The sequence below is a fragment of the Dactylosporangium sp. CA-139066 genome, assembly GCF_050936175.1.
Lineage (GTDB): Bacteria > Actinomycetota > Actinomycetes > Mycobacteriales > Micromonosporaceae > Dactylosporangium.
Genome location: NZ_JBNJNH010000001.1, coordinates 6,752,480 through 6,810,150, shown reverse-complemented (window position 1 = coordinate 6,810,150; position 57,671 = coordinate 6,752,480). Strand labels below are relative to the sequence as shown.

Sequence of the window (57,671 nt, the reverse complement as noted above, 5' to 3'; positions counted from 1 at the left end):
GGACGTCCTGCGGCGGCGGCATGTGCGCGGCCCACGGGTCGGCGTCGCCGAGCAGGCCGGGCGCGGTGTGGATGGTGAAGTCGCGCGGCGAGACCCGATCGAGGTCGGACCAGTCGAGCGGGAACGACACCGGGCAGCCGGGCCGCAGCCGCGGGCTGTAGGCGCACACGACGGTCGCCCCGCCGACCCGGGTCGGGTCGAGGAAGACCTTGCCCTGCCGGTCGTCGCGGATGAACGCGGTCGTGGCGATCGCCGGGTCGAGCCGCTCGGCGCGGGCCGCGATCGCCCGGGTGGCGGCGGCGACGTCCTCCATCGGCGTGGGCCGGATCGGCACGAAGATGTGCAGGCCCTTGGCGCCGCTCGTCTTGACCGCCCCGGCCAGGCCCGCCGCGCGCAGCGTCTCGCGGATCAGGCCGGCGGCGCGCACGACCATCCCGAACGCGTCGCCCTCGGGCGGGTCGAGGTCGAGCACGAGGTGCGTGGTGTGGGTCCAGTCGTCGGCGCGCACGAGCGTCGGGTGGTACTCCACGGCGCGCTGGTTGGCGAACCACAGCAGCGTCCGCCGGTCGTTGCACAGCGCATAGGCGACGTCACGCTTCGACGTCTCGGCCCACATGTGCACCGTCCGGACCCATTCCGGGGTGTACTTCGGGACGTTCTTCTGCATGAACGAGTCCTGCCCGCGCATGATCCGCACCACGGACAGCGGCCGGTCGGCGAGCACGGGCAGGATGCGCTCGCGCACGGCGTCGAGGTAGTCGACGAGGTCGCGCTTGCTCGCGCCCGCCCCCTCGAACAGCGGCTGGTCCAGGTTGGTCAGCGCGACCCCGTCGCGTTCCTCGCCGGTGCTCACCGTCCCACCGTACCTATTGGAGCAGGTCCATGTTGATCGCCGCGCCCGCTTTCATGCCGGCCCCGGCCGCCACGATGACCTGCGCCATCGGGTCGGCGACGTTGCCGGCCACCCAGACGCCTGGCACGTCGGTCCGCCCGGTGGCGTCGCCCTTGACGTAGGTGGCGACGACCTCGTCCTGCATGACGAGGTCGGTGGTGGCGAGCCCGAGCGTCTCGAGGAACCCGGCCCGCGCGAGCACCCGCGTCTGCACGACGAGGGCGTCGCGCGCGACGAATGCGCCGTTTCGCAGGTGTACCCCCGCGGCCTCGACGCGTTCGACCGGCCCCTCGACGACGTGCACCTTCTCCGGTACGCCGTCGACGCTGCGCCCGTTGCCGAAGAGCACGACGTCGTCGCTCCACTGCGTCCACAGCAGTGCCTGGTGGGCGGCCATGCCCCCGGAGGCGATGACCCCGATGCGCCGGTCCTGCACCTCCCACCCGTGGCAGTACGGGCAGTGCAGCACCCAGTGGCCGAAGCCCTCGGCAACGCCGGGGATGCCGGGCAGCTCGTCGGCCGCCCCGCTCGCGACGAGCAGGCGCCTCGCCCGGTATGCGGCGGCTTCGGTCTCGACCTGGAACTCCTCCCCGTCCCGCACGGCCCGGGTGACGGTCCCGGCGACGACCTGCCCGCCGTACCCTCCGACCTCGTCCCGTCCGATCCGCACCAGCTCCCGCGGCGGCGTACCCTCGCGCCCGAGGTAGTTGTGCACCCCGTCGGCGGGGGCGTTGCGCGGCCGGCCCCCGTCGAGGACCAGGACGCGCCGGCGCGCCCGGGAGAGGGTCAGGGCCCCGCTCAGCCCGGCGGCCCCGCCGCCGATGACGATCACGTCGTACAGCTCACTCATACTTGTGAGAGTGCCCGGGTGCTGCGCTCAGCGCAAAGCAACTTGCCAAAATGGCAAGACGAACGCTCGCGGTTCACAGCTGGCGCGCAGGTTGCTCGCACGTCGGGGACAGCCCCGCACCCGAGAGTCACAACCATGACCACGACGACGCTGACCCGACCCGACGCCGCGGCCCACGCCCGTGACGGCGCCCCGCCGCGGCGACCGGCCTGGGAACGGCCCGCGCTGGCGGCGCTGCTGCTGCTCACCGCGGTGCTGTACCTGTGGCGGCTCGGCGACTCCGGCACCGCGAACGGCTTCTACGCCGCCGCCGTGCAGGCCGGGACGCAGAGCTGGAAGGCGCTGCTGTTCGGTTCGCTGGACGCCGGCAACGTCATCACGGTCGACAAGCCGCCCGCGTCGCTGTGGCTGATGAGCCTGTCGGGCCGCGTCTTCGGCTTCAACAGCTGGAGCCTGCTCGTACCGCAGGCCCTGGCGGGCGTGGCCGCGGTCGCCCTGCTGTACGCCACGGTGAAGCGCCACTTCGGCGCCGCCGCGGGCCTGTTCGCCGGGGCCGCGCTCGCGCTCACCCCGGTGGCCGTGCTCATGTTCCGCTTCGACAACCCCGACGCGCTGCTGGTCCTGCTGCTCGTCGCCGGCGCGTACGCCACGACGCGCGCCGTCGAGCAGGCCTCCCCGGTCTGGCTGTCCCTCGCCGCGACCGCCCTCGGCTTCGCGTTCCTCACCAAGATGCTGCAGGGCCTGCTCGTCCTGCCCGCGTTCGCCCTGGCCTACCTGCTGGCCGCGCCCACCACGCTCGGCCGCCGCGTCGTGCACCTGCTGACCGCGGGCGCCACCCTGGTCGTCTCGGCCGGCTGGTTCGTCGCGCTGGTCGCCCTCTGGCCGGCGTCCTCCCGCCCGTACATCGGCGGCTCCACGAACAACAGCCTGCTCGAGCTCGCCCTGGGGTACAACGGCCTGGGCCGCATCCTGGGCGGCAACGGCAACCGCGGCGGCGGCGGGGGCGGCGGCATGAACGCCGGCTTCGGCGGCGCGACCGGCCTCACCCGCCTCTTCGGCGACAGCATGGGCACCGAGATCTCCTGGCTGCTGCCGGCCGCGCTGATCGCCCTGGCCGCCGGCCTGTGGTTCACCCGCCGCGCCGCGCGCACCGACGTCACCCGCGCGGCCCTCGTCGTCTGGGGCGGCTGGCTGCTCGTCTCCGGCATCGTCTTCAGCTACATGTCGGGCACGATCCACCCGTACTACACCGTCGCCCTGGCCCCCGCGATCGCCGCCCTGGTCGCGATCGGCGCCCGCGAGCTGTGGCGGGCCCGCGCCGCGCTGGTCGCCCGCCTGGTCCTGGCCGCGATGGTCTTCGTCACCGCCGCGTGGGACTTCACCCTGCTGTCCCGCGACGTGAGCTGGATGCCCTGGCTGCGCTGGACGATCCTGGTCATCGGCGGCGCCGCCGTGGCGATCGCCGCCGGCGCGACCCTGACCGCGCTGCGCCGGGCCGCCGTGGTGCTCGCGCTGGTCGCCACCCTGACCTCCTTCGCCGGTACGTCGTCCTGGTCCCTCGCCACCGCCGCCCAGCCCCACGCCGGCTCCATCCCGTCCTCGGGCCCGGCCGGCACAGGCGCCTTCGGCGGCCGCGGCTTCGGCGCCCCCGGCGGCTTCCCCGGCGCCGGCAACGCCACCGCCTCGACCCCCGACGAGCTGACCACCTTGCTGAAGTCCACGACGACGAAGTGGGCCGCCGCCACGAACGGCGACCAGACGGCGGCCGAGCTCGAACTGTCCACCACCAGGTCGGTGATCGCGATCGGCGGCTGGGACGGCAGCGACCCGGCCCCCACGCTGCCCTGGTTCCAGGCCGCAGTCGCCCGCGGCGAGATCGCGTACTACGTCAGCGGCGGCCGCGGCGGCATGGGCGGCGGCGGCAACGGCGAGATCGCCACCTGGGTGGCGGCGAACTTCACGCCCCAGACCGTCGGCGGCTCCACCGTCTACAAGCTCACGAAGTAGCTTCGAGGACCTTGCTCACCCCCTTGAAAGCGCGCGTCCGGCCCGCAATCGGCCGGGCGCGCGCGTTCGTGCCCCGCCCCCGGCCCCGCCCGACGCCACCGCAGCGCCTCGGCCCGCACCCCGTTGCCCGCCACCGCCTCGGCTCGCGCCGTGTTCGCCTTGCGTCGGTTCGGCCGGCGCTGGTTCGGCCTGCACCGCCTCAGCCCGCACCGCGCCGCCCGCCACTGGTTCGGCTCGCGTCGTGTTCGGCTCGCGTCGGTTCGGCCCGCCCCGCCTCGGCCCGCACCGCGCTGCCCGCCACTGGCTCGGCTCGCGTCGTGTTGGCTCCGCGCCGGTTCGGCTCGGGTCGGCTCGCGCGGCGGGTCGGCTCGCGCGGCGGGTCGGCTCGCGCGGCGGGTCGGCTCGCGCGGCGGGTCGGCTCGCGCGGCGGGTCGGCTCGCGCGGCGGGTCGGCTCGCGCGGCGGGTCGGCTCGCGCGGCGGGCCGCCGGCGTGAGGCGTGCGGCTACTGCTCTGACCGGAAACGTTGGCCGGGTCTGGGCTCATGCCGCGGTGCGTGCGGTGTGGCCCCATCGGCGTTGGCGTTCAGCGGATACGGGCCCGTTCGCGGCGCTGGGCGGCGAGGACGTCGGGGTGGCGGGCGTTGGCGTTGCGCCATCGCAGGTAGTCGTGCAGCGCCTGGGTGGCGACCCGGTGGTTGGGGGTGGTTGGAGCCCGCGACGACGAACATCCGCAGCGGTCCGAAGTGCGCCTCGATCGGGTTCGCCCATGACGAGTAGGTCGGGGTGAAGCACAGTTCGACCCGGTTACGGGCGGCCCAGGCCCGGATTGCCCTGCCTTTGTGCGCGGACAGTTGTCGAGGATGACGTGGATCGGTGCGCCGTCGGGCCGCGCCTTGCGGATCGACTTGAGCGCGGCGAGGGTGTTGGCGGCGGACTTGCGGCGGCGCCCGACGCCCCACATGACGTTGTCGCCGATGCTGTAGCAGGCGTGGAACTGCCGCACGCCGTGCAGCTTGTGATAATTGCCCGGCAGCCGGTCCGGGTGTCCGGTCGCGGTCCGGGACGCGCCGGCGTGTGGCCGGATGGTGAGCGGACCGAACTCGTCGAAGGCGAAGACGCGGTCCGGGAACGCTGTGGTCACTTCCTCGATCCGGGCGAGCTTGGCCTCGGCGTTGGGGTCGTTGGTTTCCTTCCAGGTCTTCGTGCGCTGGAAGGTGATGTCGTGCTGGTGCAGTAGCTCCTCGTCGCCTTGGACGAGCCGGGTAAGCACTGGCACCGTATTTCCGCTGGCCGAAGCCATGATGACCATCGCCCGCCGCAACCGGATCGGCGACCCGGTCCCGCGCCGCACGATCTGTTGGAGTCGCCGGCCCTCGTCATCACTGAGCCGACGGGCACGCACAGGTTCCGCCATCCCAACAGCGTGAACCCCACCGGACGGCAGACCGGGAACGCAGACCGGGACGTTCACCAGAACGCGTACGCCTCCGGTGCCGAGCGTACTTACCAGCTCGCGGACCAGGTGTACCAGGGTCCGTCGAGCATTCGGAACCGCGGCCCCTCCCAGGCGCCGTTGCCGAGCCCGGTGCCGAAGCCGCCGGGGAAGTACCCTCAGCCGACATCGTCGAAGCCCAGCAGCGTCTCGTATTCGCCGGCGTAGAAGATGTAGCCGCCGTCGACGGCGTACGCACTGCCGATCTTGCACGCCCCGAGCAGGTTGGGCACCGTGACCGGATCGAACAGGTCATCCCCGCCGCGCGGCGCCGGCAGCCCCTGGACGAACGCATCGAACGCGTCCCGCTGGAAACACCCGGGGAACGCCTGCGCCTCCCGCGCCCGCTCCTGCGCCAGGAACAGCGCCCCGAGCCCGATCATCGCGCCGGCGAGGATCCCGAGAACCATACCGACAATGATCAGCCAACGAGCGACGCTCACAGCCGCGCAGTCTGCCAGATTCCGGCCCGCTCCGGTGTCCCGCGACGCTCCGGCCACGGTCGACCCATGACGGGATTCGAACCCGCCCGGCCCGGATTCCGGACCACCAGTTTTGAAGGCCGGTGTGTCACCCAACCCGGCCAACGTTTCCGGTCAGAGCACTACACGCATGAGCCGAGGTCGCACAGCAGCTCCGAGGCGCTCGCCGGATCGAGCTCGCCGAACGGCACGGTGCGCTGCTCCACCCACGGCTCGCTGCCCGCCGGGCATATCCATACGTCGCTGAACGCCTGCTCCGGGTGGTGGTCCGGCACGCCGAGCAGGATGCCCGGCTCGAGGAAGACCACGACCCGCGCGCCGCCCGGCAGGTACCGCTCGATCCACCCCAGATGGCCGCCCCGGCGGCCGTCCCGGCGCCACCCCCGCCGCTCCAGCCCGATCACCTTGACGCTCATGGCCTTTCGCCCGTCGAACCGCGTCAGCCGCAACGCCGGCCGTTCCTCGTCGCGCAGGTGCTCGACCCGCCGGCCGAGCTGGCGGAAGGGCTGCAGCAGCCCGTAGTGGTCGAAGACCTGCGTCCACGCCGGTACGTCGAGCTCGACCGGGTGGGCGACGCGCAGCAGGGCGTCGTCGGGGAGGTGAACCGTGCGGTCGGCGACGTCGGCCAGGCTCCGGTCCTCGGCGATGCGCAGCGCCGTGCCGGCACCGCCCCAGCCAGGCGTGTCGCCGGCGCCCCTGCCGAGTGTGTCGCCGGCGCTCCCGCCAGGCGTGGCCGCGGTGGTCCCGCCGGGCGCAGCGGGGGCGCTCCCAGCAGGCGTGGCCGCGGTGGTCCCGCCCGGCGTGGTCCCGCCCGGCGTGGTCGCGCCGGGCGTGGCGGTGGTGGTCGCGCCGGGCGTGGCGGTGGTGGTCGCGCCGGGCGTGGCGGTGGTGGTCCACACGAGGCGGCGGGCGAGCAGCCACATGAGCGGGTGCTCGAGGAACACCGTGCGGAACTCGGCGGCGGTCCACTGCCGCCCGACGATCATGGCCTGCTCGAGGCGGCGGGCCTGTTCGCTCGCGATCTTGCGGGCGCCCTTCTTTGCCTCGGTGAAGCGGCGGCGGGCCGCGGTCGCGAGCCGCTCGTCGTCGCGGGCGCCGGGCTCCGGCAGGTCCTTGCGCGGCGTGCCGTCCTCGTCCGCCACGTACGGCCGCAGCTGCTCGTCGAAGCCGGCCACGAACCGGCGCGGGCCGAAGTCCAGGCGCATCGTGGCGTCGGCGGCGAGGTCGAAGTGCGGGACGAGCCGGTCGGCGAGCTGGTCGGGGCTGAGCCCGAGGCCCTCGGCGACGACGGCGAGGTGCCGCTCGGCGCGGGTGCGCACCGCCGTGGAACGCACGCGGGTCGAGATGTCGCGCAGCTCGCGCAGGGCCGCGTCGGTGCCGAGCGCGGCGAGGGCGTCGAGGCCGGCGGCGGCCCGCTTGTGGCCGTCCTCCTGGGACCAGCGCTGGACGGCCCGGGCGATCCCGGCCGCGGTCTCGTCGTCGCCGAACACCGCCTGCGCGTCGAGGGCCCAGCCGCCGGTGAGTGGCGCGTCGGCCTCGTCCCAGCGCTGCAGCAGCTCCCAGCCGAGGCGGGCCAGGTCGTGCGGCTCGCAGGTGGCGCGGACGAGCTCCAGCCCCGCATACGGCTCGCCGGGCCTCGACATCATCAGCATCGTCAGCAGGTGCCGCACAGCGCTCGCCGGCAGGGTGCCGGCGCCGTCGCGAAGCCGGACGGGCGGCAGCGCGGCGGGGTCGGCCCACTCCGGCGGCAGCGGGATGCGGGCCGGGAGGTGGCGCACGAGCGGGTCGGCGTCGAGCAGGTCGCCGATCGCCTTCGCGGCCGCCGGCCCGTACCCCTCGGCGGCCTGCGTCACGGTGTCGCGCTGTCCGGCGCCGGCGAGCATGACGAGTGCCTGTTCGGCGGCGCGCCGTTGCGGCCCGGCCTTGCCCAGCGCGGCCGGGACGAGCGCCCGTGCCGCCGCCGCGGGATGGGCCCGGAACCAGGCGGTCGCGGTCCTGCGCGCGCTCTTGAGCCGCGCGTGCCAGTCGGCCATGAGCAGGGCGATCTCGGGGCTGACGAATGGCATCGCCAGCTCACCGTCGGCGGGCCGTGCGCGCAGGGCGTCGACCAGCGGCGGGAACACGTCGACGCCGAAGCGCACCGCGGCGATCGTGAGGCCGAAGACATCGTTCCAAGCCGCGGCCGGCCGGTAGTCGAGCAGCGCGGAGCGGGCCACCCCGGGCGGCCCCTCGGACATCAGCCAGCGCATCTCCCACGCTTCGGCCGTCCCGGCCCGTAGCCGCTCGGCGTAGCCGGGATAGTCCCGCCAATCGGCCGGACGGTCGTGCAGCCGCTCGGCGAGGGACTCCCGCTCGCCGGGGCGCCAGGCGATCGAGGGCGGGTCGGTGCAGCGCAGGTCCGCGAGCACCACCGGCCTGGCCGGCTTGGGACGGTCGATCCACGGCGGCGAGGCCAGCACCGCGGGCAACGCGTCGGCCGGCGCCTCCCCGGGGCGCGGGCCGGGTGAGAAGCGCAGCCGTTGCGGCGCCAGCTCGGGGAAGCGGGCGGCGTGGCGGCGCAGCAGCTCGCCGACTCGCGGCCGCCCGGCGGAGGCGTCCATCAGCCGCATCGCCCGTGCCGGGAACCGTCCGGCGGCCGCGACGATCGCGGCCGGCACGCCCTGGCGGCCCGCCTGGTCGAGCAGCGCCTGGAACGCCCGGTCCGTCGGCAGCACCGACAGTGCCTCGCCCATGTCCCGCCAGAACTGCACGATGCTGTATCCGCCGTCGTAGCACGTGCGGCCGGCCCAGTCCTCGCCGAACACGTCGAGGATGCCGTCGCCGAGGGCCTCCGTCAGGGTGTGCAGCATCGCCGGCTCGTGCAGGTGCGCCCACCCCGCGCGGTCCAGCCGGGGCGCGATCCGCACGGCCGGCTCCACCGTGGACACCGACGCCATGAGCAGTGCGGCGTGCGTCAGTCCCGACGGCAGGGCGGCGGAGTCCTCGTCGACCCAGTGCGTCTCGGACGGCGCGAGGAACGACGCGGCGATCCGCGTGTACGCCGAGCCGGCGCGCGCCTCGCGCAGTCCCTCGACCGCCTCCGCGTACACCTCGTCGGGGGCCGCCGCGAGCGCGGCCCGCACCGGGGCGAGCAGCCGCGCGGCGAGGTCGTGGCTGCGGTCCTGGTCGCGCTCGGCGGCCCGGGCCAGGGCCAGCCTGCCGGGCTCGGTCGGCTGCCAGGGCAGCGTGACCACGTCCAGGGCGGCGAACTCGGCGGCGACGCGCGCGGCGAACGCCGGCCCGTGCCGGGCGATCCAAAGGTCGGCGACGCTGGCCAGGTCGTCGGTGCCGTAGCGGATGCGGGAACCGAGCGCGGCCCACATCGCGGCCACGCCCAGCGGCGTCGGCTCCGCCGTTGCGTCCAGTGCCGCCAGCCCCGCCTCGGCCAGGTCGCGGGGTGTGCCGGGGTGCATGAGGGGGCCGCGGGCGGGCGCCGGGTCGGGCGGCGGCGCACCCACCGGCGCGTAGCCGACGGGCGTCCCGCCGCGGCGCGGATGGATGCTGCGCCGCCACGAGTCGGGGAGGACGAAACGCTGCTCGTTCACGCCCGACACGTTAGCCAGACCCCCCGACAATTTTCGGGGCCGGTGACGCAGCGTCAGCGGATGATCACGAGGGCGGAAGCTGCTCGATCTTGCGCGGGATCATCAGCACGACCAGCAGGCTGCACACCCCGACGACGGCGAGCGCTATGAAGACGTTGTGCGTTGCGGTGTACAGGCTGGATCGCACGAAATCGGCGACGGCCGCCGGCGCGTTGCCGGCCTTGAGCACGATGCTCGTCGCGTCGGCGCCGGAACCCAGCGCGGGCCGCACGTCCGGCGGGGCGGCCGCGAAGCGCCGCTCGAGCGTGGTGTTGGCGATCGCGCCGAAGGCCGCCGCGCCGACCGCGCTGCCGATCGAGCGCGAGAACATGTTGGTGCCGGTCACCACGCCGCGCCGGTCCCAGCCGACGACCGACTGCACGGCGACCAGCGTCGGCGCCGAGGCCAGGCCGAGCCCGACGCCGATGACGAAGCACGCCAGCGACATCATGGCGACCGTGGTCTGCTCGGTGAGCAGGGCGCACATCGCCGTACCGCCGATGATGACGACCGTGCCGATCAGGGCCGTGTTGCGGAAGCCGATCCTGAGGTACACCCGGCCGGATAACGTCGCCGCGATCGGCCAGCCCAGCGTCATCGCCGCCACCACGAACCCGGCCACGAGCGCGCCCGTGCCGAGGACGCCCTGCGCGAAGTTCGGCACGTACGAGCTCAGCCCGATGACCAGCGCGCCGACCGTCACCGACGCCGCGTTGCCGCCAACGAGCGTGCGGTGCCTGAACACCCACATCGGCAGCACCGGCTCGGCGGCGCGCCGCTCGACGAACACGAACGCCGTGATCAGCACGGCGCCGAGCACGAAGATGACGACGCTGGGCGCGGCCAGCCACGCCCACGTGATGCCGCCCTCGAGCGTGCCGAGAATCAGCAGCGTGCAGCCGCTGACGAGCAGCGCCGCGCCGAGGTAGTCGATGCGGTGCTCCCGCCGGGCGACGTTCTCCTTGAGGTGCCGGGCCAGCATCCAGACCGCGACCAGGCCCAGCGGGATGTTGATGAAGAAGATCCAGCGCCACGACAGGTACTCGGCGAAGACCCCGCCGAGCGTCGGCCCCACCACGGACGATACGCCCCACACGCCGGCGAGGTAGCCCTGCACGCGGGCGCGCTCCTCGACGCTGTACATGTCCCCGATGATCGTCATGCTCATCGGCTGGATCGCGCCGGCGCCGATGCCCTGCACCGCGCGGGCCAGGATGAGCGTGAACATGCTCCACGCGGCGCCGCACAGCACCGACCCGGCCAGGAACGCGGCGATGCCGAAGAACATGACGGGCCGGCGCCCGAGCACGTCGGCGAGCTTGCCGTACAGCGGCGTCGTGACCGCGGCCGTCAGCAGGTAGATGGAGAACAGCCAGGGAAAGTGCGAGAACCCGCCGAGGTCGCGCACCACCGACGGCACCGCGGTCGCGATGATCGTGCTGTCCAGCGCGACCAGGCCGGTGGTCAGCATGACCGAGCCGAGGACCGGCCCGCGCTCCGAGCGCAGCCCGACGCCGGATCGCCGCGTGAAAGTGGCTTCCTGCATTGCCACACCTTACTTGGATTCGGTACCGAACGAGGCGCGCCCCTCCGGCCCGGTGTACCCCGCTGGTAGGTCAGACCACGGTCCGATGCGCATCGAGCGCGGACATGTTCTCCTCAAGGTGCCGCATCGACGAGGTCCCCGGAATCGGCAGCATCACCGGCGACCGGCGCAGCAGCCAGGCCAGTGCCGCCGCCTTGTCGGCCGACGGAGCCACGGGCCGCCACGGGATGAACGCGATGCCGCGCGACTCGCAGTAGTCCAGTACCTCCTCGGAGGCGCGATCTTCCATGTTGTACCTGTTCTGCACGCTCGCGATCTCGGTGATCGCCTCGGCCTCGCGCAGCTGGCCGACGGTCACCTCGGACAGCCCGACCCGCCGCACCTTGCCCTCGTCCTGGAGCCGGCGCAGCGCCCCGACCTGCTCGGCGAGCGGCACGGTCGGGTCGATGCGGTGCAGCTGGAGCAGCTCCAGGCAGTCCACCCGCAGCCGGCGCAGCGACAGCTCCGCCTGCTGGCGCAGGTACTCGGGCCGCCCGAGGTCGAACCACTCACCCCCGACGCAGATCCGCCCGCACTTGGTGGCGACCATGACGCCGTCGCCGTAGGGGTGCAGCGCGTCGGCGAGCAGCTCCTCGTTGCGCCCGAGGTCGTAGGAGTCCGCGGTGTCGAAGAACTGCACCCCGAGCTCCACGGCCCGCCGCGCGACGGCGACCCCTTCGTCGCGCGACAGCCAGGCGGGCGCCCCGGTGAGCCGCATGGCCCCGAGCCCGATCCGGTTCACGTTCAGCATTGTTCAAACCCTTTCCGCTTCGGTACCCCAAACGCTGCCGGACCCGACCGTTAAGCACAATCGACACTTTCTAAGACCGATCGCGTAGCATCACTACGAGATCGGAGGCGCCCCCTGCGCATGCCGAGCCCCGGCGAGCGGGGAGAGCGGGCAGGTCGGCGTGTATGTGGCTTCGTGCGGGCTGACGGGCGGCGTGCGTTGCGGGGCGCAAGGGCCGGCGTGGGCGGGATGTCGGTGGTGGATGCGAAAGGGAGCGCGGGGTGCTGAATCTGGAGCGGCTGCGGGTGTTGCACGCGGTGGCCACGACCGGGTCGGTCGTGGGCGCGGCGGCCGTGCTGCACGTGACGACGTCGGCGGTGTCGCAGCAGCTCGCGCGGCTTGAGCGGGAGACCGGGCAGGACCTCGCCGAGCGGCACGGGCGCGGGCTGCGGCTCACCGAGGCGGGTCACTGCTCGCGGCGCACGCGGGCGAGCTGCTCGCGCACGCGGAGCGGGTCGAGTCGAGCCTTGCCGAGCACCGCGGGGTGGTGGCGGGGCGGCTGCGGGTCGCCGCGTTCGCCACGGCGGCGCGAGGGTTGCTGCCGGGGGCGCTGCGGGGGCTGCGCGGGCGGTACGCGGCCCTCGACGTCGGGCTGGCCGAGCTCGAGCCGCACGAGTCGGTGCCGGCCGTGCGGCGGGGGGAGGCCGACGTGGCCGTGGTGCAGGACTGGGCGGCCGAACCGCTGGCCGTGCCGGACGAGTTGGGCCGGCGGGCGCTGCTCGACGATCGGTTCGATGTGGCGGTACCGGACGGGCACCGGCTCGCCGGGCGGGAGCTTGTGGGCGTCGACGAGCTGGGGGAGGAGGAGTGGATCAGCTGGAGCCGGGGGCAGATCTGTCACGACTGGCTGATCGGTACCCTGCGCGGCATCGGCGTCGAGCCCCGGGTCGCGCACACCGCGGCGGAGCACTCGACGCAGCTGGCGCTCGTGGCCGCGGGGCTCGGGGTGGCGGTGATTCCGCGGCTCGGGCGGGATGCCGCGCCGGGCGGCGTCCGGTTCGTGGCCGTCGAGCCGGCGCCCGTGCGGCGGGTCTTCGCGGTCTGGCGGGCCACGACCTCGCCGCGGCCGGCCGTCGTTGCGGTGCTTGACGCGCTGTCGGCGGCCGCCGCGCCGCACCGGCCGCCCTCAGACGGTGACTGACGTCCAGCACGGGGCGGGCCGCGGCGTAGCACCGGCCGCCCTCCGCCGATGCCTGACGATCGACCGATCCTAGTTTCCTAGGATGCGTTACCAGGCGTGACGGGGCGAAAAGCGCGTGCGAGCGGCGAGGGGGAGCCGCTACCGTCGGCGCATGACCATCACGCATGCCCTGCTGTCCCCGGCCATGATGCCGGCCGCGCGTCTGCGCAACCGGCGTCGTGCCCTGGTCTGGCAGGACTGACGCTCGCTCGGTCGACTTCGCAGCCTGAATACCTGTACCAGGGCCCTTCCGTGTCCGCATCCGCGCCGGACGGGGTCGTGATGACGCCTGTCCGTACGACAGGGAATCCTGGTCATGGCTCACATTCGTGCTGCACACCCGCGTGCCCGTCGGGTTTACGGGCAGAACCTTCTCGCTGATCCGGCCGCGGTCCGGCGCGTCGCCGACGCGGCGGCGCTCGGGGGTGGCGACCTCGTGGTCGAAGTGGGGGCCGGGCGCGGTGCGCTGACCCGTGAGCTGCTCCGGCGGGCCGGGAGCGTGGTCGCCTACGAGGCCGATCCGGGGCTGGCCGCCGACCTGCCCCGCGTGCCGGGGCTCACCGTGCGGGTCGGGGACTTCCTGGCCGCCCGCGCGCCGGGGGAGGCGTTCGCCGTTGTCGGCAACATCCCGTACGCGCTGACCTCGCCCGTTGTCGACTGGTGCCTGGGGGCGCCGGGCCTGACGGCGGCGACGTTGCTGACGCAGCTCGAGTACGCGCGCAAGCGGACCGGGGACTTCGGGCGATGGTCGCGGCTCACGATCGCGACCTGGCCGCAGTTCGAGTGGAGCCTCGCGGGGCGGGTGCCGCGCGGGGCCTTCCGGCCGGTGCCCCGGGTCGACGGGGGGATTCTTCGCATCAGCCGCCGGCCGGGGGCGCTGGTCGAGCAGGGGCGGCTCGGGGCGTACCGCCGGATGGTCGAAATCGGGTTCGGCGGGGTCGGTGGATCGCTGCACGCGTCCCTGTGCCGGCGGTATCCGGCGCATCGGGTGGCGGGGGCGTTCCGGGCGCTGCGGCTGAGCGCGGCGACGCCCGTCGGGCTCGTGTGGCCGGAGCAGTGGCTGTCGTTGTTCCGGATGCTGAGCTTCTCCGGGCGGCGGTGATCATGCCGCCGAGCCAGGACGACGTCGGCAGGAGCCTGGGGCCCGGCCGGCAGACCGGTTGCTTTACCGGACCCGTACACGGCGTTGACCGTGTGCTGCGGGGGCGCGCGCACAGTGGTCGGCATGAGGAAGCACCGTGTACTCACCGCCCTGCTGGCCGGCTCGCTGGTGCTCGGCGCCGCGGGCTGCGACGCCCTGCGGCGGGGCGACGACATGGAGACCGTGAGCGTCGACGTCGCCGATGACGGCGGCGCGGAGCATGCCGCGCTGGCCGCGCTGGGCGTCTCGCTTCCGGGGTCGGGGCTGGACGCGGCGGCCGGCCCGGCGGCGTCGGCGTCGGCCGGGCCGGGCGGGAAGAACGCGCTGCGGCACCGGATCCGGGTGCGGCTGCGCAAGCACATGCTGCACGGCGAGGTGGTTGTGCAGACGAAGGACGGCCCGCAGACGGTGGTGGTGCAGCGCGGCACCGTGACGGCGAAGGGCGACGGTTCGGTCACCGTGAAGTCGACGGACGGGTTCACGCTGACGTGGACGACGAACGACACGACGAAGGTCGCGGCGGGCGGCAGGAAGGCGGCGCTGGACCAGGTGGTCCTCGGCGCGCAGGTCGGCATCGGCGGGGTGAAGAGCGACCCGCAGGTGGCGCGGCTCGTGGTGGTACCGAAGCAGCAGTCCTAACTGCCGGGCTGCAGGACCGTCGTGAAGCCGCCGGCGGGGATCAGGACCCGGATGCGCCCGGCCGTCGACGTGTAGTGCTCGAGCTCGTCGCCGGCCGGGTCGTTGACGCTGACCGTGGCGGGTGCGTCGCCGGGTACCACGACGTCGGCGGCCCGAGTGCTGGTGGCCATGCTGCGCAGCAGCGTCAGGTGGGCGCCGGTCAGGGGATCGGCCAGGGACGTCGAGTGGATCTCCGCGCCCGCGATGCGGACCGTGGGCTCGGCGATACGGGCGATCGCGGCGGCCTGGGCGTCGCCGTCCAGCGCCAGCATCGCCAGGAGGCCGTGGATCGTCGACTCGGCGCCGGCGTCCTGGTGGATCACGCCGGGGGCGGCCGTGTCGTCGAGGATGTCGATGCCGTCGTAGGTCACGCCGGTCGCCGGGTCGTACATCGGGGCGGCCGCCGGATTGTTGCCGAAGAACCAGGAGCCCGCGATGCCGGCCAGGGTGCGCAGGGCGCCGCGGCCGGTGGCGCGGGCCGTGTGCAGCAGGGACTCGATCCTCGAGTGGGCGCCGTAGGCGAGCTGCACGCCGTCGAGGGTCATCGACTCGCGGGCGCCGGGCATCGCCACCCGCAGGTTGTCGGGGCCGCCGCCGACGAGCAGGTGCGGGGTGAACGACGCCGCGTCGGCCAGGGCGGCGTCGCGGGCCGCGAGGTCGCCGCAGACCTCGTACACGCGGGCCAGCGCGCCCGGGGCCAGGCCGGCCCAGCCGTGCCATTCGGTGCGTGACCGGCCGAAGGGCAGCACGGCGCCGAACGGCCAGGTCCACGGGGTGCCGGTGCGCATCGCCGTCACGGCCTCGGCGAGCTGTTCCAGGGCCTTGCGGGCATCCTCGTCATCACTGATCCGGGTGTACTCGCACAGGCCCAGCAACGCCTCACCGGTCAGGTCGGCGCCGTCGGCGATGAGCCACGCGGGCGTGGGGGTGTCGTCGACGAGGCGCCACTGGCCGTACCGCGACAGGACCTGCCGGCGGACGGCGCCCACGGCCAGGCGCAGGCGCACGCGCAGGAAGGCGGCGAAGGCCGGGTCGTCGCCGTGGAAGGCGGCGTAGCCCTCGCCGAGCGCCCACAGCGTGCGGGCCAGCCACGCCGACTCGGCGCTGTCGGACGGGTCGGGGACCTCGGGGGGCTCGGCGCTGGGGTTGAGCCGGCCGTCGGTCTGCTGCCACAGGACCACGTTGCCGGCGCGCAGGTCGCCGTCCTCGGCGGGCACCGTCTGCAGGTAGCATAGGCCGCGCAGCAGCTGGCGGGCCGCGCTTCGGCTGGTGAGGGCGCCGGTGGCGCGCCAGTGGCGGGTGTACACCACGGCGGCTCGGGCGATGTCGTCGGCGTTGAACGCGCCCTGCGCCCAGCCGCCGTCCTCGGTGCGCTCGCCGCCGCCGCACGGCAGGTAACTGCCGTCGGGGAGGCGGCCGGCGTAGGTCCACACGACCTCGACCTCGGGCTCCTCGGCGAGCCGGTAGGTGGTGTGCCCGGCGGCGGCCGGCGGTGCGATGCGGACCCGCAGCGAGTCCAGGTGGGCGAGGTTCGTCAGCACGGGCCGCCTCTACCCGGCCTCCGCGGGGCTAACGCCCACCCCGGGGCGATTGGCGAGCATGGGCCAGAGCCAGTCCAGGTACTGCCGCAGCTGCTCCGGGCCGGCGACCCAGCCGCGGTCGGTGTAGTCGAGGATGCGGCGGATCTCGCCGGGCAGCATGTCCCAGGCGGGCGCCGCGGTCTCCGGCACGAGCTCGGAGGGGGCGACGGCGACGGGCAGCGGCAGCAGCGGCACGCGCACGCCGCGCTCCTCGCAGGCGCGCAGCACGGTGAGGTACGCGCGCGGCAGGTGGTACGGCGACACGGCGAGCGCCAGGCCGGTGATGCCGCGCTCGCGGATCTGCCCGGCGATCCAGGCGGCCTGCACGCCGGTGTCGGCGGCCGCCTCGGCCTGGATGTGCACCCCGGCGGTGCGCCGCAGCCCGAGGCCGCGCAGCGTGTCGAGGGTGATCGGGGCGTACGTGGCCTCGGCGGCGTTGGTGGTGGCGACGAGCAGGTGCCGCCGCCCGGGGTGCGCCTCCCAGTCGGCGACGGCGTGCGCGAGCCGCCACGTCTCGCCCTGGCCGGTCATCACGGCGACGGCGTCGGCGCGCTCGGCGGCGGCGGCCGGGACGGTCAGGATCATCGTGAGGGCACGCATGACGTCCAGGAGCCGGCCGGCGGGGTAGCCGGCCAGCTCCTCCTCGCCCAGGAGGCGCGCGATGGTCATGCCCCGACCGTAGCCGGGGCCCGGGTGAGGGTCAGGGGCGCCGGTCGAGCGAGACCGAGGCGGCGGCGGTGTCGACCTGCAGGGCGTAGCGGTCCGCGGCGGCGGCCCAGCCCTGGCCGGCGACGGTCGCGCCGCCGGTGAGGTTCTTGCCGGTCTGCTCGTCCAGGCGTACCTCGCCGATGGTGCCCTTCGCGCCCAGCGTGAGCTGCGCCGGCGGGCCGGTGGGCGCGTGCACGGCGAGCCGTCCGACGCCGCCGACGTGGATCGGCATGGTGCCCTCGGGCTTGGGGACGGTGACGTCGAGCTCCTGCACGCCGGCCTGGACCTCGATGCCGGCGAGGCGGCCGGTGCCGAAGTCGACGACCTGGCGCAGGCCGCCGCCGGCGAGGTTGAGGGTCCAGCGGACCTTGTCGTTGAGGTACACGTGGATGGTCGCCTGCCCGGCGATCTCGGTGCCGTTGAGGCGCAGCCGCAGCGTGTCGCCGGACTCCTCGGCGACCGGCTCGACCTTGCTGCCGGGCAGGGTCGAGGCGCGGTACAGCAGGCCGTCGAGCGGTTCGCTGTGGATGATGACGGACTCGGCGCCGCTGAGGACCTCCAGCCGCGCGGCCTGGCGGTCGCCGAGGGCGCCCTGCACGCTGTGCACGACCTCGGCCGGCGGCGGGGCCGAGGGCTGGCGGGTGACGAAGAAGAGCACCAGGAGTACGACTCCCACAGCTCCGAAACCGACGGCGTAGCGCAACATCGCGGGGTGCCCTTCCACGGCGGACGTGGTGGCGCCCGCGCGTGCGGGCGCGGGCGCCACCGGGGACGGACGGATCAGGGGCTGGTGCAGGTGAGCGCCGGCGGGGTGGCCGGGGCGGTGCCGGTGCCGTTGAACCCGAACGACGTGGTGGCGTTGGGTCCCAGGACGCGGTTCCAGTCGACGTTCTTCACCACCACGTTCGGTGGCTGACCGGTGAGGGTGCCGTTCCACGGCGCGCCGTCGAAGCCCTGGCCGCCGGTGTACGTCCACTTCACCGTCCACCCGTTGAGGGTCGACGACCCGGTGTTCTTCACCGTGACCTCGGCCTGGAAGTGCCCGGCCCAGTTGATGGCGACGTTCTGCCAGGTCGCCGTGCAGCCCCCGCCTCCGCCGCCGGTGGACGGCGACGATGAGGACGGCGGCGACGGGGTCTTCGACGCCGACGGCGACACGGACACCGACGGCGACGCCGAGCGGCTCTGCGACGGCGAACTGCTCGGCTGGCTGCCGCCGACGCCGGTCACTTCGCCGTGCCCGCCGTCGAAGACGACGTCGGAGCAGCTGAAGAAGTTCTCCTGGCTGTCGGAGCGCACCCACTGGATGAACAGGATGTGCCGGCCGGTCTTGGCCGCTGGCAGGGTGGTGTCCCAGTAGTAGTAGTTGAAGCCGCCGGGCCCGCCGGACTGCGGCGGGTCGGTGACGCTCCAGAACGGCACGAGGTCGCCCCACGCCAGCGGGGTCAGCGGGTTCCAGCCGTCCTTGGTGATGTACATGTGGAACGTGCCCGGGTGGGCGGCCCAGTTGCTGTAGTGCAGCTGGATCGTCGAGCCGGCGGTCAGGTGCGTGGTCGGCCAGTCGGTCCGCGCGGCGTTGTACGCGGCATACTTCGTGGTGCCGCCGCCGCAGATCTGCCCGTCGGGGATGTAGCCGGTGGTGCGCCCGCCGGCGTCGGAGCGTAGCACGCCGAACCAGTCGTACAGCGGCTGCTGCCCACCCTGCGCGACCGCGTCGGCGCACGCCGGGTTGGACGGGATGATCTGGCCGTTGGCCTGCAGGCCATCGACGTAGCACAGGTAGGTGCGGCTGCCGGGCACGAGCGCGACACCGTGCGCGCCGGCCGGCCCGGGCGCAACCAGCACGGCAGCGACGAGCACCGCCGCAGCGGCGACGCACGGCCACAGCGCGCGTCGGGTGAATCTAGGCAAGGGGTACCTCCTCGGTTCTGGGGCACGGCTGAGTCGCTCGGCTCCCACGAGGTAGGCGCAGTGTCAGCGCGACCACCGCCGAAACGCAAACATGACCTTGAATGCGTGCGTGGCGGCCGTGAAACTTACCGGATCGCCCCGCACCGCCCCTGCCTTCGCGCCCCACCGTCCGTGGTGATCCCGCGCGGCGCCGTCTTCGCGCGGCGCCGTCTTCGCGCGGCGCCGTCTTCGCGCGGCGCCGTCTTCGCGCGGCGCCGTCTTCGCGCGGCGCCGTCTTCGCGCGGCGCCGTCTTCGCGCGGCGCCGTCTTCGCGCGGCGCCGTCTTCGCGCGGCGCCGTCTTCGCGCGGCGCCGTCTTCGCGCGGCGCCGCACCGCGTCGCCCGCGCCCGCACCGCGTCGCCCGTGCCCGCACCGCCCGTGCCCGCACCGCCCGTGCCCGCACCGCCCGTGCCCGCGTCGCCCGTGCCCGCGTCGCCCGTGCCCGCGTCGCCCGTGCCCGCGTCGCCCGTGCCCGCGTCGCCCGTGCCCGCGTCGCCCGTGCCCGCGTCGCCCGTGCCCGCGTCGCCCGCGCCCGCGTCGCCCGCGCCCGCGTCGCCCGCGCCCGCACCGTCCACGCCGCACCGCGTCGCCCGCGCCCCCATCGTCCACGCCGCACCGCGTCGCCCGCGCCCGCTGCGCCCGCGCGGCGTTGCGTCCCGTCGCACCCGCACCCGCGCCTGCCTCGTCCCGCCGGCCTCGCGCCGGGCCCGCCGCGCAGCCCCGCTTCCTGTCCCGCATGCCGGCCCACTCCGCGCCAGGCTCGCACCCGCGCCAGGCTCGCACCCGCGCCAGGCTCGCACCCGCGCCAGGCTCGCACCCGCGCCAGGCTCGCACCCGCGCCAGGCTCGCACCCGCGCCAGGCTCGCACCCGCGCCAGGCTCGCACCCGCGCCAGGCTCGCACCCGCGCCAGGCTCGCACCCGCGCCAGGCTCGCACCCGCGCCAGGCTCGCACCCGCGCCAGGCTCGCACCCGCGCCAGGCTCGGACTGCGCGCGCGACGGCGGCGCTGCTGTGTGCGGCGTTTCGACGACTCCGCAGTGATTTATCGCCTGACGACGTATAAATCCGACAAGTCGTGGCGCGGAGCGCCCGACTTGTCGTGAAAGACCGCAACGGGAAGCGGGCGAGAAAACGCAACGACCACCGCGCGGGTGCGGCGCGGTGGTCGTTGAACGAGCGAGCGGATCAGTCGACCTCGACCGCCGCGGCGGCGAACTGGGCCGAGTACAGCCGGGCGTAGGCGCCGCCCGCGGCGAGCAGGGAGTCGTGTGTGCCCTGCTCGACGATCGAGCCGTGCTCCATGACGAGGATCAGGTCCGCGTCGCGGATGGTGGACAGGCGGTGGGCGATGACGAACGAGGTGCGGCCCGCGCGCAGGGTGCTCATCGCGCGCTGGATCAGGACCTCCGTGCGGGTGTCGACCGAGCTCGTCGCCTCGTCCAGGATGAGGATCGTCGGCTCGGCCAGGAAGGCGCGGGCGATCGTGATGAGCTGCTTCTCGCCGGCCGAGACGCCGGCGCCCTCCTCGTCGATGACCGTGTCGTAGCCCTCCGGCAAGGTTCGCACGAAACGGTCGGCGTGCGCGGCCTCGGCCGCGGCCGTGATCGTTTCGATGGTGGGGTGGTCGGCGCCGTACGCGAGGTTCTCCGCGATGCTGCCCTGGAACAACCAGGTGTCCTGCAGCACCATGCCGATCTGTTCGCGCAGCTCGTCGCGGGACATCGTGGCGATGTCGACGTCGTCGAGCAGGATCCGGCCGCCGGTCAGGTCGTAGAACCGCATGATCAGGTTGACCAGGGTGGTCTTGCCGGCGCCGGTCGGGCCGACGATCGCGACCGTCTGGCCGGGCTGCACCGACAGGGACAGGTCCTCGATGAGCGGCTCGTCGTCCTTGTACCGGAACGAGACGTGCTCGAACGTGACCTTGCCCCGCACCTGCTCCGGGCGGGCCGGCGCGGCCGGGTCGGGGCTCTGCTCGGGCGCGTCGAGCAGCTGGAAGACCCGCTCGGCCGAGGCGATGCCGGACTGCACGAGGTTGGCCATGCTGGCGACCTGGGTCAGCGGCTGGGAGAACTGCCGGGAGTACTGGATGAAGGCCTGCACGTCGCCCAGCGTCATCGTGCCGGAGGCCACGCGCAGGCCGCCGACGACGGCGACGAGCACGTAGTTGACGTTGCCGATGAACATCATCGCCGGCTGGATGAGGCCGGAGATGAACTGGGCGCGGAAGGAGGCGTTGTACAGGGCCGCGTTGTGCTCCTCGAAGGTCGCCGCGGCCTCCTGCTGCCGGCCGAAGATCTTCACCACGGAGTGGCCGGTGAACATCTCCTCGATGTGGCCGTTGAGGCGGCCGGTGGAGGCCCACTGCTTGACGAACTGCGGCTGGGAGCGCTTGCCGATGCGGGCCGTGACGAACACCGAGATCGGCACGGTGACCAGCGCGATGACCGCCAGCACGGGCGAGATCCAGAACATCATGCCGAGCACCGCGATGATCGTCAGCAGGGACGTGAGCAGCATGGCCAGGGACTGCTGCAGCGTCATCGCGATGTTGTCGGTGTCGTTGGTGGCGCGGGAGAGCACCTCGCCGCGGGGCTGCTGGTCGAAGTACGACAGCGGCAGCCGCGCCAGCTTGAGCTGGACCTGCTCGCGCAGGCGGTAGACGGTGCGCTGCACGACGACCGTGGTCAGCCGGGCCTGGAGCAGGCCGAAGATCCAGGCGAAGAGGTACACCACCGCGACCTGCAGCAGCACCTTCTCGAGCCGGTCGAAGTCGATGCCCTTGCCGGGCACCAGGTTGCTCATGCCCGAGAGCAGGTCGGCGAAGCGGTCCTGGCCGTGCTCGCGCAGGTCGGCGATCGCCTGTTCCTTCGTCGTGCCGGGCGGGATCTTCTTGCTGACGATGCCCTCGAAGATGACGTCGGTGGCGTGGCCGAGCAGCCGCGGGCCGAGCACCGACAGCACGACGGAGGCGATGCCGAAGACGAGCACGGCGGTGACGACGAGCCGGTCGGGGGCGAGCATCCGCAGCAGCCGCTTGGCGGAGCCTTTGAAGTCCTCGATCTTCGCCGGCGGGCCGCCGGCGCCCATCATCATCCGGCCCGGCCCGAACCCGGGTCCGCCGCCGGGACGGGCGCCGCCCGCGGGTCGGTTCGGCGCGGTCATGCGGCGGCCTCCTGCTCGGTCAGCTGGGACAGGACGATCTCGCGGTACGTCTCGTTGTCGTCCATGAGTTCGTGATGGGTGCCGGTGCCCACGACGCGGCCCTCGTCGAGCACGATGATGCGGTCGGCGTCGCGGATCGTGCTGACCCGCTGCGCGACGATGACGACCGTCGCCGCGGCGATCTCGGCCCGCAGCGCCTCGCGCAGCGCCGCGTCGGTGGCGTAGTCCAGCGCCGAGAACGAGTCGTCGAAGAGGTACACCTCGGGCCGGGCGACCAGCGTCCGGGCGATCGCCAGGCGCTGGCGCTGGCCGCCGGAGACGTTGGTGCCGCCCTGGGCGATCGGGGCGTCGAGCTGCTCGGGCATGGCCCGGACGAAGCCGGCGGCCTGCGCGACCTCCAGGGCCCGCCACAGCTCCTCGTCGGTGGCGTCGGGCCGGCCGTAGCGCAGGTTGGTGGCGACGGTGCCGGAGAACAGGTACGGCTTCTGCGGCACCATGCTCACCGTGCGGGCCAGCAGCGCCGGGTCGAGCCGGCGCACGTCGACGCCGTCGACGAGCACCGCGCCGCCGGTGGCGTCGAACAGCCGCGGCACGAGGTTGAGCAGCGTCGTCTTGCCGGCGCCGGTGCTGCCGATGATCGCCGTCGTCTGCCCCGGATGGGCGACGAGGTCCACATCGGACAGTACGGCGGCCTCCGCGCCCGGGTAGTGGAACGACACGCCCCGCAGCTCCAGTTCGCCGTGCACGTCCAGGCTGGTCACCGGCTCGGCCGGCGGCACGACGCTGGAGTCGGTGCCCAGCACCTCCTGGATGCGCTCGGCGCAGACCTCGGCCCGCGGGATCATGACGAACATGAACGTCGCCATCATCACCGACATGAGGATCTGCATCAGGTAGGACAGGAACGCCGTCAGCGCGCCGACCTGCATGCCGCCGCTGTCGATGCGCTGCGCGCCGAACCACAGCACGGCGATGCTGGAGGCGTTGACGATGAGCATGACGCTCGGGAACATCAGCGACATCAGCCGGCCCACGGCCAGGGACACCTCGCGCAGGTCGGCGTTGGTGTCGGCGAAGCGGGCCCGCTCGTGCTCGTCGCGCACGAACGCGCGGATGACCCGGATGCCGGTGATCTGCTCGCGGATGACCCGGTTGACCAGGTCGATGCGCACCTGCATGAGCCGGAACAGCGGCCGCATCCGGGTGACGATGAGCGCGATGAGGCCGATGAGGACCGGGGTGACGACCAGCAGCAGCCACGACAGCTGCACGTCCTGGTTGAGGGCCAGGATGATGCCGCCGACGCACATGATCGGCGCCGACACCATGAGCGTGAACGTCATCAGGACCAGCATCTGGACCTGCTGGATGTCGTTCGTGGTGCGGGTGATCAGCGAAGGGGCGCCGAAGCCGCCGACCTCGCGGGCGCTGAGCTGCTGGACCTTGTCGAACAGCCCGGCCCGCACGTCGCGGCCCAGGGCCATGGCCGTGCGCGCGCCGAAGTACACCGCGGCGGCCGAGCAGACGATCTGCACCAGCGTCACGGCGAGCATGAACCCGCCGATGCGCAGGATGTAGCCGGTGTCACCGGCGATGACGCCGTTGTCGATGATGTCGGCGTTGAGCGTCGGCAGGTAGAGGGTGGCGAGCGTCTGCACCAGCTGCAGCACCACCACCAGGGTGATCGGCCCGCGGTACGGCCGCAGGTACGTTCGCAGCAGACGGATGAGCATCGGTCAGGTGTCTCCCCGGTTTGGTGGTTCGGCGGACGGTGCGAGCAGGCCGTCCAGGAGCACGCCGACGATGTCGTCGGGCGTGAACGGCTTGTCGGTGGGCAGGTCGCCGCGCACGGTGCTGGCGACCAGCGCGAACAGCACCCCGGCGGTGGTCTCGGGACTGCGCCGCAGCTGGTCGCGGTCGGGGCCGATGAGCTCGGCGATCGCGTCGACGAGCTGGCGCCGGCCGCGCAGGAGGGCGGCCCACGGCGAGTTTTCTGCGTCGCAGGGCATGGTGCGGGCGAGCATCATGAGCGGCACGGAGCTCTCGACCCGGCGGATCAGGATCGCCGCGGCGTCGCTGAGCCGCTGCCGCAGCGGCGCCTGCGGGTCGATCGCCGACACCGCCCGCAGCACCGGCCCGGCCTCGAACGCGCTCTCGAGGGCCGCGGCGATGAGCGAGGCCTTGTCGCGGAAGACGCCGAAGATGGTGCCCTCGGCGACGCCGGCGGCCTCGGCGATCTGCCGGGTCGTCACCGCCGCGCCGTGGGTGCGCAGCAGCGGCAGGGTCGCGGCGATGAGCGCGGCGCGCCGCTCGTCGGGCGCGAGCGCGGGCACTCGGCGCCGGCGGGTCTGCTGCTCGTTCACGGCGTCACTGTAATGAGCGAGCACTCACTCGGACAATCGGTTTTCGCTCAGGGAGTACAGCAACTGCTCCGCAACGCGCTGTGACGGCGCCCGGCTCCCGGGTATCCGGACGATGATCGTAACGGAGCGGGAAGGGATGGCTACCATGAGCGACGCCGACGAGGAAGCGCGGCTGTCGGCCCTGCACAGCTACGGCGTGCTCGACGCGCCGCGCCCGGCCGAGCTCGACGACCTGACCCGCCTGGCGGCGTCCATCTTCGACACTGCGATGTCGGCGGTGTCGCTCGTCGACCGCGACCGGCAGTGGTTCGCCGGCAAGACCGGCCTCGCCGACGACGAGACGTCACGGGACGTCTCGTTCTGCTCACGCACCGCCGCCGCCCGCGAACAGCTCGTCGTCCCCGACGCACGAGCCGACGAGCATTTCCGGTCGTACTCCAACGTCACCGGCGATCCCCACATCCGCTTCTACGCCGGCTCCCCGCTCATCGACGACGACGGCTTCGCGCTGGGCGCCCTGTGCGTCATCGACGAGCGCCCCGGCGACCTCGGCCCCCGCCAGCGCGAGGCGCTGTCGACCCTGTCCCGGCAGGCGACCGGGCACCTGTCGCTCATGCGCAGCCGCCTCGTCGTCGCCGAGCTCGGCGACGAGCTGGCCCGGGTCACCCAGCGGGAGGAGGACCTGATCGCGACCATCTCCCACGAGCTGCGCACGCCGGTCACGGCGATCCAGGGGTACCTCGAGCTGCTCGCCGACGACGAACGCCTGGCCGGCTACAACCGCCTCGTCGAGCCCATCCACCGCAACGGCCAGCGCCTCGTCGGCATGGTCGACCACCTGCTCAACGGCACCCGCCCCGCCGGCGCCCCGCTGCTGCTGCACCGCATGCCGGTCGAGCTGCATACGGTGCTCGCCGCCGCCGTCCGGGCGGTGCAGGCCGTCGCCGAGCCGCGCGGCGTCGAGATCGTCGTCGAGCCCGCCACCCAGGCCTCCGTCGTCTCCGTCGACGTGGCCCGGCTGACCCAGGCCGTGCAGCAGCTGGTCCGCAACGCGGTGCTGTTCACCGCGCCCGGCGGCACCGTCACCGTGCGCGCCGTGTACTCCCCGGCCCCGGCGATCGAGATCGCCGACACCGGCGTCGGCATTCCGGCCGACGAGCTGCCGTACGTCTTCCAGCGCTTCTTCCGCGGCCGCCACGCGCGCCGCCAGGCCGTGCCCGGCGTGGGCCTGGGCCTGCACATCGCCCAGGAGGCGGCGGCCGCGCACGGGGGCCGGGTCACGCTGAGCTCGGCCGGCGGCACCGGGACCACCGCGCGCCTCACGCTGCCCTGACCGTGACCGGGCGCGGACGTGGCGTGGCCCGGGAGTCACGGACCGCAACCACGGCGGACGTCGCGGTAGCTCGGCTTGACATGCTCCCCTAGATAGCGGTTATCTATCGGCGATCAGGGGGAGGGCGCCGGGTGCAGGACGTGGTACTGGCCATGCTGGCCAAGGAGCCGGCGCACGGCTACGAGCTGCGCGCCCGCCTCCGCGACGCGCTCGGCCCGCTCGGCGAGGCGATGAACGCCGGCCAGATCTACGTCACCCTCGCCCGCCTGGCCAAGGCCGGCCTCGTCACGTCCCACCACGCCGAGGGCCGCCCCGACGCACCCGACCGGCGCGTCCACGCGCTCACCCCGGCCGGGCAGGAGCGCGTCGTGGCGTGGCTGGCCGAGGTGAGCTGGCCCCGGCCCGACCTCACCGAGTTCCACCTCAAGCTCGTCGCCGCCGCGGCCGCCCGCCTCGCCGACCCCGTCGCCCTCGTCGACGCCCAGCGGCGCGAGATCCTGCGCCGGCTGCGCGACGCGCAGCGGGCCGCGCTGGACCGCGCGGTCGACCCGGTCGCCGGGCTGCTGCTGGAGGGCGTCGTGCTGCGGCTGCGGGCCGACCTGGAGTGGCTCGACGCGTGCGAGCGGACCTGGACCGGGCGGGGGCGGGGCGCATGAGCGGGCCGCAGCGTCGCGGAGGGGCCGCGAACAGTCAGCACAGTGGACCGATGCTGTCGGCGCGGCGGCTGTCGCGGCGGTACGGCAGCGACGACGGCCTGGTCCGCGCCGTCGACGACGTCGACCTCGACGTGCCCGCCGGGCGGGCCGTGGCGGTCATGGGCCCCAGCGGCTGCGGCAAGTCGACCCTGCTGCAGCTGCTCGGCGGGCTGCAGCGGCCCAGCGGCGGCGAGGTGTGGCTGGCCGGCCGGCGCATCGACACCATGAGCGAGCGGGCCCTGGCCCGGCTGCGCCGCGACAGCATCGGCTTCGTCTTCCAGGCCTTCCATCTCATGGACGAGCTCACCGCCGTGGAGAACGTCGAGCTCGCGGCGCTGCTGGCCGGCCGCTCGCCGGGCCGGGCCCGCAGGCGGGCGATGTACCTGCTGGACCGGGTGGGGCTGGCCGACCGGGCGCGGCACCTGCCCTCGGAGCTGTCCGGCGGCCAGCGGCAGCGGGTCGCGATCGCCCGCGCCCTGACCAACGAGCCCCTCGTCGTGCTCGCCGACGAGCCCACCGGCAACCTCGACACCGCCGCCACCCTGGAGGTGCTGCGGCTGTTCGAGGAGCTGCGGGCGGCCGGGCAGACCCTCGTCGTCGTCACCCACGACGCCCGCATCGCCGCCGTCGCCGACCAGGTCGTCTCGATGCGCGACGGCGCGTTCGCCGACGCCACGACCTTCGCCGGGGACCGGCGCTGATGGCCGGGCGGCTGCGGCTCGTCCTCCGGCTGCTGCTGCGGGACCTGCGCCGGCGGCCCACCGAGACCGTCCTGCTGCTCGTGGCCATCGCCGCCGCCACCGGCACGCTGACCCTCGGGCTGGCGCTGGACGACGTGGCGGCCCGGCCGTACGAGCAGACCCGCAGCCTCACCGCGGGACCGGACGTGGTCCTCACGCCCCGCCTCACCGGCGACGACGCCCTCGCCCAGCTCGCCGCGGCGGCCGGGGCGGACGGCGTGGCCGCGCACAGCGGGCCGTTCCCGATCGCCTTCGTCACCATGACCGCCGCCGGCAAGAAGGCCCACACCGTCGTCGAGGGCCGCGACGGTACCCCCGTCGCCGTCGACCGGCCGGCGCTCACCGACGGCGGCTGGGTCCGGCCCGGCGGCGTCGTCGTCGAGCGCGCCTTCGCCGACGCCCTCGGCGTGCGCGTCGGCGACACCGTCGCCATCGAGGGCCGCGACCTGCGGGTGCTCGGCATCGCCGTCACCGCCGCCCGGCCCAACTACCCGTACGCCGGCTGGCACCACCCCGGCAGCGTCCTCGTCGAGCGCGGGGGACTGGTCTGGGTCGACACCGCCGACCTCGCCGCGCTCACCGGCGGGCGGCCCCTGCAGTACGAGCTCAACCTCCGCCTCACCGACCGGCAGGCCGCCGCCGCGTACCTGCCCGGCGACGAGCAGCGCACCTGGCTGTCGATCGCCGACTCCGACGCCCGGCTCTACCTGGCCGCGCGCACGGCCCTGCTGATCGGCGCCTGGCTGCTCGCCGCGCTCGCCCTCGCCGGCGTCGCCGGGATCGTCGCCGGCCGGGTCGTCGCCCGCCGCCGCCGGGTCGGGCTGCTCAAGGCCGTCGGCGCCGGCCCGGCCATGATCGCCGTGGTGCACCTCGCCGAGTACCTCGTGATCGGCCTCGCCGCCGGCGGCGCCGGCCTGACCGCCGGCTGGTTCGCCGCGCCCGTGCTCGTGCGCCCCGGCGCCGGGCTCGTCGGCTCCACCGCCGGGCACCCGCCCGCGCTGCGCACCGCGGTCGCCGCCGTCGCGCTCGCCCTGGGCATCGCGGTCGCCGCCACCATCGCGCCGGTGATCCGGGCCGCGGTCACCAGCACCGTCGACGCCCTCGCCGACGCGCCCGCCCCGCCGCGCCGCCGGGACGGCCGGATCCGGCTCTCGCGGCGCCTGCCGACCGCCGTGCTGCTCGGCCTGCGCCTCAACGCCCGCCGCCCGCGCCGCGCCCGCCTCGTCACGTTCAACACCCTGGTCACCACGACCGCGCTCGTCGCGATCCTCATCGTGCAGTCGCAGGCCGAGCCGTTCGACCTCGGGTACACCGAGCTGGTCAACCCCCGCGTGGAGCGGGGCAGGCAGGCGCTGCTCGTGCTCACCGTGACCCTGTGCGTCCTCGCGCTCGTCAACACCGCCGTCAACACGTGGACCGCGGTCCTCGACGCCCGCCGGCCGCTCGCCGTCGCCCGTACCCTGGGCGCCACCCCCGGCCAGGCCGCGGCGAGCATCGTGGTCGCCCAGCTGCTGCCGGCCGTGCCCGGGATGGCCGGCGGGACCGTGACCGGGGTGGTGCTGGCCTGGCTCGCCCGGCCCGGCCCCGGCGGGTTCGACTTCCCGCCCGGCCCGTGGCTGCTAGCCGCCGCGCTCGGGATGCTGCTCGCGATCGCCGCGATGGCCGCGGTACCGGCGCTGGTCGTCGCCCGCCGCCCGGTCGCCGGCGCGCTGTCCGGTTAGGACCGCCGGCGCCGCGGCGGCGGCACGCCCAGCAGCGGCAGCTTCCACAGCGACACGTCGGGGGACTGGCCCGACAGGATCAGCAGCCGGCGCATGCTCAGGCGCACGATGTGGTACGACACGATGAACAGCCAGGCGGCGAGGGGCAGCTCGATCAGCAGGGCGGTCGCCAGGCTCACCCAGCGGTCGTGCCCGGACGCGGTCACCATGTCGAACCACGCGTCGCAGGCCAGCAGCGTGCCGCTGACGACCGCGGCCAGGATCATGATCTGGCGGCGGCGCAGCGCGGCCCACGCGGTCACGGCGAGCGCGGCGCCGAGCACGAGGTCGAAGCCGACCCACGTCAGCCGCCAGTGCCCGGCGAGGTACCGCGGGGGCAGCGTCACCGCCAGCGCGATCACCCACGGGATCATCAGCACGCTCGCGACGCCGATGATGATGACGAACCGGCGGCGGGCACGCTCCGCCATTGCCGGCTCGCGGCGCGTCACCGGCGGGGTCAGGTCGGCGAGCCGCCGCGCCAGGTCGGCCCGCTCCTGTGGGTCCAGCGCGCGCAGCTCGGCGTCCGCGATCACGGATCGACCCTACGTCGCGCGGGGGGCGCGTGCGCGGCGCGAGCCGGGTAGTCCCAGCGATCTCTGAGCCAACCCCGCGCGGGCCGGGCACCCCGGCCCGCGCGAGGGACGATCGCTCAGCGCCCGCGCAGGGCCCGGTAGCGGCCGACGAGGGACGCCGTGGAGGAGTCCAGGGCCGAAAGGTCCGGGCTGTCCGAGGTCAGCGCCGGCTCGATCCGCTTGGCCAGGACCTTGCCCAGCTCCACGCCCCACTGGTCGAACGAGTCGATGTCCCAGATCGCGCCCTGGACGAAGACCTTGTGCTCGTACAGCGCGATGAGCTGGCCCAGCACCCCCGGGGTGAGCTCGTCGGCGAGGATCGTCGTCGTCGGCCGGTCGCCGGCGAACGTGCGGTGCGGCACCTCCGCCTCGGCCACGCCCTCCGCGGCGACCTGCTCCGCGGACTTGCCGAACGCCAGCGCCTGGCCCTGCGCGAACAGGTTGGCCATGAGCAGGTCGTGCTGCGCGGCGAACGGGCCGAGCTCGGCGACCGGCTTGGCGAACCCGATCAGGTCGGCCGGGATGAGCGTGGTGCCCTGGTGGATCAGCTGGTAGTACGCGTGCTGGCCGTTGGTGCCGGGCGTGCCCCACACGACCGGGCCCGTCGCCCACTCGACCGGCCGGCCCTCGCGGTCGACGGACTTGCCGTTGGACTCCATGTCGAGCTGCTGCAGGTACGCCGTGAACCGCGACAGATAGTGGCTGTACGGCAGCACGGCGTGGGTCTGGGCGTCGTGGAAGTTGCGGTACCAGATCCCGAGCAGGCCGAGCAGCAGCGGCGCGTTCGCCTCCGGCGGCGCCGTGCGGAAGTGCTCGTCCATGCGCCGGAACCCGTCGAGCATCGCCCGGAACCCGTCCGGCCCCAGCGCGATCATGAGCGACAGGCCGATCGCCGAGTCGTAGGAGTAGCGGCCGCCGACCCAGTCCCAGAACTCGAACATGTTCGTCGTGTCGATGCCGAACTTGGCGACCTCGGTCGCGTTCGTCGACACGGCCACGAAGTGCTTGGCCACCGCCGAGTCGTCGCCGAGCGCGCCGACCAGCCACGCGCGGGCCGCGGTCGCGTTGGTGATCGTCTCGATCGTCGTGAACGTCTTGGACGACACGATGAACAGCGTCCGCGCCGGGTCCGCGTCGCGGACCGCCTCGTGCAGGTCGGCCCCGTCGACGTTGGACACGAACTTGAACGTCAGCGATCGGTCGGTGAACGCGCGCAGCGCCTCGTACGCCATCGCCGGGCCCAGGTCGGAGCCGCCGATGCCGATGTTGATGACGGTCGTGATCCGCTCGCCGGTGTGCCCGGTCCACTCCCCGGAGCGGATCCGGTCGGCGAACGCCGCCATCCGGTCGAGCACCGCGTGCACCTTCGGCACCACGTTCTCGCCGTCGACGATCACCTCGGCATCGCGCGGGGCCCGCAGCGCCGTGTGCAGCACCGCCCGGTGCTCCGTGAAGTTGATCTTCTCCCCGCGGAACATCGCGTCGCGCAGGTCGAACACGCCGCGCGCCGCCGCCAGCTCGAGCAGCAGCTGCAGGGTCTCGTCGGTGACGAGGTGCTTGCCGTAGTCGAGGTAGAGGTCGCCGGCCTGCAGGCTGTAGCGGCCGCCCCGGTCGGGGTCATCGGCGAACAGGTCGCGCAGGTGCACCTCGCCGAGCTCCGCGCGGTGCTTGACCAGCGCGAGCCACTCGGGCAGATGGTTGAGCCGAGGCATCAGGAAACTCCTAGCGAGTCAGCGTGGACCACTCCACTCGCTGATTCTGCCCCTTTCGCATTCGTCTCGTCGTCGGTGTCCCGATGCCGCGCCCGCGCCATGCACGCGCTCAGGCGGTGAGGACCTGCCCGTTCGCGTCGGTCTTGTCCTCGGCGTGCCGATTCCGGGCCCGCCGCCGCAGCCCCTGCAGCGTGAGCCCGGCCGTCGCGGCCGCGGCCAGCGTCAGCACGATTGCCGTCGGTACGTCGAACAGCTTCAACGCGCTCGCAATGAGCACGACGATCAGGGCACCCCGTACCACTGCGGCCGGCGCCCGCGACGACAGCCGCGCCCCGATCAGCACGCCCGGCACCGACCCGACGAGCACGGCGGCGGCGAGGTCGAGCTTCAGGTCCCCGAACAGCGCATGCCCGAGCGCCGCCGAGAACACCAGCGGGATGGCCTGCACCAGGTCGGTCCCGACGAGGTCGCTGGGCCGCAGCGCCGGGTACAGCGCGAGCAGGATCACGATGATCAGCGACCCCGACCCGACGGACGTCATCCCGACGACGAGCCCGCCGACGGCTCCCAGCAGCAGGGTCGGCACGGGCCGCACGACGATCGGCTTCGCCTCGCCGGCGCTGCCGCCGGGGTCCCGCCGGTACGCCTTCACGACCAGCCCCACGACGGCCAGCATCAACGCGCACCCGAGCGCGATCCGCACCACGTCCTGGACCCGGTCGCCGTTGCCGAGGGCCCGCATGAGCAGCACGCCCGCGAACGCGCTGGGCACGCTGCCCAGGCACAGCCAGCGCACGAGCGCCCAGTTCACGGTCTTGCGGCGGGCGTGCACGAAGCCGCCGAACGGCTTCATGACGGCGCTGGCCGCGAGGTCGCTGGAGACGGCGGCGAGCGGGGGCACCCCGAAGAACAGCACGAGGACCGGCGTCATGAGTGCGCCACCCCCCATGCCGGTGAGCCCCACGATGACCCCGACACCGAGCCCGGCGAAGGCGAGCAGTGGATCCATTCGCAGAAGTCTGCCGCCTCATCTCGAGTTTGTCCACTAACTAAGTCGACAATACTGGAAATGTAGGCTTCGAATCACTCCGCTGTGTCACCAGATATCCGAAATATCGGTCTAAACCGGCGGCGCTTCGCGGAGCCCGGTCACCGCGGACATGCCAAGTTTTCGATGCGGGCCGCGACTCTAGGGCGGCGCCTTCGCCCGGTCGTGCCTGCCCAGGTTCGCGCGAAGCGCGGAAGCGGGCCGGCGGTGCTCGTTCACCGCCACCACGCCAGACTTCGCCGCGGGCCGCGGACTCGAACGCTCGCCGTCGGCGCGGCCTCCGTTGGAGAAACCCTCGGGACGTCGACTGGCTCAGTCTTGCGGTGTCCCGCCCGCGCGCACGGTCTCGTTGCGACGGAACCAGTTGCGCTCGGTCCGAGTTGTCCCGGGCCGAGCGCTGAACTGTCTCGCCCGGGCGGCCGGAACTGTCTCGCCCGGGCGGCCGGAACTGTCTCGCCCGGGCGGCCGCGACCTTGCCGGCTGCCCGGCGCCGGGGCCGGTGCGCGCCCGGCCGGGTCGGGGCCGGGCGCTCGCCGGAGTGCAGGTCAGCTGCGCTCGACCTGGTGGCCGATCAGCTCGGGGGCGCGCAGCTGGGCGCCGGAGCCGTCGCGGCGGCTGTCCGGGGCCGGCAGGTCCCGGGGGTCGCCCTTCGACGACGCGGCGACCGGGCGCGGGCCGATCCAGGCCAGCACCAGGTGGGACTCGCCCTTCAGGAAGCGCTGGGCGCGGACGCCGCCCGTGGCGCGGCCCTTGGCCGGGTACAGGCGCAGGGGGGTGACCTTCGCGTTGCCCATCGTGGCGGTGACCACCATCGGCTCGCCGTGCTGGGGATCCTGCGTGGTGATGGCGCCGAAGAAGATGGCCTCCGCCTCGGGGGCCAGGCTGATGCCGGCCATGCCGCCGCCCTTGAGGCCCTGGGGACGTACCAGGGAGGCGGGGAAGCGCAGCAGCGACGCGTCGCTGCTCACGAACGCGAGGGTTTCGGCGCCGTCGGTGAGCCACGTGGCGCCGATGACCTCGTCGCCGTCGCGCAGGCCGATGACCTCGAACTCGTCGGCGCGCACCGGCCACTCCGGGGCGCAGATCTTCACCTGGCCGGCGCGGGTGCCCAGGGCCAGGCCCGGTGAGCCCGAGTCGCGGTCGGCGAGGGGCGCCAGGCCGACGACCGTCTCGCCCTTCTCCAGGGAGACGAGCTCCGCCGTCGACATGCCGCCGCGCAGGGAGACCGTGCCGGGCTGCTCGGGCAGGACCGGCAGGGGCAGGACGTCGACCTTGAACGCGCGGCCGCGGCTGGTGATGAGCAGGACCTGGCCGCGGGCCGTGGTGTGCACGACCGCGCGGACGGTGTCGTGCTTGTCGCGGCCGGCCTTGCGGCTGCCCTCGGGGGCCTCCTCGGACTCCGCGGCGGTGCGGGCGACCAGGCCGGTCGCCGACAGCAGCACCTGGCACGGGTCGTCGGTCACCTCGAGCGGGCCGGCCGGGACCGAGGCGGCGAGGACCTCCTTGAGGTCGCCGTCGATGAGCGTGGTGCGCCGCGGCTGGCCGTGCTCCTTGACCACGGCGGCCAGCTCGTCGGAGACGACCTTCTTGAGGACCTTGTCGTCCTCGAGGATCCGGCTGAGCTCGGCGATCTCCTCGTTGAGGCGCTGCTGCTCGGCCTCGAGCTCGATGCGGTCGTAGCGGGTGAGGCGGCGCAGCGGCGTGTCGAGGATGTAGGTGGCCTGGATGTCGGTCAGGCCGAACTCGCTCATCAGGCCGGCCTTCGCCGCGGCCGCGTTGTCGCTGTCGCGGATCAGGGCGATCACCCGGTCGATGTCGAGCAGGGCGATGAGCAGGCCGTCGACGAGGTGCAGGCGGTCCTGGCGCTTCTTGCGGCGGAACTCGGTGCGCCGGGTCACCACCTGGTAGCGGTGCGCGAGGAACACCTCCAGCAGCGCCTTGAGCCCCAGCGTCTGCGGCTGGCCGTCGACCAGGACCAGGTTGTTGACGCCGAAGGACTGCTCGAGCGGGGTGAGCCGATAGAGGTCGGCGAGCAGGGCCTGCGGGTTGACGCCGACCTTGCACTCGATGACCAGGCGGGTGCCGTTCTCACGGTCGGTGAGGTCCTTGACGTCGGCGATGCCCTGCAGGCGCTTGGTCTTGTTGACCTCGTCGGTGATCTTCTCGATGACCTTCTCGGCGCCGATGCCGTAGGGCAGCTCGGTCACCGTGATCGCCTGCCGGCCCCGGCTGCCCTCCAGCAGCCCGATCTCGACCCGCCCGCGCATGCGCACGACGCCGCGGCCGGTCTCGTAGGCGCGGCGGACCTCGTCCAGGCCCAGCAGCAGCCCGCCGGTCGGCAGGTCGGGGCCCGGCACGAACTCCATGAGCTTGTCCAGCGTGGCCGTCGGGTGGTTGATCAGCCAGCGGGCGGCGGCCACCGTCTCGGCCAGGTTGTGCGGGATCATGTTGGTGGCCATGCCGACCGCGATGCCGGACGAGCCGTTGACGAGCAGGTTGGGGAACGCCGCCGGCAGCACCGACGGCTCGTCGAGCGAGCCGTCGTAGTTGGGCCGGAAGTCGACCGTGCCCTCGTCGAGCTCGCCGACGAGCAGCATCGCCTCGCGCGACATCCGGGCCTCGGTGTAACGGGAGGCGGCCGGGCCGTCGTCGGGGGAGCCGAAGTTGCCGTGCCCGTCGATGAGCGGCACGTTGAGGGAGAAGTCCTGCGCCATGCGGACCATGGCGTCGTAGATCGCGCTGTCGCCGTGCGGGTGGTACTTACCCATGACGTCACCGACGACCCGGGAGGACTTCACGTGCCCCCGGTCGGGGCGGTGCCCCTGCTCGTTCATCGAGAACAGGATCCGGCGGTGGACCGGCTTGAGGCCGTCCCGGGCGTCCGGCAGCGCCCGCGAGTGGATGACCGAGTAGGCGTACTCCAGATAGGAGTCCTCGACCTCGGTCGTCAGCGGGTTGTTGAGCACCCGCGCGCCCGCCTGATCGAAAGCGGACAGGTCGGCCTTGACCGTCTTGGTGGTCCTGCGTGCCATGGTGAGTTGGTGGCCTTCCGGTCGTCTCAGGCGTCGATGGTCTCTTGGTCGACCCGCGCCGCGGAGTCGATCAGCCAGTTGCGGCGGGGCTCGACCCGCTCGCCCATGAGCAGCTCGAGGACCTCCTCCGCGGCCTCGACGTCGTCCAGCGTGATGCGCCGCACCGCCCGGGTCGCCGGGTTCATCGTCGTGTCCCACAGCTCGTCGGCGTCCATCTCGCCCAGACCCTTGAACCGGGGGATCGGCGTGACGACCTGCTTGCCGGCCTTCTCCAGCCGGGCCACGGTGCTCGTCATCTCCTGCTGCGTATAGGTGTAGATCGTCTCCGAGTTGCGGCCCTTGGTGACGATCTTGTGCAGCGGCGGGACGGCGGCGTAGAGCCGGCCGTCGGCGATCGCCGGCCGCATGTACTTGGCGAACAGCGTGATCAGCAGCGTGCGGATGTGCGAGCCGTCGACGTCGGCGTCGGCCATGATCAGAATCCGCCCGTAGCGCATGGCGTCGAGGTCGAACGTGCGCCCCGAGCCGGCCCCGAGCACCTGCACGATCGCCGAGCACTCGGCGTTGTCGAGCACCTGCTGGATGTTGGCCTTCTGCACGTTGAGGATCTTGCCGCGGATCGGCAGCAGCGCCTGATACTCCGAGGAGCGCGCCATGCGGGCCGTGCCCAGGGCGCTGTCGCCCTCGACGATGAACAGCTCGCTGCGCTGCACCCCGGTCGAGCGGCAGTCGACCAGCTTCGCCGGCATCGACGCGCCCTCCAGGGCCGTCTTGCGCCGCGCCGCGTCCTTCTGCTGCTTCTGGGTGAGCCGCACCCGGGCCGCGTCGACGATCTTCTGCAGCACGGTGCGCGCCTCGACCTTGGTCTTGCGCGCCTCGATCCAGGCCTTGAGGTGCTGCTCGACGACCTGCTGCACGACCCGCGTCACCGGGGCGGTGGACAGCTCGTCCTTGGTCTGAGAGGTGAACTGCGGCTCGGGGATGCGCACGTGGATGACCGCGGTCATGCCCTCGAGCACGTCGTCGAGCGTCGGCAGATCCTCCTTGGGCCGCAGCAGGCCGCGGGTATTGCGGATCGCCTCGGTCAGGGCCCGCAGCGCGCCGCGCTCGAAGCCGCGCCGGTGCGTGCCGCCGTGCACGTTGCGGATGGTGTTGGTGAACGACTCGACGACCCGGTCGTAGCCGGTGCCCCAGCGCAGCGCGATCTCGACCTCGGCGCGGCGCTCGACGTTGGCCTTCATGACGCCGTTCTCGTCGGCGGCATTTTCCTTGTACTGCCCCTCGCCGTTGATGAGCAGCGTCCCGCACACCGGCTTGTCGCCGCTCGGCGCCAGGAACTCCACCATGTCGGACAGGCCGTTGGGGTAGTGGTAGGTCTCGGTCGTGATCGAGCCCTGGGTCGCGTCCTTGAGCACGTACGTCACGCCCGGCACCAGGAACGCGGTGTTGCGCAGCTTGGCCCGCACCGCCTCCGGGTCCAGCGCCGCGCCCGACTCGAAGTAGCGCGGGTCGTGCCAGTAGCGCGTCGAGGTGCCCGTCGCCGAGCCGCGCTTCATCCGGCCCTGCACGTTGAGCCCGCCGCGGCGGGTGAACTTCGCCGAGGCGCCCGCCCCGTCGAACTCGCCCGGCACGCCGTGCTGGAACGCCATGTGGTGGACCTTGCCGTCACGGCGCACCGTCACGTCGTAGCGCGTGGACAGCGCATTGACCGCGGACGCGCCGACGCCGTGCAGGCCGCCCGAGGTCTTGTACCCCGACCCGCCGAACTTCCCGCCGGCGTGCAGCCGGGTCAGCACCAGCTCGACCCCGGACATCCCCGACTTGGCATGGACGTCGACAGGGATGCCCCGCCCGTCGTCATCGACCTGGACCGAACCGTCGGCGTGCAGCGTCACCTCGACCCGGGTGGCGTGCCCGGCGATGCCCTCGTCGGTGGAGTTGTCCACGATCTCGTTGAACAGGTGCGCGACGCCCCGGCTGTCGGTCGAGCCGATGTACATGCCCGGGCGCTTGCGGACGGCGTCGAGCCCTTCGAGGAGCGTGAGGTCGTCTGCCCCGTAGAAGGTCTCGGGTTGTGCGGTCAACTCGACTCTCTCCAATGGTCCTGGGTCCCCTGTGCTGCCCGCGAGCGTAGCCCCAGGGTCTGACATTTTTGTGGCACCCTCGCCGCGTGTGGTGCCCGGCGCGCCGCAATTGCGAAACCCCGAGCCGCGGCCGGCCCCGCTCAGAAACCTCGACGAGGCGCGGCGCGGCATCGAACACATGTACAGCGACATGACATACTACTTCGCGCCGATCCGGAACAAGTCGAGCGCCGCGCAGTACGTGCCGACGATCCAGCCGGACGCCGTCATCGCCGATGGGCTTGGGAGGGCTTCAGGGTCGCCAAGGGCGGCGTGGCCGCCGACTCTGTCGCCGCTGTCGCCGACGGCGCCGCTGTCGCCGACGGCGCCCAAGCCACCGCGCGCAGCGTCGGCGAGCGGTGATCGCCGGTGTCGGCGCCGGGCCCCCGACCTGTTGGCGGCCCGGTAGCCCGGGTCAGATGTTGAAGGCGGCGCGCCCGGCGCTGAACTCCCGCAACGCGGCCAGGATCTCGTCCTCGGAGCGGTCGGCGAAGTTCAGCGTCGCGGTGAACCCGGAGCCGTAGAACAGCTTGAGCGCGGCGGAATCGATCGCGGTGAACGCGCCGAGGCTGCCTTCGACGCGGGGATCCCGCGGCCGTACGACCACCATCTTCTCCAGCCCCCACCGCCGCCGCCGGATCTCGGCCACGCCCTCCCACGGCAGCCAGATCGCCTGCCCTCGCGTCGGCCGCGTCTTGATCCACAGCCCGGCGGGCGAGGCGGCGAGCACCGGTCCGCCGGAGGACACGAGGACGATCTGCAGCGTCAGTACCGCACCGAGAACGACCGTCAGGCACCCCATCAATGCCACGAGCGCAACAATGTCGCCGCTGGTGTGGCTGGGCCCGTCGGCGGTCAGCAGCAGCGTGGCCGGGCAGCCGATGACGAGCAGGATCACCAGGACGAACGGCACCAGAACCAGGGCCCGCTTGAACGCGCTCGGCCGGGCCACGAACGGCAGGTTCTCGGGAATCCGCCGCGTCACCGGCATCCCCGGCGCGCCGAAGCCCCCACCGACCCCCAGCGCCGAACCCATCGGCGGCGGCAGATGCGAACCAGGCAGCGCCGGCGACCCGGCAGGCGGCAACTGCCAGCCGGGCGGAGGTGGCAACGGCGACCCCGGCGGCACTGGCCCGGGCGGCACTGAACCAGGCGGCACTGAACCGGGCGACGGAGGCGGCGGCGACCCGGGCGGCGCCGCGCCGGGCGGCATTGAGCTAGGCGGCGGAGGCGGCGACCCGGGCGGCACTGAGCCCGGCGACCCAGGCGGCGGAGGCGGCGAACCCGGCGACGGAGGCGGCGGCCCGGGCGGCACTGAACCGGCTGGCGGCGCTGAGCCGGGCGGCGGAGGCACCGGCGGGCCTGAGTGCGGGGCGGACGGTGAGGGCGACGGCGAGCCCGGCGGCCCGGGATGCGGCACGGGCGGAAGCGGGGGATGGGTCGGCCGGTTCCAGACCGGGGGACGCGGCCCGCTGGCCGGTCCGGGCGAGGGCGAGTCGTCGCTCACGGCGACACCTTACGACGCGCCCCGACGCTCGTCACGGCCCAGTCAACCGGTCAGTCACCCTAATAATACGAAATTTCCGACATATCTGGACGCGCCAGCGTCCGGATATGTCGGATCTGCGACGGCTCCCCCACAGCTCGGTGGCCACGCCCGGCTCGCCCCGGGAGCGTGACGCCGGGGAGGCTACGTCTCGCTGTTTCGCGGAGTCGGGAGCGCAGAACGCAACGCCGGCGGAGCGAGCGTCACGGGCCGCCGGTGCGTTCTACCCAGGACTTGTACGGGCGGTTCGGGTCGTAGCCGGCGTCCATGTAGTACTCGCGCAGGTCGGCGCGGAGCATGAACACCGAGACGAAGACCAGCAGGATCGCGGCCAGCAGGCCCGCGATGCCGTGGGGGTTGGTGTACCAGGAGGGGACGGCCTCGGCGTACTCGGCCTTGAGCGCGTCCGGCTCGTTGCCCGTGGGGGCGACCGCCCACTCCGGGCCGCCGACCAGGAAGCACAGCGTCGCCAGGGCGATCAGCGGGCCGGCGATGAAGACAGCCATGCGGACCTTGGCCGACGGGCGGCGCATGAAGAGCAGGATCACGGCCATCACGATCACCGAGCCGGCGGCGACCGTCAGGTTGCTCGTCATGTCGGCGCGGACCTGGGTGACCTGGCCCTGCGAGATCATGCGCCAGTGCATCTGGTTGAAGTGGATGAGCGCGGCGGCCGACAGCGCCGTGTCGGCCGCGAGCAGCGCCGTGGCGCCGGCGAGCGACCAGTGCACCAGCCGGACCTGCGTGGACACGCGCATGCGGCAGCCTCCCCCGAGTCGCGTACACCGTAGTACGCCCCGGCGCTCGCGCGCTAACCCATTGGACCGGGCTCACCGGGGCGTGCCAGCATCGGGCGCATGACGCAGCGGTACAGCCGGATGACGGGGCCCCTCCAGGGGTCCTCCGGCGTGCGCTGACCACCACGACCAACCGGGCCCCGCCGCGTGCGGGGTCACGGTGGCGGGGTGGAAAGGAACGACGGTAGATGCGTCTCTATGTCACCACCGCCATCCCGTACGTCAACGCCGCGCCGCACCTCGGGCACGCGCTCGAGCTGGTCCAGGCCGACGTGCTCGCCCGGCATCGCCGGCTGCGCGGCGCGCCCGTGCGCCTGCTCACCGGGACCGACGACAACGCGCTCAAGAATGTCGCCGCCGCGCGGGCCGCGGGCGTCGAGACCAGGGCGTTCGTGGATGCCAACGCCGAGCGGTTCGCGGGGCTGCGCGGGCCGCTCGAGCTGTCGTTCGACGACTTCATCCGCACCGCCGACCCGCGCCACAGACGTGGGGTCGAGCGGCTGTGGCGGGCCAGTGCGGACCGCGACGACTTCTACCGGCGCTCGTACCGCGGCCTGTACTGCCCGGGGTGCGAGCAGTTCGTGGACGGTCCCTGCCCGGAGCATCCCGGCGAGCCCGAGGTCGTCGAGGAGGTCAACTGGTTCTTCCGGCTTTCGCGGTACACCGGGCAGATCCTCGGCGCCCTGGAACGCGGGGCGGTCCGGATCGAGCCGGCCGCCCGGCGCAACGAGGTCCTCGCGTTCGTCCGGGACGGGCTGCGCGACATCAGCGTGTCGCGGCCGGCGGCGCGGGCCGGCGGGTGGGGCATACCCGTGCCCGGCGACCCCGGCCAGGTCGTCTACGTGTGGTGGGACGCCCTCGCCAACTACGTCACCGCCCTCGACGGCGCCCTGTACGACGAGTGGTGGGCCGGCGACGGCGAGCGCATCCACGTCATCGGCAAGGGGATCGTGCGCTTCCACGCCGTGTACTGGCTCGCGCTGCTGCTGTCGGCCGGGCGGCCGCTGCCGACGGCGATCTTCGTGCACGACTACCTGACCGCCGGCGGCGCGAAGCTGTCCAAGTCGGCGGGCAACGCCGTCGACCCCGTCGAGCTGGCCGGGCGCTACGGCGTGGACGCGCTGCGCTGGTGGCTGCTGCGCGAGGTCCCGCCGGTCGGCGACACCGACTTCACCGAGCAGCGGCTGATCCAGCGGGCCGACCGTGAGCTCGCCAACGGCCTCGGCAACCTCGTCAACCGCACGCTGACGCTCGTGCACCGCAACGCCGGCGGGCGGGTGCGCCGGGCCGGCGGGCCGGCGGGGGCGGCGGCGCTGCTGGCGGGGCGGGTCGACCGGGCCCTCGGGCGGTTCGACCTGCGGGCCGCCACCGACGCGCTGTGGGCCGTGGTCGAGGAGGGCAACCGGCTCGTGGAGACCGCCCGGCCCTGGCAGCTGACCGGGGCGGAACTCGACGAGGTGCTGGGCATCCTGGTGTACATCTGCCGGATCCTGGCCACCGAGCTGCGCCCCTTCCTGCCGGGCGCCGCCGCCCGCCTCGGCGCGCAGCTCGGCACCGGCGCCGAGGTCGGTGATCCGGCGCCGGCCTTCGAGCGGCTCAGCCGCCGACGTGAATCCCCGGCCGCTTCGCCGGGTCCGGCTCGGACGAGCGGATGATCTCGCGGACCACGGGAGCCGTGTCGCCGCGGCCGAGGAGGAGGTACCGGAACAGGTGCCCCAGCGGGTTGCCCTCGGCCCACTCGAAGTAGGCGTGCGGGCGCACCCCGGTCGCGTCGCGCAGCGCCAGCAGGATCGCGGCGATCGCGTTCGGCGCGGCCGGGCTCTCCGCCCGCAGCACCCGGTAGCCGTCCACGTCCACGCCGCGCACCTTCAGGGTGCCGGAGAACGTGGACGGGTCGACGACCGAGATCTCCAGGAACAGGATGTCGGCGCGGCCCGGCACCGGGTTGATGCCGCGCTGCTCGGCCTCCTTGCCCCGGTACTCCGCCCGGTCGCCCGCCTGCCGCCGGTTGGCGACGATGTTGAGCTCGCCGTCGTGGTTGATGGACTCGGTCACGAACCGGCGGGCCTCGTCGTCGAACTCGATCGCGTCGGCGCGCAGCTCGGTGGTGCGGCTGACGCGCGAGACGAGCGACACGACGATGATGCCGGCGATGAAGATCGCGGAGATGAGGATGCCGTCGGGCTTCTCGATGACGTTGGCGCCCAGCGCGTACAGCAGGATGAGCGTGAGCACGGTGAACATCGCCCCGGCCAGGCGCTGGCCGGCCCGGAACGCCGAGATCGTCACGGCGACGGCGCCGGAGACCATCATGGCCAGGATGCCGGTCGCGTAGGCGCCGGCCTGGGCGTTGACGTCGGCGCCGAAGGCGATCGTGATGCCGATGCTGATCGCCGTGTACACCAGGACGATCGGGCGCACGGCGCGGCCCCACTCGGGCGCCATGCCGTACGACGGCAGGTACCGCGGGATGATGTTGATCAGGCCGGCCATCGCCGACGCGCCCGCGAACCACAGGATGAGCACGCTGCTGATGTCGTAGACGGTGCCGAACGCCTCGCCGATCTTCTCGTGCGCCAGGTAGGCCAGCGCGCGCCCGGCCGCCTGCCCGCCCGCCTCGAACTCTTTCTCCGGAATGAGGACGGTGGTGATGAAGCTGGTGGCGATGAGGTACACCGACATGATCGCCGCCGCCGCGGTGAGCAGCTTCTTCGTGTTGCGCAGGCGGGAGGCCCGCCGCTGCTCGGCGGTCTCGCCGTCGGCGGCCACCAGCGGCATCATGCTGACTCCGGTCTCGAACCCGGACAGGCCGAGCACCAGCGACGGAAACGCCGCGAGGGCCGGTATCAGCAGGCCGAACCCGCCGCCGTGCCCCTCGGTCAGCGCGTGCCGCCAGTCCGACAGCGCCCCGCCGGTGGTGAACACGTCGACGAGCCCGACGACCACGATGATCGCGTTGAGCAGCAGGAACACCCCGACGAGCGGGATGGCCACGGCGACCGCCTCGCTGAAGCCCAGCAGGAACACCCCGCCGAGGATCAGCAGCAGCACGACCGTGATGATCACCTCGTGGCCGTGCAGGAAGTGCGGGAAGACCGGGTTCTCGATCATGTGCACGGAGGCGTCGGCGGCCGACAGCGTGATGGTGATGATCCAGGACGTCGCGACGAAGCCGAGCAGGACGAGCACGAAGATCTTGCCCCGCCAGAAGGGCAGCAGGCTCTCCAGCATCGCCACCGAGCCCTGGCCGTGCGGGCTCTCCTTGGCCACCCTGCGGTACATCGGCAGCATGCCCAGCAGCGTGAGCGCGACGATGAGCAGCGTGGCCAGCGGCGAGAGGGCCCCGGCGGCGAGCGCGGCGATGGCCGGCAGGTACGACAGCGTGGAGAAGTAGTCGACGCCGGTCAGCGTCATGACCTTCCACCAGGCCTGCGGCTTGGCGTGCGCCTCGTCGCTCTCCGGGCCGACCGGCGCGACGCGGTGCTCCAGCAGCCAGCGGCCGATCGGGCCGCCGGGGCGCTCCCGCGGCGCCGGGCTGTCGACCCGCGCGGGCAGCAGGAACTCGGGCGTGGTGGTCATGGGCTCCTCTTGAGGGCTGCTAAAGCCAACCGGACTTGCGGAACAGACGGTGCAGAACCACCATGGCGGTCGCCATGATCCCGACCGCCATCCCGTAGCCGAACTGCCAGCGCAGCTCGGGCATGTGCTCGAAGTTCATGCCGTAGATCCCGGCGATCGCGGTGGGCACGGCGGCGATGGCGGCCCACGCGGCGATCTTGCGCATGTCATTGTTCTGGTCGAGCCCGACCTGGGCCAGCCTGGCCTGCAGGATCGAGTCGAGCAGCTCGTTGTACGAGGCCACGCGCTCCACCACCTGGTTGAGTCTGCCGTGGACGTCCTCGAAGTACTGTCGCAGACCCGCCGGAAGATCGCTCGTCGGCGCGATCATCGCACGCAGCGGCGGCTGCAGCGGCAGCACGGCCCGCTTGAACTCCACCAGCTCCCGCTTGAGCTGGTAGATCTGCTGCACGTCGCAGCCGCCGTGGCGCAGGAACGCCGTCTCCTCGAGCTTCTCCACGTCCTGCTCAACGCGCGTGGCCACGTCGTGGTAGACCTCGACCATCCGCTCGATGACGGCGAACCCGACCGACCACGGGCCCTGCGCGAGCACGGCCGGGCGCTGCTGGAGCTCCTCGCGCACGTCGGACAGGGCACCGGCCCCGCCGTGGCGCACCGACACCACGAAGTGCCGGCCGATGAGCAGCGTCACCGCGCCGGTGTCGACGACCTCGGAGGTCTCGGTCAGCTCGGCGTGCTCGACGTACCGGGCCGTGCGCAGCGTGAGCACCGTCACGTCGCCGCGCCGCTCGACCGCCGGGCGCCGGTCCCGGGCCATCGTCTTGTCGACCGTGGCCTCGTCGACCCCGACGAGCTCGGCGATCGTGGTGAACTGCGCCCAGCTCGGCTCGAACAGCCCGAGCCAGACGAAGCCGCCGCGCCGCCGGCGGGCCGCGCTGTAGGCGTCGGCGAAGGCGGGCCGGCCGGGCTGGCGGGCGCCGCGCACGTACAGTGCGCAGTCCACCACCGCCGCGTCCTCCTCGGGGCGCGGCAGCAGCTGCGGCAGTCGCTCGGGTGGCTGCATGCGCTGCAGGACCCGGCCGATCAGCCGCCCGAACCGCTTGCCGGTGCTCACCTCGGTTGTGCTCATGAGCCGCCACGGTACCGGCGCCGCGCACGTCGGACCGGCGTCAGGGCCGTGTCGGACGGATATAGGAGTCGTGTCGGCCGGGCCCGTCAACGTCTATCGCATGACGAACGATCTGATGGTCGAGGCCGCGGGCCTCGTGAAGAGCTTCGGCGCCACCCGCGCCCTGCAGGGCGTCGACATCGCCATCCCGCAGGGCACCGTGCACGGCGTGCTCGGCCCCAACGGCGCCGGCAAGACCACCGCCGTGCGCATCCTGTCCACGCTGCTCAAGCCCGACGCCGGGCACGCCCGCATCGGCGGGTACGACGTGGTCCGCGACGCCCAGCGGGTGCGCTCCATGATCGGGCTGACCGGGCAGTACGCCTCGGTCGACGAGGACCTCACCGGCCGGCAGAACCTGGTCCTCGTCGGCACCCTGCTCGACCTCGGCCGCCGCGGCGCCCGCGCCCGGGCCGCCGAGCTGCTGGCCTGGTTCGACCTGACCGAGGCGGCCGACCGGCCGGTCAAGACGTACTCCGGCGGCATGCGCCGCCGCCTCGACCTCGCCGCCAGCCTCGTCGGCCGGCCCGACGTCATCTTCCTGGACGAGCCGACGACCGGCCTCGACCCCGCCAAGCGGGAGGACATGTGGGGCGTCGTGCGCTCGCTGGTGCGCGACGGGTCGACCGTGCTGCTGACCACGCAGTACCTCGAGGAGGCCGAGGCCCTCGCCGACGAGATCACGGTCATCGACCACGGCCGGGTTATCGCCAACGACACGCCGCAGCGGCTCAAGCGCCGCGTCGGCGGCCAGACCCTCGAGGTGCGCCCCACCGACGAGCGCGACCTGCCCCGCACCGCGGAGATCCTCGCCCTGGTCGCCTCCGGCGCCGCCGCCGACTCGCCCCGCCCGGGCGTGCTGGCCGTGCCCGTCACCGGCGACGCCGCGATGGCCGAGGCCGTGGCCAAGCTCACCGCCGAGGGCATCGCCGTGACCGAGCTCTCCCTGCACCTGCCCTCGCTCGACGAGGTCTTCTTCTCCCTCACGTCCGCATCTGCGAAGAACCTGGAGGTCGCGGCATGACCGCCATCACTCTCGACCGGCCGGCCCCGAAGCCGTTCAAGCTCGTCCGCCACTCCCTGGAGCTGACCAAGCGCAGCCTCATCAAGACGTGGCGTACCCCGGAGGCGCTCATCGACGTCACCGTCCAGCCGGGGCTGTTCATGATCATTTTCGTGTACATCTTCGGCGGCGCCGTCGCCGGCTCCACCCACTCATACCTGCAGTTCCTGATGCCGGGCATCCTCGCGCAGACCATCGCCATGGGCGCCATCTCGATCGGCGTGAACCTCAACACCGACATCGAGAAGGGCATCTTCGACCGGTTCCGGTCGCTGCCGATCCCGCGCTCGGCGCCGCTCATCGGCGCGGTGCTGGGCGACGTGGTGCGCTACGTCCTCGTCACCATCTCGACGTTCGCCTTCGCCTACCTGCTGGGCTTCCGCATCGGCTCCGACCCGCTGCAGGCCGTGGCCGGCTGCCTGCTCGCCGTCGTGTTCGGGCTGTGCCTGAGCTGGGCGCCGGTGTTCATCGGCATGATCGCCCGGACCTCCGGCTCGGTGCAGGGCATCGGCTTCCTCGTGGTGCTGCCGCTCACGTTCGCCTCGAACGTGTTCGTCGGGACCGGCACGCTGCCGAGCTGGATGCAGGGGTTCGTGCGCAACAACCCGCTGAGCCACCTGGTGGAGGCGATGCGGGGGCTGTTCCTCGGTACCCCGGCCTACGGCGTCCACGTGTGGTGGACCCTCGGCTGGTGCGCCGGCCTGGTCGCCGTGTTCATGCCGCTGGCCCTGTGGGCCTACCGGCGCAAGGTCTGAAACACCTCGCCGGACAGCTCGCGGATGCGGTCGGTGACCTCGGTCATCGGCCGCTCGCGCCATGCCGCCGTCCGGTCCCCGGGCGGGCCGAGCGCGGCCTCGAGCGTCGGGTCGGCGCCGTGCTCGAACAGCTGCCACGTGCTGGCGGCGCACCGCTCGCCCAGCGCCCACAGCTCCCGGCTCGCCGCCTCGTCCCCGGCGTGTGCGGCCAACGCGGCCACGCCCTGCGCCCACGAGCCCATCGCCGGCACGTCGATGCCGGCGATCGCCTCGTCGCGGGCCCCGGCCAGCAGCTCGGCCGCGCGCGGCGCGTCCTGCGCCCCGTTGGCCCGCAGGTGCAGCACCGCCGCGGCGATGGCGAACACGACCCGGATCTGGGGCACCGATGCGGGGCTGGCGGCCGCGATCGTGGCGGCGCGCTCGCCGTGCTCGACGGTCTCGGCCGGCCGCCCGTGGTACCAGGCGTGCTGGGCCAGGCCGAGGTGGGCCTGGGCGGCGTCCATGACCTGCAGCCCCTGCGGCGGCGTGGCCGGGGCCGGGGCGTCCACCACGGCGCGCAGCCGCCCGGCCGCGTCGTCGTCGCCGGCCTGGGCCAGCTGCACGTCGAGCAGGATGCGGATCGTGCCCGCGTCCTCGGCCGCGCCGAGCAGCTCCATGTGCGCGGCGCCGCGGCGCAGCCACTCGGCGGACCCGGCGGCGCCCTGCGAGCCGATCGACTGCGCCGACATGCCCATGCCCCAGTGGTCGCCGGCCTCCTCGAAGCGGCGGTACGCCAGCTCCGCGTCCGCCATGCGCTCCTGCGGCGACACCGCGTCGCCCCGGTTCTCCCGGATCCCGGCCCGCAGGAACAGCCCGAAGCCCTGCACGTAGGGGTCGGGGTCGGCGACGAGCCGTTCCGCGGCGGCCAGCCCCTTGTCCAGGTCGTACGCGACGAGGGCGGGCAGGACGCCGGAGAGCGCCCGGGGCCGCGCCGACAGCTCGCGGCCGCGGCGGGCGGTCAGCGTGCGCAGCAGCCGGGTCGACACCGCGAACATGCGGTACGTGTCGGTGGCGAACGCGTTGAGCCCGGACAGCACGCAGATCCACGCCAGCCGGTCCGGGTCGGCCGCCTCGACGATCCCGGCCGCCCGCCGCCGCGCCGGGTCGCCGGCCCCCAGCAGTGCCGAGGACCACGGCAGGACCTCGGCGTGCAGCCCGCGGACCGTCCACAGCAGGAACAGCGGCACGGCCACGTCCACGGCGGCGGCGTCGTCGCGCCCGACGGCGCGGCGCAGCGCGGCGACGAAGTTGTCCGACTCGGCGGCGCAGCGGGTGAACGCGGCGAGCTGGCCGGGGCCGATGAGCTCGGCGAGGATTCGCGTCGCCTCCTGCCGCGCCCACGCCACCAGGCCGTCCAGCGCGGCGTCGCGCTCGCCGGACGCGGCCAGCCGGGCCTCGCCGTACTCGCGCACGGTCTCCAGCATCCGGTAGCGGGCGCGGCCGTCCCCGCCCTCGGCCCGGCCGAGCAGCGACTGCTCGACGAGCGCCGCCAGATGTACCGCGAGCCCGCGCCGGGGCAGCCCGGACACCGCCTCGGCGGCCTCGGCCGTGAACGGGGCCGGGATGACGGCGAGGCGCTCCAGCAGCCGCTGCTGCTCCGGGCGCAGCAGCTCGCGGCTCCAGTCGACCATTGCCCACAGGCTGGCGTGCCGCTCGGGCAGCCCGCGCAGCGCGTCGTCGAGCAGCCCGAACCGGTCGTCGAGCCCGGCCAGGACGTCCTCGATCGGCATGTGCCGCAGCCGGGCGGCGGCCAGCTCCAGGGCGAGCGGCAGGTTGTCCAGCCGCCGGCACAGCCGGGGCGCCGCCGCCAGGTCCCCGGCACCCAGCTCGGCCCCGCCGGCCCGGGCGCGGGCGGTCAGCAGCTCGACCGCGGCCTCGTCGCCGAGCGTGTGCAGGCGGTGCACCACCTCGCCGGCCAGCCCCAGCGGGGCCCGGCTGGTGGCCAGGACGGACGCGTCGGGCGCGGCGGCCAGCAGCTCCGCGGCGGCGCCGGCGGCCCCGGACAGCACGTGCTCGCAGTTGTCGAGCACGACCAGGCCGGCCAGCTCCTGCAGCCGCTGCGCCGTGGGGCGCGAGCTCGGGTCGGCGACCGCGAGGATGGCCGCGAGGACCTCGCCCGGCTCGCGCAGGCCGGCGAGCTCCACGACGTGCACCGGGGTGCCCTCGGCGGCGGCCCGGCGGGCGATCTCGCCGGCCAGGCGGGTCTTGCCGGCCCCGCCGACGGCGACGACGGTGACGAGCGGCGCCTCGGCGAGCGCCTTGCGCACCGCGGCCACGTCGGCCTCCCGGCCGAGCATCGGCGTCGCCGCCCGCCGCCACGACGCCGGCAGCGTGCTCTTGGCCCGCGGCGGCGTCTGCTGCTCGGCGACCTCGCCGCGCAGCACGGCCAGGTGGGCCTCGGCGACCACCGGCGACGGGTCGGTGCCGTAGGTGTCGGCAAGGGTCGCGCGGAGCCCTTCGACGACCTCGAGCGCCTCGGCGTCGCGGCCCTGGGCGGCCAGGACCCGGATCAGCAGGGCGGCCGACGGCTCGTGGGGCGGGGTGCGCCCGGCCAGCAGGCGCAGGTCGGCCTCGTCGCCGGTGGCCGCGGCGACCTCGGCGAACAGGGTGGCCGCCGACGGGTCGGTCAGGTCGGGGGCGGCGGGGAACAGGGCGCGGGCCAGCTGCGGGGCGCCGGCGGCGAGGTGGGCCTTCGCCAGTACCGTATCCAGCTCGATGTCTTCCGGAGGCACCCGGTAGCCGCCCGGCGCCGCGGCCACCGGCAGCCCGAGGCGCCGGGCCCGGCCGATCAGTGCGTGCACCGCCCCGGCCGCGTCGGCGGGCTCGGCGCCGCCCCACACGGCCTCGGCGAGCGCGCCCGGCGTCAGTGTGCGGCCGCGGGCGTCGACGAGGGCGCGGACGACGGCGGCGAGGCGCTCACCGCGGACCGGGTGGCCGTCGACGGCCAGCTCGCCCAGGGTGGTGATCCGCACCCGGCAAGCATGCCATCCGGCGCGGCGGTCAGCGGGTGACGGGCCGGTGGTTGTCGTCCAGCAGCGCGTACAGGATCGTGCCCAGGACCAGCAGCGTCACGCCGAAGACGGCCCAGCCCAGCGCGATACCGGCGATGACGACGACGAGGCACTGGATGACCAGCGCGACGATCGTCATCCTGCGCGCGTGGCGGTCCCGCGCGGCGGCGGCGCCCAGCCCGCCGGCCAGCACGACGAGCAGGATCGCCAGCCCGATGCCCAGCCCCTTGAGCGCCGCCTGGGCGGTGGCCGGGTCGGAGCCGTTGAGCGACATGGAATAGGCGTCGATCACCCCGCCGAGGGCGAACAGCACCACGCCGATGACGAGGCCCTCGAGCAGGATCCCGACGGCCGCGATGAGCAACGCCAGCGTACGCATCCGGCCAAGTTACTAGTTGGTAGGATCGATGTCTATCCGATCCGCGCGGGCGACTCGGCGTCCGGGATCAGCAGGGCCGGCGCGCCGGTGCCGTCGGCCGGCAGCGACCACACGTCGGCGTGGTCGGCGTCGCGCGGCAGCGCGTACATGACGGTGCGCTCGTCGAGCCAGGCGATCTGGTCGTCGACGGAGCGCGTCTCGCCCAGCACGGCCGGGTGCAGCGTGGCGAGGTCGAGCACGGCCGGCCGCCAGCCCTTCGCCGGGTCGCCGCCGACGGCCTGCTTGAACGCGATCCGGGTGCCGTCGGGCGACAGCGAGGGGCACTCGACGTTCTCGGCGAGGGTGCGCACGGTGCGCTGCTGGAAGTCGCCCTGGACGAGGTACCGGTGCCCGGCCGTCGACATGGTGGCGTAGAACGTGCGGTCGCCGGGCGCGAACGTGACGCCCCAGTAGTTGATGTCGGCGGCCTGGTACGGCCGCCCGTCCCTGGTCAGCGTGAACGTCTCGAGCGTGTCGGCGACCGCGTCGCCGGTGCTCGCGTCGAGCACCCCGACGCGCGTGGAGAACTGCCCGCCGTTGTACGAGTCGCCGGTCACGAACGCCGTCCAGGTGATGAGCCGCCCGTCGGCCGAGACCCGGGCCCGGTTGGGCACGCCGACCATCGGGTAGCTGTCGCGCTCCTCGAGGTGCCGCCCCAGGATCGCGACCTGGTAGGTGGCGAGCGGCCCGTCCGGCCGCAGGCAGATCGCGGTCCCGGCGGCGGCGTACACCCGGTTGCACCGCGCCGCCGCCACCTTCCGGGCGCCGCCCGGGTCCTGCGCGCCGACGACGGCGAGATGCCCGAACGACTCCTTGGCGGTGCTGCGCACGAGGATCTGCCCGTTCAGCCCGATGTCCACGGCCTCGGACGCCGCCGCGGCGGCGTCGTTGCGGTGTGCGGCGTTCACGATGTAGAGCGCGGCTCCCGCGGCGAGGACGGCGGCAACGATCGACGTCAGCAGGATCTTACGCATTTTTGTCGTACCCCCTGAGGAGAATGGAGCCGACGAGGCAGAGGGCGGCGAGCGCCACTCCCGCGGCGGCGACGAGGGCCGGGCCGGGCCCCCACAGCTGCCACGCCGCGCCGAAGAGGATCGAGGAGCCGAGATATGCCAGCGATTGACCGCTCTGCACCAGCGCGATGCCGGTGGTCTTCAACGCCTCCGGGAGCAGGGGGCCGGCCACGGCCATCAGGACGCCGTCGGTCGCGGCGTAGAACGCCCCGTAGAGCGCCACCGTGAGCACGAGCGTCGCGGTTCCGCCACCGCCGGCGGCGAGCAGGACGTAGACGACGGCGAGCGCGGCGAACCCGCCGAGGTAGACGCGGGCCCGGCCGACGCGGTCGGCGAGCTCGCCCAGCGGCACGGCCAGCGCGAGGTAGGCGAGGTTGGTGCCGACGGCGAGCAGCGGGAACCATCCGGCGGCGATGTCGTGGTGGCGCTGCAGCACCAGGTACACGAACCCGTCCCCGATCGTGGCCAGCCCCATGACGGCCGCGGCCATCACGACGATGCGGAAGTCTCGCCGCCGCAGCAGCGCGAACGCCGCGCCGAGCGAGACGGCGCCCTTGGCCGGCTGCGCCTGACCGGCCGCGCCCGCGCCGTCGGTGATGTTCACGTTGTGCGCGGTCGCCGCGGTGGTCGGTGCGTTCGTGTGGCTCGCGGTGGCCGTGCCGTCGGCGGCGGTCGTGGCGTCGGTGCTGTGCGCGGTCGCCGCGGTGGTCGGCGCGTGCGTGCCGTGCGCGGTCGGTGCGGCGGCCGGGTCGTGGCTTGCGGCGTGTCCGTTGGTGGCGGCGCGGCCGTGGCTTGCGGCGTGTTCGTTGGGGGCGGAGGCCGGGTCGATCGTGCGCTCGGCGGTGGTTGCGGCCTCTGCGCCGGGGTGAGGTGCGTGGGTGGGTAGCGCCCGCGCCGTGTCAGGTTGTGCCCGCCGAGGCGCGCCGTCCGAAGCGCCGAAGCGGGCCGGCGACTCGCCGCGGGAGGGGGAGGGGCCCGGGGTTGGGGAGAGGGAGGGGCCCGTAGGGCCGGCCGGCGGCGGCGACGGGGGCGCGAGCCAGGACGGGCCGCGGTGGTCCGGGACGAACGTCAGCAGCACGAAGACGCCGAACGACGCGAGGCAGAAGCTGGTCACGAAGACGGCGTCGAAGGACTGGGCCGAGGCGCCCAGCACGGCCACCGCGACGAGCGGGCCGGCGAACGCGCCGACGCTGTCCATCGCGCGGTGCACGCCGAACGCGCGGCCCAGGCGGTCCGGGGGAGTCGACAGTGTGATCAGGGCGTCGCGCGGGGCCGTGCGCAGGCCCTTGCCGGCGCGGTCGGCCACGATGACGCCGCTGAGCAGCGGGACCGACGAGCCCGCGGCCAGCAGGCCGAGCTTGGCCAGCGCCGACATGCCGTAGCCGATCACCGCCACGGCCTTGCGGCGGCGGATGCGGTCGGCGACGTAGCCGCCGACCAGGCGGAGCAGGGCGGTGGCGCCCGTGTACAGGCCGTCGACCACGCCGTAGCCGAGCGGGCCCAGGTGGAGGCCCAGCATGAGGTACAGCGGCAGGATCGCCGTCACCATCTCCGACGACACGTCCGTGATCAGGCTGACCGTGCCCAGGGCCAGCACCGTGGCGGCGATGCGGGTCCGGCGCGGCGTCGCGGACGCGGCCGGGGTCGCCGGTTTGTCCACTGTGGACAGGTACACGGTGAACGCCTCACTGTGAGGGGGTGTGGGCGCCCGGCCGGCGGGCGCCCACGAGAAGGCCGGTCAGGACCAGACGTCCGTGATGGGGGACAGGCTGGCGGCGTTGTTGATGCCGGGCAGGCCGTACGCGCCCTCGATGGTGCGCAGGACCGTGTAGTGCGTGATCTTCTCGGAGTACGAGCCGGGCGCGACGTGGGCGCCGACGAAGACCGTGTAGATCTGGTTCAGCGCCAGCCGGTTGTCCTCGTCGAACGTGACGATGAGCAGGCTGTTGTGCGTCTTGGCCCACTGGGCGTAGGCGTCGAGGTTGTTCTTCAGCCAGGTGTCGCCGGTGCCGACCGAGCAGTCGTGCATGTCGTTGCACATGTTCGGCGTGACGAACGCGACCGTCGGGAGGCTGGCGTAGTTCGACGACGACGGGAAGCTCGCGTACGTCAGGTTCGACGCCGCGGGCACGCTGCTGAAGTCGACCCAGCTGTTGTGCTTGCGCTGGTAGTTGCCGCTCGAGCAGCCCGTGTAGCCGTTGGACGGCATGGACTCCGAGTAGCCCTTGAACGTCAGGCCGGCGCCGGCCAGCTGCGACTGCAGGTTGGTGCCGGTGAAGTTCTTCGGGCAGTCGTCGCTGGTCACGCCCTGGGTGGAGCCCGAGAACAGCGCGATGTAGTTCGGCTGGCTCGGGTGCGTGATGGCGTACGACTTGGTGAACTTCGCGCCCTGGCCGGCCAGGGAGTTGAAGTACGGGGCGCCGCTCGAGCCGGAGATCTGCGAGTACGCGTGGTTCTCGAACATCACCAGGACGATGTGGTCGAAGCGCGGCACGCTGGTGGCGGCCTGCGCCTGCGACGCCGCGGCGGTCACGCCGGTGGCGACGAGGGCGGTGGCCGCGAACGCGAGCACCACCCGGCGGATCGACATGGAAACTCCCCCTTCGTGGGCAGGGACGACGCCACATCGTGGGGAGCCACGGCTACAAGATCATGATTGTGGCCTGACGGGGACGCGTGCGGGCGGTGAATACTTCGGTGTACATCGATACGTCGTTGGTTGCCACCGGGGCTGGGCGGCGCGCACCTCGCGGGCGTGCCGGCGATCGACGTCGGGCGCGGGCCGCCGGCGCCCGCCGCGGCAGAGGTCAGGCGAAGCTCGCGGCCGCGTGGCAGGCGCCGAACCCGTCGGCGCGGGCGACGATCCGGCCGGCCCGCACGACGACGGCGGACTCGGTCAGGTCGCTCACCGCCTCGACGCCCGCGGCGGCGGCGAGCGAGCCGGACGGGTCGTGCACGAGCTGCAGGTCCGGCCACGCCGAGGCCGGGAAGGCCGGGCGCAGGCAGGTGAGCAGCTCCGCGACGACGAGGCGGGCCAGGTCGGCCAGCTCGTCCGGATCGCCGGTGACGAGGACGGCGGTGATCGGCCGGCCCGGCGGGGCGGCGCGGACCGCCTCCTCGATCGCCGTCGCCCGGCGCAGGCCCAGCACGGCGATCAGGCCGTGGTCGGCCCAGGCGGCCGGCGCGTCGCGGATCGCGTCGACGGCGGCGGGCGGCGACCACGGCTCGTCGGCGGGGCGGGCGGTCGGGGCGTGCACCAGGTGCGGCGGGTCCCAGTGCTCCTCCAGGTCGAGGCCGGCGAGCCGCTCGCACGCGGCGACCACCGCGAACTCGTCGACGAAGCCGGGCGCCGCGGCGGCCAGCCGGGCCGAGCCCTGCAGGTGGGTGAGCACGGCGCCGGCCACGCCGACGCGGCGGCCGGCGGCCGGGTGCAGCTGCTCCAGGGCCAGGCCCAGCAGGACGGCGTCGAGGCCGAGCAGCTGCGCATACGGCCAGCGGATGCGCTCGTCGGCCAGGATCTCGGGGACCAGGTCGACGGCGAGGCGCGACGGGCTCGGCTCGGTGTCGGTGAACAGCGGCAGGCGGGCCAGCCAGGCCCGGGTGAGGTGCCCGAGGGCCTCGCGCGCGGTGCGGCCGGGCGCGGGCGGGCTCCCGCCGGGCGGGCGGGCCGCCTCCTCGGCGAGGACGGCGAAGTACAGGGCGCGCTTGCCGGGAAAGTTCGAGTACACGCCGCCGCGGGTCAGGCCGGCCCGCTCCGCGATGGCGTCGATCTTCGCGTCGCGGTAGCCGCGCTCGGTGAACTCGTGGCGGGCGGCGCCGAGCACGCGGGCCCGGGTGCGCTGCTGGGTCTCCGCGCGGCTGAGCCGATCCATTCCCGACAACCCCCGGACGTTGCGCCTGCGATGCGCTCAGGATACCGTCATCATCCGGATGATGTGAACATCTGATGGCGACATTCGGGAGGGGCGATGGCCGATCCACGGGAGATCACCAGGCTCGTCCTGCCCGGTTTCGGCGGCATGTGGGCCGCGGTCCTGGCCGCGTTACGCGCGGCCGGCGTTCCAGAGGCGGACCGCGCCGTCGGCGCCGGCGGAGAACAGGATGCCGCCGTCGGGGGAGAAGGCCAGGGCGTGCACGGCGCCGTCGTGGCCGTCGAGGGTGTGCAGGTGCGTGCCCGTCACCGGGTCCCACAGGCGGATCGTGCTGTCGAGGCCGGCGCTGGCCAGTAGCGCCCCCGCCGGGCTGAACGCCACCGCCGTCACCGGCTCCGTGTGGCCCGCCATCGCCGCGTGCTGCGCGCCCGTCGCCGGGTCCCACAGCCGGACGGTCGCGTCCGCGCCGGCGCTGGCCAGCAGCCGTCCGCCGGGGCCGAACGCGACCCCGAGGACCGCGCCCCGATGGCCGTGCAGCGCCGCGCCGCCGTGGCGGGGCAGCGGGTCGCCGTGGTGCAGAGCGATGCGCGCCCCGTCGTCGCCGGTGGCCAGCAGGACGCCGTCGGGGCTGTAGGCGAGGGCGTGGATCGGCGCGCCACCCGCCGGGCGGTGGGTGAGCGGGTCGCCGGCGGCGCCGTCGGCGAGGTCGAACAGGCGGATCGCGCCGTCGCGCCCGGCCGCCGCGAGCAGGCGGCCGCGCGGATGGAAGGCGACGACCGCCGGGCCGCCGGGGCCGGTGCCGAAGGCGTGCCGGCGGCGGCCGTCGGCGACCTGCCAGGTGCGCACGGTCCGGCCGGGGCGGCGCGGGTTCCCGCCGGCCGAGGCCAGCAGCGCCCCGTCGGGGCTGAAGGCGACCGAGCGGACCGGGCCGTCGTGGTCGCCCAGGGTGTACCGGATGCGGCCCGTCTCCAGACTCCAGATCCGCACCTTGCGGTCGTCGCCGCCCGCGGCGAGCAGGGTGCCGTCGGGGCTGATCGCCACCCCGTGCACCGCGGGCGCGCCCCGGACGATCCCGCCCGGCGAGAACGTGCGCAGCAGCGCGGGGCGCAGGCGCGGGCGGGCCGCGGACGGCGGTGTGAGCGGCGCGACGGAGGGCCGGGCGGGCACGACCGCGCCGCAGGCGATGACCAGGTCGGGGTGTTCGACGGCGACGGGCGCCAGGCGCAGCGCGCGGTGCAGCAGCTCGGCGACGAGCGGCGTGCGGCTGGCCCCGCCGACCAGGAACACCGCCGCGACGTCCGGCGGGGACACCCACGCATCGCGCAGCACCGCCACGGTCCGCTCGACCGTGCGCTCGAGCAGCGGCGCGGCGGCCTGCTCGAACTCCTCGCGGGCCACCTTCACCATGCCTAGCAGCGGCACGTAGAGCTCGGCGACCGGGGCCGCCGTCAGCTCCTCCCGGGCGAGGCGGGCGCCGTGCCACAGCCGCAGCCGGGCCGCCGCCTCCTCGGGGGCGCGCGGGCGGTCGAGCCGGTCCCAGGCCGGCTCGGGGCCGGTGCGGGCGTGGGCCAGCTCGACCAGGGCGGCGTCGAGGGCGAGGCCGCCGGCGTCGAGCAGGCCGCCGGTGGCGGCGATCGAGAAGCCGTCGGCGGCCTGGCGGACCACGCTGACGTCGAACGTGGCGGCGCCGAGGTCGTAGACGACGAGGCAGCTGCCGGGCGGGACGGGGCGGTCGAGGCGCGCGGTGAAGTACCGGGCGGCGGCCACCGGTTCGGGCAGCAGTTCCGGCTCGCCCAGGCCGGCCCGGGCGGCCGCCTCGAGCAGCAGGCGGCGGCGGTCGGGGCGCCACGCCGCCGGGTGGGTGAGCACCGCCGGGGCGGGCTGCGCGACCCGCTCCAGCAGTGCGGTGACCGCGTCGAGGCCCGCGTCGGCCGGGAGGTCGGAGTCGAACACCTGCGGGCGCGCCACGCCGTCCGGGCCGGCGAGCGCGGCCACGGTGGTGGAGGTGCCGACGTCGATGCCGAGCCGGTGTACCCCGAAGGTCACGAGGCCAATGGTGGGCCGCCGCGGGCCGCCCGGGCATCGGCCGCACGGGCCGATCGGCCGATCAGCGGGTGAACGCTGCGTGAAGGACGGTGCCGAACCGCTCGATGTCGGCGTCCGTCGTGTCGAACGCGGTCATGAACCGCACCGGGGCGCCCCCGGGCGAGTGCGAGCCGTAGCCGTCGAGGGCGGCCCGCGCCGGGCCCGGCAGCGCGGCGAACACGGCGTTGGTCTGCACCGGGACGGCCAGCTCGACGCCGGGGAGGCCGGCGAGGATCCCGGCGAGCGCGGACGCCGTCCGGTTGGCATTTTCCGCGTTGGTACGCCAAAGCTCCCCCGACAGCAGCGCCACGAACTGGGCCGCCGTGAACCTGGCCTTCGACAGCAGCTGCATCGCCTGCTTGTGCAGGTAGCGCCGGGGCGCGGCCAGCTCGGCGTCGAGGAAGACCACGGCGTCGGCGGCCAGGGCGCCGTTCTTGGTCCCGCCGAAGGACACCACGTCGGCGCCGGCCGCCGCCTCGGCCAGGCCGGTGCCGAGCGCGGCGGCGGCGTTGGCCAGCCGGGCGCCGTCGACGTGCAGCAGCAGCCCGTGCTCGTGCGCGGTGCCGGCGATCGCCCGCAGCTCCTCCACGGTGTACACGGTGCCGAGCTCGGTCGGCTGGGCGATCGACACGGCGCGGGGCCGGGGCGCGTGCGGCGGGTGCCCGCCGGCCGCGAACCCGGCGACCTGCGCCGGGGTGAGCCGCCCGTCGGCGGTGGGCACCGCCGTGAGCCGCGCCCCGGTGAACCGCTCCGGCGCGTTGCACTCGTCGGCGAAGACGTGCGCGGTGTCGGCGCACAGCACCGCGTCGTACGGGCGCAGG

General features: G+C 73.9%; 42 protein-coding genes and 2 pseudogenes (2 of these 44 running past the window's edge). 12 read left to right on the top strand and 32 right to left on the bottom strand.

The window, feature by feature from the left end; genetic code table 11:
• Both ACQEVU_RS31225 and ACQEVU_RS31220 read right to left on the bottom strand, forming a co-directional pair.
• Window positions 1-853, bottom strand: partial view of a DNA polymerase domain-containing protein gene (locus ACQEVU_RS31225; RefSeq protein ID WP_433329808.1) — the 5' portion only. It extends 101 nt beyond the left edge of the window; only the first 853 of its 954 coding nucleotides appear in the window; its start codon is at window positions 851-853; the stop codon falls past the left edge of the window.
• A 13-nt stretch (window positions 854-866) separates the two neighbouring features.
• Window positions 867-1,742 (bottom strand): NAD(P)/FAD-dependent oxidoreductase, encoded by an 876-nt coding sequence (locus tag ACQEVU_RS31220; RefSeq protein ID WP_433329806.1) that lies wholly within the window; start codon window positions 1,740-1,742, stop codon window positions 867-869.
• Window positions 1,743-1,877: 135 nt separating this feature from the next.
• Here ACQEVU_RS31220 and ACQEVU_RS31215 point away from each other — a divergent pair, with 135 nt between their 5' ends.
• The gene (locus ACQEVU_RS31215; protein WP_433329805.1) at window positions 1,878-3,749 is read left to right on the top strand and encodes a glycosyltransferase family 39 protein; all 1,872 of its coding nucleotides are present in this window, start codon (window positions 1,878-1,880) and stop codon (window positions 3,747-3,749) included.
• Window positions 3,750-4,289: 540 nt separating this feature from the next.
• Here ACQEVU_RS31215 and ACQEVU_RS31210 read toward each other — a convergent pair.
• The 5 genes and pseudogenes from ACQEVU_RS31210 to ACQEVU_RS31190 form a co-directional block, all read right to left on the bottom strand.
• Window positions 4,290-5,163 (bottom strand): annotated as a pseudogene (locus ACQEVU_RS31210) (transposase).
• A gap of 197 nt (window positions 5,164-5,360) precedes the next feature.
• Window positions 5,361-5,651, bottom strand: coding sequence for a hypothetical protein (locus ACQEVU_RS31205; RefSeq protein ID WP_433329803.1), 291 nt, complete (start codon window positions 5,649-5,651; stop codon window positions 5,361-5,363).
• 194 nt (window positions 5,652-5,845) lie between these two features.
• A complete protein-coding gene (locus ACQEVU_RS31200) occupies window positions 5,846-9,307 on the bottom strand; it encodes a DUF4132 domain-containing protein (RefSeq protein WP_433329802.1) in 3,462 nt (1,153 codons plus the stop codon).
• 64 nt (window positions 9,308-9,371) lie between these two features.
• Window positions 9,372-10,892: an MDR family MFS transporter gene (locus ACQEVU_RS31195; RefSeq protein WP_433329800.1), complete on the bottom strand. Its 1,521-nt coding sequence runs from the start codon at window positions 10,890-10,892 to the stop codon at window positions 9,372-9,374.
• A gap of 70 nt (window positions 10,893-10,962) precedes the next feature.
• Window positions 10,963-11,682 (bottom strand): aldo/keto reductase, encoded by a 720-nt coding sequence (locus ACQEVU_RS31190; protein WP_433329798.1) that lies wholly within the window; start codon window positions 11,680-11,682, stop codon window positions 10,963-10,965.
• 260 nt (window positions 11,683-11,942) lie between these two features.
• Here ACQEVU_RS31190 and ACQEVU_RS31185 point away from each other — a divergent pair.
• The 4 genes and pseudogenes from ACQEVU_RS31185 to ACQEVU_RS31170 form a co-directional block, all read left to right on the top strand.
• Window positions 11,943-12,071: pseudogene (locus ACQEVU_RS31185) on the top strand (helix-turn-helix domain-containing protein); the annotation flags it as partial.
• A 137-nt stretch (window positions 12,072-12,208) separates the two neighbouring features.
• Window positions 12,209-12,862: a LysR substrate-binding domain-containing protein gene (locus ACQEVU_RS31180; RefSeq protein ID WP_433329796.1), complete on the top strand. Its 654-nt coding sequence runs from the start codon at window positions 12,209-12,211 to the stop codon at window positions 12,860-12,862.
• A gap of 355 nt (window positions 12,863-13,217) precedes the next feature.
• The gene (erm, locus tag ACQEVU_RS31175) at window positions 13,218-14,003 is read left to right on the top strand and encodes an ErmE/ErmH/ErmO/ErmR family 23S rRNA (adenine(2058)-N(6))-methyltransferase (RefSeq protein ID WP_433329795.1); all 786 of its coding nucleotides are present in this window, start codon (window positions 13,218-13,220) and stop codon (window positions 14,001-14,003) included.
• A 123-nt stretch (window positions 14,004-14,126) separates the two neighbouring features.
• Window positions 14,127-14,681: a hypothetical protein gene (locus ACQEVU_RS31170; RefSeq protein ID WP_433329793.1), complete on the top strand. Its 555-nt coding sequence runs from the start codon at window positions 14,127-14,129 to the stop codon at window positions 14,679-14,681.
• Here the strand turns inward: ACQEVU_RS31170 and ACQEVU_RS31165 are convergent.
• The 8 genes from ACQEVU_RS31165 to ACQEVU_RS31130 form a co-directional block, all read right to left on the bottom strand.
• Complete coding sequence (locus ACQEVU_RS31165) at window positions 14,678-16,261, bottom strand: hypothetical protein (RefSeq protein ID WP_433329791.1); 1,584 nt, start codon at window positions 16,259-16,261, stop codon at window positions 14,678-14,680. The genes ACQEVU_RS31170 and ACQEVU_RS31165 overlap by 4 nt on opposite strands.
• 9 nt (window positions 16,262-16,270) lie before the next feature.
• Window positions 16,271-16,969 (bottom strand): hypothetical protein, encoded by a 699-nt coding sequence (locus ACQEVU_RS31160; protein WP_433329789.1) that lies wholly within the window; start codon window positions 16,967-16,969, stop codon window positions 16,271-16,273.
• A gap of 31 nt (window positions 16,970-17,000) precedes the next feature.
• Window positions 17,001-17,684 carry a hypothetical protein gene (locus ACQEVU_RS31155; RefSeq protein WP_433329787.1) on the bottom strand — a complete coding sequence of 228 codons (684 nt, stop codon included), beginning with the start codon at window positions 17,682-17,684 and terminating at the stop codon, window positions 17,001-17,003.
• Between the two features lie 104 nt (window positions 17,685-17,788).
• On the bottom strand, window positions 17,789-18,919 hold the full coding sequence (locus ACQEVU_RS31150; RefSeq protein ID WP_433329785.1) for a lytic polysaccharide monooxygenase: 1,131 nt from the start codon (window positions 18,917-18,919) through the stop codon (window positions 17,789-17,791).
• 125 nt (window positions 18,920-19,044) lie between these two features.
• Window positions 19,045-19,533, bottom strand: coding sequence for a hypothetical protein (locus ACQEVU_RS31145; protein ID WP_433329783.1), 489 nt, complete (start codon window positions 19,531-19,533; stop codon window positions 19,045-19,047).
• A 610-nt stretch (window positions 19,534-20,143) separates the two neighbouring features.
• Window positions 20,144-22,123, bottom strand: coding sequence for an ABC transporter ATP-binding protein (locus ACQEVU_RS31140; protein WP_433329781.1), 1,980 nt, complete (start codon window positions 22,121-22,123; stop codon window positions 20,144-20,146).
• Complete coding sequence (locus tag ACQEVU_RS31135; protein WP_433329779.1) at window positions 22,120-23,856, bottom strand: ABC transporter ATP-binding protein; 1,737 nt, start codon at window positions 23,854-23,856, stop codon at window positions 22,120-22,122. Before ACQEVU_RS31135 ends, ACQEVU_RS31140 begins: the two co-directional genes overlap by 4 nt.
• Before the next feature lie 3 nt (window positions 23,857-23,859).
• A complete protein-coding gene (locus tag ACQEVU_RS31130; RefSeq protein ID WP_433329777.1) occupies window positions 23,860-24,486 on the bottom strand; it encodes a TetR/AcrR family transcriptional regulator in 627 nt (208 codons plus the stop codon).
• Window positions 24,487-24,631: 145 nt separating this feature from the next.
• Here ACQEVU_RS31130 and ACQEVU_RS31125 point away from each other — a divergent pair, with 145 nt between their 5' ends.
• The 4 genes from ACQEVU_RS31125 (at window position 24,632) to ACQEVU_RS31110 (ending at window position 28,975) form a co-directional block, all read left to right on the top strand.
• Window positions 24,632-25,819, top strand: coding sequence for a sensor histidine kinase (locus ACQEVU_RS31125; protein ID WP_433329775.1), 1,188 nt, complete (start codon window positions 24,632-24,634; stop codon window positions 25,817-25,819).
• A gap of 131 nt (window positions 25,820-25,950) precedes the next feature.
• Window positions 25,951-26,475, top strand: coding sequence for a PadR family transcriptional regulator (locus ACQEVU_RS31120; RefSeq protein WP_433329773.1), 525 nt, complete (start codon window positions 25,951-25,953; stop codon window positions 26,473-26,475).
• A 50-nt stretch (window positions 26,476-26,525) separates the two neighbouring features.
• A complete protein-coding gene (locus ACQEVU_RS31115) occupies window positions 26,526-27,215 on the top strand; it encodes an ABC transporter ATP-binding protein (RefSeq protein ID WP_433329771.1) in 690 nt (229 codons plus the stop codon).
• Window positions 27,215-28,975, top strand: coding sequence for an FtsX-like permease family protein (locus ACQEVU_RS31110; RefSeq protein ID WP_433329769.1), 1,761 nt, complete (start codon window positions 27,215-27,217; stop codon window positions 28,973-28,975). The genes ACQEVU_RS31115 and ACQEVU_RS31110 overlap by 1 nt, the downstream gene beginning before the upstream one ends.
• Here the strand turns inward: ACQEVU_RS31110 and ACQEVU_RS31105 are convergent.
• The 7 genes from ACQEVU_RS31105 to ACQEVU_RS31075 form a co-directional block, all read right to left on the bottom strand.
• Window positions 28,972-29,550 carry a hypothetical protein gene (locus ACQEVU_RS31105; RefSeq protein WP_433329767.1) on the bottom strand — a complete coding sequence of 193 codons (579 nt, stop codon included), beginning with the start codon at window positions 29,548-29,550 and terminating at the stop codon, window positions 28,972-28,974. The genes ACQEVU_RS31110 and ACQEVU_RS31105 overlap by 4 nt on opposite strands.
• 116 nt (window positions 29,551-29,666) lie before the next feature.
• Window positions 29,667-31,301: a glucose-6-phosphate isomerase gene (gene pgi / locus ACQEVU_RS31100; RefSeq protein ID WP_433329765.1), complete on the bottom strand. Its 1,635-nt coding sequence runs from the start codon at window positions 31,299-31,301 to the stop codon at window positions 29,667-29,669.
• Window positions 31,302-31,410: 109 nt separating this feature from the next.
• A complete protein-coding gene (locus ACQEVU_RS31095; protein ID WP_433329763.1) occupies window positions 31,411-32,310 on the bottom strand; it encodes a sulfite exporter TauE/SafE family protein in 900 nt (299 codons plus the stop codon).
• A gap of 584 nt (window positions 32,311-32,894) precedes the next feature.
• Entirely contained in the window at window positions 32,895-35,381 is a 2,487-nt protein-coding gene (locus ACQEVU_RS31090; protein WP_433329761.1) for a DNA gyrase/topoisomerase IV subunit A, read from the bottom strand.
• Between the two features lie 26 nt (window positions 35,382-35,407).
• The gene (locus tag ACQEVU_RS31085; RefSeq protein ID WP_433329759.1) at window positions 35,408-37,465 is read right to left on the bottom strand and encodes a DNA gyrase/topoisomerase IV subunit B; all 2,058 of its coding nucleotides are present in this window, start codon (window positions 37,463-37,465) and stop codon (window positions 35,408-35,410) included.
• Between the two features lie 454 nt (window positions 37,466-37,919).
• Window positions 37,920-38,540 (bottom strand): hypothetical protein, encoded by a 621-nt coding sequence (locus tag ACQEVU_RS31080; RefSeq protein ID WP_433329757.1) that lies wholly within the window; start codon window positions 38,538-38,540, stop codon window positions 37,920-37,922.
• A gap of 713 nt (window positions 38,541-39,253) precedes the next feature.
• Window positions 39,254-39,808: a hypothetical protein gene (locus ACQEVU_RS31075; RefSeq protein WP_433329755.1), complete on the bottom strand. Its 555-nt coding sequence runs from the start codon at window positions 39,806-39,808 to the stop codon at window positions 39,254-39,256.
• A 227-nt stretch (window positions 39,809-40,035) separates the two neighbouring features.
• Between ACQEVU_RS31075 and ACQEVU_RS31070 the strand changes: the two genes are divergently transcribed.
• Entirely contained in the window at window positions 40,036-41,502 is a 1,467-nt protein-coding gene (locus ACQEVU_RS31070; protein WP_433329753.1) for a methionine--tRNA ligase, read from the top strand.
• On the opposite strand, the gene ACQEVU_RS31065 is transcribed toward ACQEVU_RS31070, so the two are convergent.
• Entirely contained in the window at window positions 41,444-43,426 is a 1,983-nt protein-coding gene (locus ACQEVU_RS31065) for an amino acid transporter (RefSeq protein ID WP_433329751.1), read from the bottom strand. The genes ACQEVU_RS31070 and ACQEVU_RS31065 overlap by 59 nt on opposite strands.
• Window positions 43,427-43,445: 19 nt before the next feature.
• A complete protein-coding gene (locus tag ACQEVU_RS31060) occupies window positions 43,446-44,555 on the bottom strand; it encodes a magnesium and cobalt transport protein CorA (protein ID WP_433329749.1) in 1,110 nt (369 codons plus the stop codon).
• Between the two features lie 100 nt (window positions 44,556-44,655).
• Here ACQEVU_RS31060 and ACQEVU_RS31055 point away from each other — a divergent pair, with 100 nt between their 5' ends.
• Complete coding sequence (locus ACQEVU_RS31055; protein WP_433329747.1) at window positions 44,656-45,618, top strand: ATP-binding cassette domain-containing protein; 963 nt, start codon at window positions 44,656-44,658, stop codon at window positions 45,616-45,618.
• On the top strand, window positions 45,615-46,412 hold the full coding sequence (locus tag ACQEVU_RS31050) for an ABC transporter permease (protein WP_433329745.1): 798 nt from the start codon (window positions 45,615-45,617) through the stop codon (window positions 46,410-46,412). Before ACQEVU_RS31055 ends, ACQEVU_RS31050 begins: the two co-directional genes overlap by 4 nt.
• On the opposite strand, the gene ACQEVU_RS31045 is transcribed toward ACQEVU_RS31050, so the two are convergent.
• The 8 genes from ACQEVU_RS31045 to ACQEVU_RS31010 all read right to left on the bottom strand — a co-directional run.
• Window positions 46,394-49,423: a BTAD domain-containing putative transcriptional regulator gene (locus ACQEVU_RS31045; RefSeq protein ID WP_433329743.1), complete on the bottom strand. Its 3,030-nt coding sequence runs from the start codon at window positions 49,421-49,423 to the stop codon at window positions 46,394-46,396. The genes ACQEVU_RS31050 and ACQEVU_RS31045 overlap by 19 nt on opposite strands.
• A 28-nt stretch (window positions 49,424-49,451) precedes the next feature.
• Entirely contained in the window at window positions 49,452-49,841 is a 390-nt protein-coding gene (locus ACQEVU_RS31040; protein ID WP_433329741.1) for a hypothetical protein, read from the bottom strand.
• A 32-nt stretch (window positions 49,842-49,873) separates the two neighbouring features.
• The gene (locus ACQEVU_RS31035; protein WP_433329739.1) at window positions 49,874-50,854 is read right to left on the bottom strand and encodes a hypothetical protein; all 981 of its coding nucleotides are present in this window, start codon (window positions 50,852-50,854) and stop codon (window positions 49,874-49,876) included.
• Window positions 50,847-52,568 (bottom strand): MFS transporter, encoded by a 1,722-nt coding sequence (locus tag ACQEVU_RS31030; RefSeq protein ID WP_433329737.1) that lies wholly within the window; start codon window positions 52,566-52,568, stop codon window positions 50,847-50,849. Before ACQEVU_RS31030 ends, ACQEVU_RS31035 begins: the two co-directional genes overlap by 8 nt.
• A 63-nt stretch (window positions 52,569-52,631) precedes the next feature.
• Window positions 52,632-53,483, bottom strand: a complete 852-nt coding sequence (locus ACQEVU_RS31025) for an alkaline phosphatase family protein (RefSeq protein WP_433329735.1) — start codon at window positions 53,481-53,483, stop codon at window positions 52,632-52,634.
• Between the two features lie 217 nt (window positions 53,484-53,700).
• A complete protein-coding gene (locus tag ACQEVU_RS31020) occupies window positions 53,701-54,765 on the bottom strand; it encodes a TetR/AcrR family transcriptional regulator (protein WP_433329733.1) in 1,065 nt (354 codons plus the stop codon).
• 171 nt (window positions 54,766-54,936) lie between these two features.
• Window positions 54,937-56,811, bottom strand: coding sequence for an Hsp70 family protein (locus ACQEVU_RS31015; protein ID WP_433329731.1), 1,875 nt, complete (start codon window positions 56,809-56,811; stop codon window positions 54,937-54,939).
• 61 nt (window positions 56,812-56,872) lie between these two features.
• Window positions 56,873-57,671 carry the 3' portion of a threonine aldolase family protein gene (locus tag ACQEVU_RS31010; protein ID WP_433329729.1) on the bottom strand. 209 nt of this gene lie beyond the right edge of the window, so the window shows 799 of its 1,008 coding nt (coding positions 210-1,008); its start codon lies off the right edge, out of view; its stop codon occupies window positions 56,873-56,875.

Bases quoted from the DNA above. Each gene is read 5' to 3' on its own strand.
- ACQEVU_RS31125 (WP_433329775.1), top strand. From the start codon at position 24,632: ATGAGCGACGCCGACGAGGAAGCGCGGCTGTCGGCCCTGCACAGCTAC.
- ACQEVU_RS31025 (WP_433329735.1), bottom strand. From the start codon at position 53,483: ATGTCGATCCGCCGGGTGGTGCTCGCGTTCGCGGCCACCGCCCTCGTC.
- ACQEVU_RS31140 (WP_433329781.1), bottom strand. From the start codon at position 22,123: ATGACCGCGCCGAACCGACCCGCGGGCGGCGCCCGTCCCGGCGGCGGA.
- ACQEVU_RS31065 (WP_433329751.1), bottom strand. From the start codon at position 43,426: ATGACCACCACGCCCGAGTTCCTGCTGCCCGCGCGGGTCGACAGCCCG.
- erm (WP_433329795.1), top strand. From the start codon at position 13,218: ATGGCTCACATTCGTGCTGCACACCCGCGTGCCCGTCGGGTTTACGGG.
- ACQEVU_RS31205 (WP_433329803.1), bottom strand. From the start codon at position 5,651: ATGGTTCTCGGGATCCTCGCCGGCGCGATGATCGGGCTCGGGGCGCTG.
- ACQEVU_RS31110 (WP_433329769.1), top strand. From the start codon at position 27,215: ATGGCCGGGCGGCTGCGGCTCGTCCTCCGGCTGCTGCTGCGGGACCTG.
- pgi (WP_433329765.1), bottom strand. From the start codon at position 31,301: ATGCCTCGGCTCAACCATCTGCCCGAGTGGCTCGCGCTGGTCAAGCAC.
- ACQEVU_RS31020 (WP_433329733.1), bottom strand. From the start codon at position 54,765: ATGGATCGGCTCAGCCGCGCGGAGACCCAGCAGCGCACCCGGGCCCGC.
- ACQEVU_RS31075 (WP_433329755.1), bottom strand. From the start codon at position 39,808: ATGCGCGTGTCCACGCAGGTCCGGCTGGTGCACTGGTCGCTCGCCGGC.
- ACQEVU_RS31040 (WP_433329741.1), bottom strand. From the start codon at position 49,841: ATGCGTACGCTGGCGTTGCTCATCGCGGCCGTCGGGATCCTGCTCGAG.
- ACQEVU_RS31170 (WP_433329793.1), top strand. From the start codon at position 14,127: ATGAGGAAGCACCGTGTACTCACCGCCCTGCTGGCCGGCTCGCTGGTG.
- ACQEVU_RS31220 (WP_433329806.1), bottom strand. From the start codon at position 1,742: ATGAGTGAGCTGTACGACGTGATCGTCATCGGCGGCGGGGCCGCCGGG.
- ACQEVU_RS31090 (WP_433329761.1), bottom strand. From the start codon at position 35,381: ATGGCACGCAGGACCACCAAGACGGTCAAGGCCGACCTGTCCGCTTTC.
- ACQEVU_RS31160 (WP_433329789.1), bottom strand. From the start codon at position 16,969: ATGACCATCGCGCGCCTCCTGGGCGAGGAGGAGCTGGCCGGCTACCCC.
- ACQEVU_RS31190 (WP_433329798.1), bottom strand. From the start codon at position 11,682: ATGCTGAACGTGAACCGGATCGGGCTCGGGGCCATGCGGCTCACCGGG.
- ACQEVU_RS31135 (WP_433329779.1), bottom strand. From the start codon at position 23,856: ATGCTCATCCGTCTGCTGCGAACGTACCTGCGGCCGTACCGCGGGCCG.
- ACQEVU_RS31070 (WP_433329753.1), top strand. From the start codon at position 40,036: ATGCGTCTCTATGTCACCACCGCCATCCCGTACGTCAACGCCGCGCCG.
- ACQEVU_RS31060 (WP_433329749.1), bottom strand. From the start codon at position 44,555: ATGAGCACAACCGAGGTGAGCACCGGCAAGCGGTTCGGGCGGCTGATC.
- ACQEVU_RS31115 (WP_433329771.1), top strand. From the start codon at position 26,526: ATGCTGTCGGCGCGGCGGCTGTCGCGGCGGTACGGCAGCGACGACGGC.
- ACQEVU_RS31195 (WP_433329800.1), bottom strand. From the start codon at position 10,892: ATGCAGGAAGCCACTTTCACGCGGCGATCCGGCGTCGGGCTGCGCTCG.
- ACQEVU_RS31215 (WP_433329805.1), top strand. From the start codon at position 1,878: ATGACCACGACGACGCTGACCCGACCCGACGCCGCGGCCCACGCCCGT.
- ACQEVU_RS31050 (WP_433329745.1), top strand. From the start codon at position 45,615: ATGACCGCCATCACTCTCGACCGGCCGGCCCCGAAGCCGTTCAAGCTC.
- ACQEVU_RS31080 (WP_433329757.1), bottom strand. From the start codon at position 38,540: ATGGGTTCGGCGCTGGGGGTCGGTGGGGGCTTCGGCGCGCCGGGGATG.
- ACQEVU_RS31035 (WP_433329739.1), bottom strand. From the start codon at position 50,854: ATGCGTAAGATCCTGCTGACGTCGATCGTTGCCGCCGTCCTCGCCGCG.
- ACQEVU_RS31095 (WP_433329763.1), bottom strand. From the start codon at position 32,310: ATGGATCCACTGCTCGCCTTCGCCGGGCTCGGTGTCGGGGTCATCGTG.
- ACQEVU_RS31055 (WP_433329747.1), top strand. From the start codon at position 44,656: ATGACGAACGATCTGATGGTCGAGGCCGCGGGCCTCGTGAAGAGCTTC.